Consider the following 55,131-nt stretch of genomic DNA (forward strand, 5'->3'; position numbering starts at 1 on the left):
CCACGCCAAGAACAAGGGCGTCAACGAGATCAACATCATCAACAACGAGGGGGAGATCATCAACTCCTCCGACCCGGCGCAGGTCGGCAAGAAGCGCGAGATCAAGAAGCTGGAGAAGGGGCTCAAGCGCCGCGGCAGCGGCGGGGTGAACTCGCTCAAGCCCTACGACCTGGTGGTCCCGGTCATCGTAGGCGACGAGCAGCTGGGTTACGTGCAGATCAACCTCCTTTTGGACAACATCCGCGACATCCAGCACGCCAACTTCGTGCGGCGCCTCTCCGCCACGGTGCTCGTGTTCATGGGGGGGATGATACTGATCATCTTCCTGGCGCGCCGTTACACCAGCCCGATCCACCGCCTGGCCACCGGGGTCAACAACGTCTCCGCCGGCGACCTGAGCGTCACCTTCGAGGCGGAAAGCGGCGACGAGATCGGCGAACTGGCCGAGAACCTGAACGAGATGGTGAAAAAGCTCAAGGAAAAGGAGCAGCTGGAGAAACGTCTCTACGAGGCGGAACACCTCTCCAAGGTGGGACAGCTGGCCGCCGGCATCGCGCACGAGATCCGGAACCCGCTAAACTACATAAGCCTCGCCATCGACCACCTCAAGAGCGAACTGCTCCCCTCCTGCCCGGAAAAGGGAGGCGAGCTCGAGTCCATCGCGGACAACATCAAGGAAGAGGTGCGCAAGGCCAACTACATGGTGCTCAACTTCATGAACTACGGCCGGCCACTCAAGCTGAAACTGCAGCGGGTGTACTACGCCGATCTGGTGGACAAGGCGATCCATATCATGCAGGACCGGCTCACCGAGAGGAACATGCAGGTGGTGCGCGAGATCCCGGCCGACCTGCCGGCGATGTACATCGACCCGGAACTGATGCGCAACTGCCTGTGCAACTTCATCGGCAACAGCATGCAGGCCATGACCGACGGCGGCGTCATCACGCTGGGCGCCCAGGTGGACCCGGCAACCGGCGAATGCGGGCTGAGCTTCGGCGACAACGGCGTGGGCATCGACGAGCAGGACCTGGAGAAGGTGTTCCAGCCCTACTTCACCACCCGCGAGGCGGGGATCGGGCTGGGGCTGGCCATCACCGAGCGCATCGTCAAGGAGCACGGCGGTCGCATCAGCGTGGCGAGCCGCAAGGGGGAAGGGACCACCTTCACGGTCATCCTCCCCGCGTCGGCGCTGGCCCGCAGCGAGGAGCAGGCACGGCAGGCGACCCTGATCGCGGCCGGCCCGAACGAAGCATCTGGAAATTAAGAGAACTGGAGTGGCGATGAGCGGCAGCATCCTGATAGTAGACGACGAGAAAGGGCAGCGCGACATCCTGAGCGCCATCCTGTCCAAGAAGGGGTACCGGATCACCTCCGTCCCCAGCGGTGAAGAGGCGTTGCAGGAGCTGGAACAGGCGGAGTACGACCTCATGCTCACCGACCTGAAGATGCAGGGTATCTCCGGGATGGAGCTGATGGAGCGGGTGCTCTCCGACAACCCCACCCAGTGCGTGGTCATGATGACCGCCCACGGCACCATCGATTCCGCGGTCGAGGCCATGAAGAAAGGGGCCTTCGACTACCTGGAGAAGCCGCTGGAGCGGGAGGACCTGATCCTCACCGTGCAGCGCGCCTTCGAGCGCATCATGCTGTTGAAGGAAAACCGGGTCCTGCACAAGAAGCTGGCGGAGACGAGGACGCTCCCCAACATGATCGGGGAACACCCGAAAATGATGGAGGTGGCGCGCATCATCCACAAGATCGCCCCCACCTCCACCACGGTGCTCATCTACGGGGAATCGGGAACCGGCAAGGAGCTGGTGGCCCGCGCCATCCACGACGGCAGCCCGCGCAAGGACAAGGCATTCTTCGCCATCAACTGCGCCGCCATCCCGGACGCACTGATCGAGAGCGAGCTCTTCGGCCACGAGAAGGGTTCCTTCACCGGCGCGGGGAGCCGTGAGATCGGCATCTTCGAGGCGGCCGAGGGGGGGACGGTCTTCCTGGACGAGATCGGCGAGATGAACGTCGCCATGCAGGCGAAGCTGTTGCGTGCCATCCAGGAGAAGGAGATCCGCCGGGTGGGGGGGAAGGTGAACCTCCCCGTCGACGTGAGGATCATCTCGGCCACCAACAAGGACCTGGAGCAGGAGACCAAGCGCGGCCACTTCCGCGAGGACCTCTTCTACCGCTTGAACGTGATCCGCATCACCCTGCCCCCCTTGCGCGAGCGGGGCAACGACATCGTCACCCTGGCCGACTTCTTCCTGAAGAAGTACAGCCAGGCATCCGGCATCTCGGTGAAGGGAATCGGCAAGCCGGCGCTCAAGATCCTGCTAGACTACAACTGGCCCGGCAACGTGCGCCAGCTGGAAAGCGTGATCGAGCGCGGCGTGCTCATGGCCGAGAGCGACTATATTCAACCCGAGGACCTGCCCGCCGAGGTGCATCACGACGCCTCCCTGGCCGGGTCCCTCCCCTTCGACTTCCCGGCCGAAGGGATTTCCATCGACAACCTGGAACGCGACCTGATCATGAAGGCCATGCAACGGGCCGATTGGGTCATCGCCAAAGCGGCACCACTTCTCGGTATGAGTTACAAAACGCTACAATACCGGCTGGAGAAGTTCGGTATAGGGAGGCCGGAGTAAGTAGCGAGGAGGCGGTATGAACCTCTTCTCGACGCTGCACCGCTTCACCGTTGTCCCCTCGCTCCCCAGGGAGCTCTCCGGGCTGCAACGGATCGCATACAACCTCTGGTGGACGTGGGAACCGGAGGCCATCGGACTTTTCAAGCGCCTCGACCCGGAACTTTGGCGGGCGACGCGCCACAACCCCCTGGAGATGCTTGGGTGCCTGCAGCAGGCCACCTACGACAGCCTGATGCTGGACGAGGGGTTCATGTCGCACCTGGCCCAGGTGGAGGAGAGGCTCGACGAGTACCTCGCCTCGCGCACCTGGTACGAGCGGCACGGCAATCCCCGCGCGCGCATCGCCTACTTCTCGATGGAGTTCGGCCTGCACGAGTCGCTCCCCATCTACTCCGGGGGCCTCGGCATCCTGGCCGGTGACCATCTGAAGTCGGCCAGCGACCTCGGGCTGCCGCTGGTCGGGGTGGGACTCTTGTACCGCCAGGGGTACTTCCGGCAGCACCTGAACTTCGAGGGGTGGCAGCAGGAGATCTACCCCGAGAACGACTTCTACAACCTCCCCCTGCACCTGGAGCGGGACGCGGCGGGAATGCCGCTCACCCTGGAGCTGGAATACCCGGGCCGCAACGTGCGGGTGCAGATCTGGCGGGTCCAGGTGGGGCGGGTGCGGCTCTACCTTCTGGACAGCAACCTGGAGGAGAACACCCCGGCCGACCGTGAGATCACCACGAGGCTCTACGGCGGCGACCAGGAGATGCGCATCCGGCAGGAGATCCTGCTCGGTATCGGCGGCATCCGCGCCCTGCGCCTGTTGGGGATCGAGCCCAACGTCTGCCACATGAACGAGGGGCATGCCGCTTTCCTCGCCCTGGAGCGGATCCGCATCCTCATGGAGGAGCGCTCGCTCAGCTTCGGCGAGGCCATGGAGGCGGTCCGCGGCGGCAACGTCTTCACCACCCACACCCCGGTCGAGGCGGGCATCGACCACTTCCCCCCCGAGCTCATCGAACGCTACCTGGGCCACTACTACCGCCACCTGGGGCTCACCCGCGAACAGTTCCTCGCCCTGGGAATGCAGAACCACGGCCGCAGCAACGAGAACTTCTGCATGGCGGTCCTGGCCATGAAGCTCTCGCTGCACTCCAACGGGGTCAGCGAACTGCACGGCATGGTGTCGCGCCGCATGTGGGCCGACGTCTGGCCCGACCTCCCCGAAGAACAACTTCCCCTCACCTACGTCACCAACGGCGTGCACCAGAAGAGCTGGCTCTCCGAGGAGATGAGCGGCCTCCTGATCCGCTACCTGGGGACGCGCTGGCTGGAGCAGAGCGACGACGCGCTCTGGCGCAAGGTGTCCCGCATCCCCGACGCGGAGCTGTGGCGCACGCACCGCCGCGGCACCGAGCGCCTGGTGGACTACGCCCGCTTCAGCCTCCGGGCGCAGCTGCAGAAACTGGACGCCGGGACCAAGGAGATCGACCGCGCCGGCGACGTGCTCGACCCGGAGATCCTCACCATCGGCTTCGCGCGCCGCTTCGCCACCTACAAGCGCGGCACGCTGCTGTTGCAGGACAAGGAACGGCTGGAGCGGATCCTGAACCACCCGGAGCGGCCGGTACAGATCGTCTTCGCCGGCAAGGCCCACCCCGCCGACCACCAGGGCAAGGAGCTGATCCGGCAGATCGTGCAGCTCGCCCAGCAGGAGAAGTTCCGGCGCCGCATCATCTTCCTGGAGGACTACGACATCTCGGTGGCCCGCCGCCTGGTACAGGGGGTCGACATCTGGCTCAACACGCCGCTGAGACCCCAGGAAGCCAGCGGCACCAGCGGCATGAAGGTCGCCTTCAACGGCGGGCTGAACATGAGCATCCTGGACGGCTGGTGGTGCGAGGGTTACCGCGGCAACAACGGCTGGGCCATCGGCAGGGGCGAGGTGTACGACGACCTCGCCTACCAGAACGAGGTGGAGAGCAGGGCCATCTACGACCTCTTGGAGAAGGAGATCGTGCCTTTGTTCTACAACCGCGGCAGCGACGGCGTGCCGCGCGGCTGGACCGCCTTCATGAAAGCGTCGATGCAGACCCTCTGCCCGGTCTTCTCCACCGACCGCATGGTGCAGGAGTACGCCCGGCGCTGCTACCTCCCCGCCTTCGAAAACTGGGAGCGGCTGAACCGGGACGACCTGAGGCTCGCCGTGGAACTGGCGCGCTGGAAGGAGCGGCTGCACGGCGTGTGGGGCGGGCTTGCCATCGTCGCGGTCCAGGCCCAGTGCGAGCGGGAGGTGACCGTGGGGCAGAAGGTCCCCATCTCGGTGCAGATCACGCCGGGCGAGGTGCCGCTCTCCGAAATCGCGGTCGAGGTCTACTTCGGGGTGCTCGATTCGCGCGGTGCCATCGTGGGGGGAGAGGTGGTGCCGCTCGACCCCGCCCCGGACCCGGACAAGGTCGGGCACTTCGGCGGCGAGTTGGAGTGCCGCTTCTGCGGCCGGCACGGCTTTCTGTTGCGGGTCATGCCGCGGCACCCGGAGCTGGGCACCGTGTACGACCCCGGTCTCATCCTGTGGGGGTGACGTGGGACTGGCTCCGCCAAGGAGGGGACTGGCTCCGCCAGGTGCCTGTCCCCTTAGTCGGTCAGGTGCAGTCCCCTTAGTCGGCTGAGGTAGGTCCGCTAGGGAAGAATTCGGCAGGTTGAATCAAGGGAGGTGAGGCGGATGCCTCACCTCTTTTTCAGGCTGTACACGTAGGCGAGGATCTCGGCGACGGCCGCAAACAGCCCTTCCGGGATCTCGTACCCCTCCTCCACCTGGGCGTAGAGCTCGCGGGCCAGGAAGCGGTTCTCCACCAGGGTCACGTTGTTTTCCCGAGCCACGATCTTCATCTGCAGCGCCATCTGGTCGATCCCCTTGAAGAGCACCACCGGGGCCGACATCTTGAAGCGGTCGTACTTGAGCGCCACGGCGTAGTGGGTCGGGTTGGTCACCACCACGTCCGCGGTCGGAATGATCTGCCGCATGCGCCGGCGCGCCATCTGGAACGCCTTCTGGCGCTGCTTACCCTTGATGGCCGGGTCGCCCTCGCTGTTCTTGTGTTCGTCCTTCACCTCCTGCTTGGTCATCTTCAGGTTGTCCAGGAAGCGCCACTTGACGAAGGCGAGATCGAGCACCGCCAGGATGATCAGCACGCCGCAGGTGTGCAGCACGATCTTGAAGGCGATGTGGCCGATGAACTGCAGGATCCCCTGCAGGTCCTGGTCCACCAGGAAGATGATCCCTTCCATCTCCTCGGCCAGAATCTTGTAGGCCGTGTACCCCACGATCCCCATCTTCAGGAAGGACTTGGCCACCTCGAACAGCGAGTCCTTGTTGAAGAGCCTCCCCACCCCCTGCACCGGGTTCAGGCGCCCCAGGTCGAACTTGAGCTTTTCCGAGCTGAGGTTGATCCCCCCCTGGCTGATCTCCACACCGAGCCCCGCTATCAGGCAGACCAGCATGAACGGCGTCAGCATGATGCCCAGGTTGGCGAACTCCTTGATCATCAGGTGGTGCACGCCGGCCGGGGTGATCTCGATGGTGGCCAGCCCGCCGAAGATCTCCCTCATGGTCCCCTGCATTGTCTTCAGCATCACGCTGGAGCTGGCGTAGAGCGCCACCATGGCCGCGATCAGGGTTACCGCCGAGGTCATCTCGCGGCTGCGCGCTACGTTCCCCTTGCTCTTGGCATCGGAGATCTTCTTACTGGTAGGTTTCTCTGTTTTGGAGTGTTTATCGTCGTCGGACATGGCGAAGTCCTAGGCCAGCAGCTTGAACAGGGTGTGCATCTGCTGTACGAAAGCGCCGAAGCTGCCGTTCAGAACGCGCAGGAACACCGGCAGCGTGATGCCGAGGATGAGGAAGCCGATGCCGATGTTGAGCGGCATGCTGACCATGAAGACGTTCATGGCGGGGAAGCTGCGCGCGACGATCCCCAGCGCCACCGTGGTGGCCAAAAGCGCCACCGAGACCGGCGCAGCCAGCTTGATCGCGATGACGAAGATGCCGGTGCTGGTCTGGACCAGGAACTTCAGCAGGCCGCCGCTCACGTGCCAGGCCCCTAAGGGAATGAGCTGGTAGCTCTCCACAATCCCCTTGATGAAGAAGTGGTGCACGTCGAGCGCGAGGAAGATCAGGGTGGCCAGCACCCCCTCGAAGATGGCCATGGTGGGGACGTTGTTCTGGGTGGTCGGGTCGAACTGGGCGGCGATGGAGATCCCCATCTGGGTCCCCACCAGCTGACCGCCGAACTCGACCGCGGCGAAGACGAACTGCGAGATCGCCCCCAGCGTCAGGCCTACCATCGTTTCGCGCATCACCAGGATCATCAGGGACAAGGAGTCGGTGTCGACCGGGACGGCCTTCAGCCGGATGATGGGGAAGATGACCAGCGCCATGGCGAAGATGAGCGCCACCTTGATGCGGTTGGGGACCAGCCGGGCCCCGAACATGGGGATGGCCATAAACAGTGCCGCGACCCGGGCCAGGACCAGGGCGAAGGGTATCAGGTCGGCCAGGGCCTTGAGCGGGAGGGCGTCGAACACCTAATGCCTCATGTTGGCGATCATGCCGTAGATCTCGTGGGTGAAGTCGCTCATGTACATCATCATCCAGGGGAAGAAGATGACCATGGCCACCATGACCGCGATGATCTTGGGAGCGAAGGCGAGTGTCGCCTCGTTGATCGAGGTCACCGCCTGGAAGATGCTGATGAGAAGGCCCACTACCAGGGCGGTGATGAGCAATGGCGCCGAAAGTAGGATCACCGCCTCGAAGCTTCTCCGGCCCAGTTGAACTACCATTTCCGGGGTCATATCTTAATACTCCTGTCTATCCGAAGCTCTTCACCAGCGACCCGATGACCAGCCCCCAGCCGTCCACCAGCACGAACAAGAGGATCTTGAAGGGGAGCGAGATCATCACCGGCGGCAGCATCATCATACCCATGGACATGAGCACCGAGGCGACCACCATGTCCAGCACCAGGAACGGGATGAAGATCAAAAAGCCGATCTGGAACGCGGTCTTCAGCTCGCTCACCATGTAGGCCGGGATCAGCGTCATGGTCGGGATGTCGTCGGCGTTGCGCGGCCTGGGAAGCTTGGAGAGGCTGATGAACAGCGCCAGGTCCTTCTCGCGCACCTGCGAGAGCATGAACTTTCTCAAGGGCGCCACGCCGCGCTTGAGCGCCTCTTCCTGGGTGATGGTCTGCGCCTTGTACGGCTGCAGCGCCTGGGTGTTCACCTGCTGCCAGACCGGGGCCATGATGAAGAAGGTGAGAAACAGCGACAGCCCGACCACGATCTGGTTCGAGGGGGCCTGCTGGGTTCCCAGCGCCGACCGGAGAAAGGAGAGCACCACGACGATGCGGGTGAAGGAGGTGGTCATCATCAGCAGGCTCGGCGCCAGCGAGATGATGGTCATCACGAAGAAGATCTGCAGCACCACGGAGACGTCGGCCGGCTTGCTGACCTTGCCGACCCCGACGCTCACCGTGGGAAGGGAAAGCGGTTCCGCGCCCGCGGTCGCCGCCAGTATCAGGGAGAGAGCCACCAGGAGCAGCGCCCCCAGTATCTTTTTATGTTTCACGCAAACCCACCGCTTTTGCCGAGTTGCCCGAGCGGCGCCTCCTTACGGGGAAGCCCGCCGGCCAGGGTCTCCAGCTTCTTCCTGAGCTGGCCCGGGATCAACGCCGCGGCGCTTTTCTCCTCGACCACCTCGATCTCTTCCAGCATCTCCACCTGCTTGATCAGGCTCACCCCCTCGCCGCTGTTGGACAGAAGCAGGTACTCGCCACCCACCTCGACCAGCATCAGCGATTTCTTGGGGGCCAGGTGCCTGGTCTCCACCACGCGGATGTATCCCGCCGACTTCCCCTGCGGTATCTTCATCAGCTTGCCGGCCAGGTAGTACAGGATCAGGATGATGCCGATCACCAGGATCAGCGATCCCACCATCTGCGCCAGGCTCCCCAACAGGTCGGGGCCGCCGCTGTCGGCATGCGCCGCCGCCGGGAGGAGCAACGTCGCCGTTGTCACCGCCGCGAGCTTTCTCATAGTACCTTGTCCACCCTCTCGTTCGGGCTCACGATATCCAAGAGCCGGATGCCGAACTTGTCGTTCACCACCACCGCCTCCCCGCGCGCCACCAGCTTGGAGTTCACGAAGACGTCCAGCGGCTCGCCCGCGAGCTTGGTCAACTCCACCACCGAGCCCTGGTTCAGTTGCAGCACGTCCCGCACCAGGAGCTTGGTCCGCCCCAGCTCTACCGTGAGCTGCAGCGGGATGTCCATGATGAAGTCCAGGTTCTTCGGCTGCGGAACTTCCTTCTGTTCGTCTAAAGCGAGTTTTTCGCTCAATCTTCACCTCCTGTCAGGGTGCGGGTGATCTGTACTGCCTTGTTGCCGCCGCTTACCCCGGCAATTCCCATAAACTTCTTAGTGCCCCCCACCTTCACCACCAGTTCGTCCTTGCCGCTGGAGTCGAGCATGATCACGTCGCCGGGGGTGAGTCCCATCAGGTCCGCCAGCGATATGGTCGCGCCCCCCATCTCCACCGACATGTCCATGGGCGCACCCATCAGTTCCTCGGAGAGGCGGTAGGACCAGAGCGGGTCCACCACCATCATGTCCATCTGCACGCCGCGCTTCAGCTTGTCGCGGATCGGCTCGATGGTCAAAAACGGGATGGCGAGGATCATGCTGCCCACGGTCTCCTCGATCTGGATCTTCATGCTCATGGTGACCACCTGGTACTCCGGGGGGACGATGTTGACCAGGCGCGGGTTCATCTCCAGGCGCAGAAGGTTCATGCTGGCCGGGCAAAGCGGCGCCCAGGCGCGTTCCAGGTCGGCCAGCGCGTCCTTCACGATCTTCTCCACCAGGCGCAGTTCGATGGAGGTGAAGAGCCGGTTCATGCCCTGCCCCGACGGCACCCCCGACCCACCCAGGATGCTGTCCACGATGGTGAACACCAGGGTGCTGTCGAAGGCGATCAGCGCGGCCCCCTTCAACGGGTCCATCTTGTAGATGGCCATGCAGACCGGGGACGGGAGCACGCTCAGGAAGTCCCCGAACTTGTAGGGGACCGCCTCCTCCTTCTTGATGTCCACCATGCGCCCCAGCCGGTTCGACATGGTGACCCGGTTGTAGCGGATGAAACCGTCGTAGACGATGTCCAGGTTCGGGATGGCGCGGTGGGCCTCGATGTCGAGCAGGTCGAACTGCTGCGCCTGGGGCCCCGCCTTGGCCAGCTCGTTATCGGGGACCAGGGTCCCGTCGAAAACGGCCGCCACAAGGGCGTCGATCTCTTCCTTGGTAAGGAGCTTTTCCATCGATGGCACCTTTTATTGCACCACGAAGTCAGTGAAGTAGACCTTGGTTACCTTGCTGGGCGGGACCACCTTGGAGACAGCCGCCAGGATCTGCTCGCGCAGCTGGTTTTTCCCCTGCAGGTCCTGGATCTCCTGCATGGTCTTGGTGGTCAGAAGGATCAGGATGGCGTCACGCAGCGGGGCGAGCTTCGCGTCGAGCTCCCCCTTCGCCTGCGGGTTGGCCATCTCGAACTCGACCTTGATCTTCAGGTAGCGGAGTTCCTGGCCGTCGTAGATGTTGACGATGAACGGCTCCAGGGGATAGATGGTGCCGCTGCCGGCAGCTGCCCCCTCGCCTCCCTTGGCGGGCGCGCCGTGCTCGCCGCCCCCTCCCTCGGCCTTGGCTTCGACCTTGGCACCCTCGGGCGCCTTTTCTTTCTTGCTCCCCCCCATGAAGAAGGCTGCCGCCCCTCCGATGGCAAGGACCGCTACCACGGCGCCGATGATGATGAAGAGCTTCTTGTTGTTCTTTTCCGGGGTCTCTTGCGGCTTCGCCGGTTCGGCCATGCTGGGTTCTCCTTTTTTGAAACAGCTCAAGCTGGTGTATTCAATCTGAACACCTTGCAACCCAGATGCCAGATCGGTAGCGCCGCGCCAGATAAGCCTTGAGGAGCCGTTGCCGGGGTGCGGAAATGGTCGGGTAAATCGTTATGTTACGGAACCTTGCGCGGCAGACGAAGATATTGCCGACGGTGGGGGAAGAGGGGTAAAAACAGGGCGGGGTCAACTTTTTGACCGTCATGCGGGGACGACGGAACCCCGACAGGGAGCCCGGGCAGAGGGCGCACGGGGGCCCGGGGCGAAAAGAAGGCTCTCTACAGAATTAGGGGGACCACTGCTATTGGTCCCCCCTCCCGTCAAGGGAGGGGGTGCCCTGAGTGCCCGGTATGCGCGGATCACCGGGAAAAAACGGGTGAACCGGGCGCACCGGTGCCGTGACGCCCGGAACCGGCTGTTTTTGCCGGTGCGCGTCAGAGATCCGGCCGCGGGATGCGGTGTCAGACCTCCGACGCCGGGGGCGCCTTTGACACGGCGAGGATGAGGGGCGCGGCGTGCGCCGCGCCCCCTGCTGCCGTTAGCGGATCAGCTGCAGGACTTCCTGCGTCATCTGGTCCGTGGTGGTGATGGTCTTGGAGTTGGCGGAGTAGGCGCGCTGGGTGATGATCATCTTGACGAACTCGCTCGCCATGTCGACGTTACTCTGCTCGAGGCTGTTGGAAAGGATCTTTTCGCTGACGCCGTTGGGCTTGTTGGCTGCCAGGGAGAAGGCGGCCCCGGAAACGCCGGCGTCGGCGGTGGCCTGGTACAGCGACCCCCCCTGCTTGCTCAGTGCGGTCGGGTCGGAGGCGGTGACCACGGCCAAACGCTGCACGGTGGCCGCGTTGGCGGGGGTGGCGGCGACGCCCACCGCTCCGGAGACGTTGTAGTAGTTCTGGGTGATGCCGTCGGTGGCGAGATAGGTGATCAGGCCGGAGTTGTCGATGCTGATGATCTTGCCGAAGTCGGTGGTCGGGGCGGCGCCGGAGTTCAGGAACTTGATCGGATTGCCTTGGGTGTCGAGCACCTGGTAGCCGTCCGGGTTGACCAGGGTCAGGTTGTTGTCCACCTGGAAGGCACCGGCGCGGGAAAGGTAGGCGGAGTTCTGGGTGGCGACCGGCACGGTGGCGGTCGGCGGTGCGAGAGCGAAGAAGCTGGTCCCCTGGATGGCGAGGTCGGTCACGTTCTCCGAACTCTGGGTCGAGCCTTGGCTGAAAACGTTCTGCACCGCCTGCATCTGCACGCCCTTGCCGATCTGGGAGCCGCCGCCGATGTTCTGGGAGAGCAGGTCCGAGAAGAGGGTCCGCGCCCCCTTGAAGCCGACGGTGTTGACGTTGGAGATGTTGTTGCCGATGACGTTCATCGCTTCGCCGTTTTGAATCAGACCGGTAACGCCGGTAAACAATGCGGAAGTAACACTCATTTTTTTGCCTCCTTAGGCTTGGTTGTGGGACTCCTCAGTCGGTCGGTGTCCCGCGGGCTTTCCTTCTGGAGGGCCAGCCCGTTTCAGTTGTCGTCTGCGCTTAGAAAAATACTGCCGAATCGATGTTGGTGAAAACGTTCCCCTTCATACCCTGACGATCCATGGCGGTCACCACTGTCCGGTTTTTGACACTCACCACCAGGGCCGCGTCGCCCATGAGGATCAGCGATTCCCGGCCACCCTTTTGCGCCACGCTGTCCACCGCCCCTTCCAGCTGCTTCATGTCGGCGTCGGAGAGGGTGATGCCGCGGGACTTGAGCCGTTCCTGGGCGTGCTGGGAGAGCTTGACCGGCTGCCCCGGCAGTTTCTGGTCCAGGACCTGGGCGAACGGGGTGCTGCTCCCGGTGCTCTTGGCGGCCGGCTTGGTGCCGTTCTGGTTCGGCTTGACCGGCGCCTGGATCGGTTGGGGGAACAAGATGCTGTTGTCGATCATCTCTGGCTCCCTTAGGCTGCCTCGCTCACGGAGGTGACGTCGGTCAGGTTGATCTTCAGCCCGCCCATCGAGAGCACCGGGGTGCTGCCGGACATGTCGACACCGTTTACCTTGCCCCGCACGATACCCGTGGCGGTGACGGCGGTGCCGGAGGCGTCCTTGGCGGAGACGCTGAAGCTGTAAGTGCCGGGGGTGAGTTGCGCCCCGGAGTTGTCGGTTCCGTCCCAGGCGACCGTGTTGCTGCCCGAACCCTGGGCGCCGCCGTTGATGGTCTTAACCACCTTGCCGTTGGCATCCAGCACCGAAACGGTCACCGTCTGTGCGCTCTTGCCCAGGTTGTAGCTGATGGCGCTGCTGCTCCCGGAGCTCAGTTCCACCTGGGAACCGGTGGCTTCCACCTGCTTGCCGATCAGCGAGACCGCCGCCATGGTGCCGGCGTTGCCCCCCTGGTTCAGCAGGTTCTGCAGGTTGGTGTTGGTGTTGTAGGCCTGCTCGACCTGGGTGAGCTGGGCTAACTGCGAGATGAACTGGGTGCCGTCCTGGGGATTCAGGGGGTCCTGGTTCTGCAGCTGGGTCACGAACAGTTTCAGGAAGTCGTCCTTGTTCATGCCCGTCGCCTGCTTCATCGCGGCCGCGGCCGAGGCCGTGGTTGCTGCGGATGTTGCGTCGGTTATCATCCTTACCTCCTTGTTAGAATCGTACGTCGAGCAGGTTGTTGACCTCGGCTGTCAGATAATTGACCCGGGGTGCATCCTGTCCGTCGTAACCTGCGCCCCTGACGAACCTTTGGGGTTGTTGCTGCCGCTGGTTGCCCCGCTCCTCGTTGAGGGGGCCGTTGAACCCGCCACCGCCGGTAGAGACGTTGAACCCATCCATGGTGAGATTCTTCCCGGAGAGGGCCTCGCGCAGCGAGTCGAGGTTGCTCATCAAGAGGTCCTTGACCATGCGGTTGTCCGCCTGGACCTCCACGTTGAGCCGGTTGTTGTCCATGCGCAGCTGGATCTTCAGCTCGCCCAGTTCGCCGGGGTTGAGCCTGATGCTCATCTGGCCGTTACCCTTGCCGTCGTGGGTCACCACCCCTTCCCGTACCTGGGAAAGGATGCTTTCGTGCAGCTGCCCCTTGGCGCCGGAGAGCTTGGTTTCGCCCGGTACTGCTTCCGCCGGGGTCCCCTGCGCCGTCAAGCCCACGCCCAGCATCTGGCCGTTCTGGTTTTCCTGCCCTTTCTGGTGTGACTGTCCCTGCTCGCCCTGGGTGCCCGAGGCATCGCGCCCCGCCCCCAGCTCGGACACGGTGTTGACAGTGGCCGTCGTTGCACTCTTGGTGCCGGAAACGTCCTCACCCGAAGGTTTGGCCACGTTTACCTGCTGGGCCTGCACCGCTTCCCGTACCTGCTTGCCGGTGACGGTTTCGGCCTGGTGTGCGTCCTTACGCTGCGGTTGTGCCGCCTGCTCGGCCTGGCCGGCCTGCCCTTGGGATACCGCTGCCGTTTCTCCCTGCTGTTCCGGTTGCACCTTCACCTGGGGTGCTGCCGCCTCGGGCTTGGTCTCACGGACCGTGGCGCCTTTGCTGTCGGCGGCCATGGCGGCGGGCTCCATTACCGGAGCCTGCACCTGCGGGGTCACGTCCTGCTGCGCTGCTGCATCCTGCGCTACTGCCTGTTCCTGCTGTACCGGTGCGCTCTCCTGCGCCGGCGCTGCCACAGTTGCGCCCGAATCCGTTACCGTCGCGGGCTCGGCCTGCTTCCTGACCGGCATGGCCACGAAGCGCCCGGCGCCGGTTTCCTTGGCGGCCAGATGGGTGGCTGCCACGGTCTGATCGGGCGTTACCGCTGTTTTGGCTGCCTCCGGCAGGACCGGAGCTTGCTGCCGCTCGCCCGCTGCGGGCGCAACCTGCGCCTGGGGCGTCTCAACCTGCGCTCCTTCTGTCGCGCCCGTCGAAGGGACCACCTGGGCTTTCCCCGGTGCCGGGGAGAGCTGAGCCGCATCGACCTTCTGGCCGGGTTGGCTACCGGTGCTGCCGGTGGCGGTCTGTTGCTGCGGTTGCTGCGGTTGCTGCGTTTGCTGCGGTTGCTGCGGTTGCTGCGTTTGCGCTGCCTGCTGCGGCAGCTCCGGTTGTGCCTTGCCTGCGCCTGCCGTTACCGGCGTCGTCTCCGGTGTGGTCACCGGTACCGCGTCCGGCTGCATGCGCTGCTGCAGGGTGGCGAGCCTTTCCAGCGCGGTGGTGCCTGCTGCCGCGTTGGCATCCTCGCTCCTTGCCGCCACCTTGGGCTCGATCACGGCCATGGCCACGACCAGTCCCGGGTTCGGGTCGGGTTGCGCTTCCGGGACCGTCCCGGTTGCCGCCGTTGCTCCCTGCCCGGCAGCGGTTGTCGAGGTTGCCGGCTGTGCCGGATCCGTCCCCGCGTTTTGCGCCACGTTTCCGGTGCCCTCAGCTGCCGATGCCTGCGCCGGTTGCGCCGCGTCCTGGTCCGGATCGGCCTTGCGGGCCTGTTGCTTGGCGTCGACCGCGGCCTTGGCCGTCGTCGAAGCCTGTGCAGCAGGGGCCGCTTTCTCCCCGACCTGCGCGTGGCTTTCCTGCGCCTGTGCCGGACGGGCCTTGTCGTCGGCCTTTTGGGCATGGGCAGAGGATTTTGCCGGACGCTCAGGCGTCGGCCGTGCCGGCGTCTCGGCGGGTTTGCCCGGGGTCTGCCTCCCCTGCAGCAGTTGCTGGAACACCCCCGCACCGGGGGCTGCCGCTGCGTTTGCCATCCCGCTTTGCGCCGCTGGGGCCGGGATGGCGTCTGGAATGAATGCTGCGTTTTGAACCATCATGTACGTGTCACCTCCTTTTGCCTGAAATACGGCTGCGCCGATACGCAGCCGGTCGGAATCCGCCGCGGCAGGCGGCGGTTCACAGTGAGGTCAGCCGGTCACTTCCCGGCCAGGTTCAGCCTGGTCCACTCCAGGACCCGGGGCTGGTTGATGAAGGGGATCAGCTTGACCGCGGTCTTCTGGTCCATCTGGTTCAACATCTGGATCACCATCTTCTCGTCCAGTTTGTTGAGCAGGTTGCCCGCCTCCTCCGGTTTCAGCCCCTTGTAAATCTTGATCATCTTCTTGTAGCGGTCGTCGTCCTGCTTCTTCTTGGCGGTGAGCGACTCCTCGATACCCTTCTTGGCCGCGTTCAGCTCCGCCACCCGGGCGTCCAGCTTGGCGGAGAGCTGGTTCAGGGCGGCCTCCTTGGCGGAGAGCGCCGCCTCCTTCTGCGCCAGTTGCTGCCGCTTGGCCTCCAGGGCCGCGCTCTCGCTGGAGAGCGAGCGGGGCGGGTTCTTCACCTCTGCCGCCTGGGCGGAAAACACCTGGCGTTCGTTCCATAACAGCGGCAGGGCCGCGAGCAGCAGCACCAGCGCGCCAATCAGCTTTTTCACTTATGCCCCCTCCCCTGGACGGCTATCTCGTCCAGGAAGGCCCGTTCCCGGTTCAACTGCTCCATGCGCAGGTCGCGCATCTTCTTCTCCTTGAAGACCTCGAGCGCCTTCTTCTCCTTGGCGGCGGCCAGAAGCGCCTCGCGCTTTTCCTGGACCGCCTTCTCCAGCACCACCAGGCTCTCCCGCAACTGCTGGATCTCGTGGGCCTTCCTGCGCGAGAAGTCGCCGTAGAGCTGCAGATCCTTGGCCTCGATTCCCGTCAGCTGCCGCTGGGCGCATTCCTGCTCCAGCTGCTCCATCATGACCTTTTCGTTCTTCAGGCGCTCCCTGGCGCTCTCGTGCTGCTGCTTGGCCGCCGCGAGTTCCAGCTGGTGCATCTTCTCCACTTCTTTGCGGAACTTGAGCACCTGTTCGAGCCTGAATTCCTGTCCTGCCATGGCCTGCTCCTCCTACTGCTGCTAATCGCTCAGGCTTCCTGCTCCGAAGATGCGCGCCAGTGCCTCGATCGATTCCTCGAAGGTGACCTGGTCCGCCACGTCCTGCTTCAGGTAGGCGATCATCTGGTCCATCCGGGCTATGGCGAGATCGATCTTCGGGTTGCTCCCCGCCTTGTAGGCGCCGATGTTGATCATGTCCTCGGCCTGCCGGTAGGTGGCCAGGGTCTCCTTGAACTGCCCGGCCAGCGCCCGGTGCTCGCGGCTGGTGACGTCGCTCATGACGCGGCTCGCGCTGTTCAACAGATCGATGGGGGGGTAGATGTTCCTCGCCGCCAGCTCGCGGGTCAGGATGATGTGCCCGTCCAGGATGCTGCGCATGGCGTCGGAGATCGGCTCGTTGAAGTCGTCCCCCTCGACCAGGACCGTGTACAGTCCGGTGATGCTCCCCCCCTGGAAGTTGCCGGTCCGCTCCAGGAGTCTCGGTAGCGCGGCGAAAACGCTCGGCGTGTACCCCTTGGTGGTCGGGGGTTCGCCGATGGCCAGCCCCACCTCGCGCATCGCCATGGCGAAACGGGTGGCGGAGTCCATCATCAGCAGCACCTTCTTCCCCTGGGCCTGGAAGTACTCGGCGATGGTGGTCGCTATGTAGGCGCCGCGCATCCTGACCAGCGGGGGCTGATCCGAGGTGGCGACCACCACGACCGATTTCCTGAGACCTTCCGCCTGCAGGTCCTTCTCGATGAATTCCCTGAGCTCCCGGCCACGCTCGCCGATCAGGGCGATCACGTTGACGTCGGCCTCGGTGTAGCGGGCAATCATGCCCAGGAGGGTCGACTTGCCCACGCCGGAGCCGGCCATGATGCCGACCCTCTGCCCCTCGCCGCAGGTCAGAAGACCGTTGATGGGACGGATGCCGAGGTTCAGGGGCTTTCTTATCGGGCGCCTCTTCATCGGGTTGACCGGCAACGCGTAGATCGGGTACTCGTCCACGGTCTCGATGGGCCCCTTGTCGTCGATGGGCTCGCCCAGGCCGTCGATGACCCGCCCCAAGAGCGCCGGGCCGACCCCCAGGGCCGCCTTCTCGCGCCGGACCGAGATCACGCTCCCCAGTCCCACGCCGCGCAGCTCGCCCAGCGGCATCAGCAGGGTCTTGTTGTCGCGGAACCCGACCACCTCGGCGGGAATGGAGGGATGCCCCTCGGAGTGCACCTCGCACACGCTCCCCACAGCGGTCTCGGGGCAGTACCCCTCGATGACCAGGCCGACCACCTGGGTCACCTTGCCGTGAAAGCGTACCGGCTTGGCCGCCTCGACCACCGGCAGGTAGCGCGCCAGATCAATCCCCACTTTCTTCTTCCTCCCGCCGCGCGTTCCTCTCCTCGGAGAGCCGGCGCATGATCTCCTCGAGCTGGGCGTCCAGGCCGGCGTCGATGTTGCCCCGCACCGTCTCCACCACGCAGCTCGCCGGCCCAAGGGTCGGGTCCTCGCGCAGCGCGATCTTCTTCCTGTCCCGGGTGAGCGCCTGGAACTGCGGCGAGTAGGCAACCACCTGGTATTCCTCGGGGTTCAACCGCACCACGATCTCCCCTTCGTCCGCGGCCAGCTCCACCGCGCCGTGCACCAGCCCCGCGACCAGCCCCGGGTCCAGGGAGAGCTCGCGCATCATCACCTTGCGCGCGATCAGCACCGAGAGCTTGAGGAGATCCTCCTCCGCGTCGTGCATGAGCTGGGCGCGCAGGGCGCCGGTGGAGAGGAGCGCCTGGGCCAGCGCTTCGCTCACCTTGGCCAGGTCCTCCTCGGCCTGCTGCCTCCCCTTCTTGATCCCCTCGACATGCGCCTGCTGGATCCTTCTCAGCGCCTCGTCCTCGGCGATCACGGCGGGGGGAGGGACCTCGGTTTCCTCTTCTTCCTCGACGGGGGGGGCTTCCTCGCCGCCCAACTGGATGGGGCGGAACACCTCCTGCCCGGCCGGCGGGACCAGCACGCCCCCCAGCGGCTCCAGGGTGTAGGCCTCGGACTCGACCCCTTTCCTGATGATCTTAGACGAGGACATCTTCCGCCCCGCGTCCCGCGATGACCACCTTCCCTTCCTCCTCCATCTTGCGGACGATCTTGATGATTTCGCTCTGGGCCTTCTCCACGTCGGAGAGGCGCACCGGACCCATGACCTCCAGGTCCTCCTTGATCATCTCGGCCGCGCGGCTGGAGATGTTGCGGAAGATCTTGTCCTTGACCTCGTCCACCGAGGTCTTCATGGCCAGGGTCAGGGTGTCGTTGGAGACCTCGCGCATGATGGACTGGATGGCGCGGTCGTCCAGCTTGAAGATGTCCTCGAAGGTGAACAGGTGCTTCCTGATCACCTCGGCCAGCGGCGGGTTCATGGTGTCGAGCTTGTCCAGGATCTTCTTCTCGCGGCTTCTGTCCAGGTGCGCGAACATGTCCACCACCTTCTCCACGCCGCCGACCTTGAAGCGCTGCACGCCGCCCAGGGCGGTCAGCTCCACCCGGATCACCTCGTCGATCTCGGAGAGGATCTCCGGCGAGACCTGGTCCACCTCGGCGATCCTGATCACCACCTCGGCCTGCAGTTCCTGCGGCAAAAGTGCAATGATCTCGCTGGTCTGCTTGGGCTTGAGTTTTGCCAGCACCACGGCGATGGTCTGCGGGTGTTCCTGGGAGAAGAAGTTGGCGATGGTACGCGCGTCCATGGTGGAGAGGATGTCGGCCATGTCGCCGATGCCGGAGGTGCGGATCTCCTGCAACAGGGTCTCCGCCCGCAGCGGCCCCAGGGCCTTCTCCAGGATCTTCTTGACGAACTCCTCCCCCTGGGAGAAGAAGCCGGTCTCCGGGTTGGTGATGTCGGTGAACTCCTCCACCACCGAGGCGATCTCCTCGCGCGGTACGTGGCCGAGCTTGGACATGCTCTGGCTGATCCGCTTGATGTCGCCGTCGTCCATATGCCCGAAAACCTTGGCGGTCGCCTCGGGACCCAGGTATAAAAGGAGTACGGCGGCCTTCTCGGCTCCGGTCATGCTGCACCTCTAAAGGTCATGGTTCTCATCTACTCCTTGCGCGACAGCCAGTTCTGCAGGATCTGGGCGGCCTGGTAGGGGTCCTGCTTCACCTTCTCCACCAGCTCGATCTGGGTCACTCGCATCTTCTCCTGGGCGATCTTCTGCATCTCGAGCATGTGGGCGGTCTCGGCGTCGTCCTGCACCGGCAGGAACGTCGAGGCGGGCCTCTCGCTCTTCAGCATCTTCAACAGCGGCCGGAGCACGAAGAGGATCAGGGCCAGGAAGCCCAGGCCGATCAGGCCGTTCTTGATCAGGGTCTGCACGATGGGGGCGTCGTACCACTTGGGTGCCTCGCTGCCGCCGTCGCCGGTCTCCTGGAACGGGATGTTGGCGACGGTGACCTGGTCGCCGCGCTCGGCGTTGAAGCCGACGGCACTCTTCACCAGCGCCTCGATCTTCTGCATCTCGTCCGGGGTGCGGGGCTGGTACTTGGGCGTGGCACCCGGTTTCGCCCCCACCGGGAGGTCGTACTTGCCGTCCACCAGCACCGCCACCGACACCTTGGAGAGGGCCCCCACCGGCTCTATGATGCGCGCGGTGGAACGGCTCACCTCGTAGTTCAAGGTCTCGTCGGTCTTGGAGCCGCCGCCGCTCTGCCCGGGGGCCGCCCCGGGGGCGCGGCCGAGGTTGGTCTGCGCGCCGGGGACGCCGGAGGCGGTGGTCGTGGTACCCCCCTTCTCCTCGCTTCTCTGTTCGCTTCTGACCGCGGCGGATTCCGGGTCGTAGCGCTCCTCGTACTTCTCCACCTGCTTGAAGTCGAAGTTCGCGGTGACGCGGGCCACGCACTTGCCGGAGCCGACCACGCGGTCCAAAAGCGACTGCAGCTTGTCCTCCTGGGTCTTCTCGAAGTTGCGCTGGGTCTCCTGGCGCGAGCCCGTCAGCTTGCTGGCCGGGTCGGAGGGGGTGTTGCCGGAGAGCATCTTGCCCCGGCTGTCGAGAACGGTGATCTGCTCCGGGTCCATCCCCTCTATGGACGAGGCGACCAGGTGCACAATCCCCTGCACCTCGCCCTCCCTCAGCATCCGGTTCGACTTCATCTTCAGTACGACCGAGGCCGTCGCCGGCTTCTCGGACTCCTTGAACAGGGTCTTCTCGGGAATGGCCAGGTGCACCCGGGCCGACTCGACCCCGGCGATCTGGGAGATGGTGCGGGACAACTCGCCCTGCAGGGCGCGCTGGTAGTTCAGCTTCTGCACGAACTCCGTCATGCCGAAGTTCTTGCGGTCGAAGATCTCGTAGCCGATGCCGCCCCCCTGGGGGAGCCCGTCACTGGCCATGGAAAGTCTCAGGTCGTACACCTTGTCCGAGGGGACCAGGATCGCCTTGCCGTCGTTGGCGATCTGGTAGGGGACCTTCTGCTCTTTCAATTTTTTGACAATCTCGCCGGCGTCGTCGCTGTTCAGGTTGGCGAACAGCGGACGGTAGTCGGTCTTGTTCGCCACGGTGATCAGTGCGGCGAAGGCGAGCAGCGACGCGAGCGCGACCCCCGCGACGACCATCCGCTTCCCGGTCGACATGGCGAGAAAAGGTTCCAGCAGTTTTTTAAGCCCTTCCGGCATGGTGTCTCCAAAACAAAGATTAAGACTAAGATTGAGACTGAGAAAAACCTTGGCCGGCCTTTAGCCGCCCGGCGCTGATGTTGAGGCCTCTTCTCAATCTTTACTTTAATCTCAGTCTGACTTTTAAACCGGCATCCTCATGATCTCCTGGTACGCCTCGACCGCCTTGTTGCGCACCTGGGTCAGCATCTGGAAGGAAATACTCGCCTTTTCCACCGCGAGCATCACCTCGTGCAGCCCCTTGCTCTCGCCGGTGGCGAGCCCCTGGATGGAGCGGTCCGCGGCGCCCTGCTGCTCGTTCACCTTGGAGACCATGTCCTCCAGGAACTTCCCGAAGCCGACGGTGGGGTTGCCCTGCGTCCCCTGGACACCCTGCGTCTCTTGGGCGGGAAAAGCCTGGGAGAGTCCGCCTACCTTGGTAAGTGCCGATATTTCCATGTATAACCTCCGTTACCTAGCGCAGCAGGTCGAGCGTCTTCAAAGCCATGCTCTTGGCTGCATTGGTTGCCGTTATGTTCGCTTCGTAGCTGCGGCTGGCCGTTATCATGTCGGCCATCTCCTCGACCACGCTGACGTTGGGATAGGCCACGTAGCCGTTGGCATCCGCATCCGGGTGCCCCGGCTCGTACTGCAGCCGCGGGGGACGCTGGTCCTCGTTGATCCGGGTCACCTGGACGCTCCTGGCCTCGTTGGCGCGGGAGAGCGCGGCGCCGAAGGAGTTCCCCTCCTTGACCGGAGTGGCGGTGAACACCGCGTCCTTGCGCCGGTACGGTCCCCCCTCCGCGGTCCTGGTGGAGTTGACGTTGGCCAGGTTGGAGGAGATCAGGTTCATCCTGGTGCGCTCGGCGCTGAGGGCCGAGGCGCTGATATCCATGGAAGTGAAAAAGTCCATTATAAGGTACCCCTTATGGCCTGCTTCAGTTCCTCGAACTTCTTGGTGAGGATCTGCACGCTGGCGTTGTACATGATCTGGTTCTCGGCCAGACGCCCCATCTCGGTCTCCACCTCGACGCCGTTGCCGTCGGGGGCCATGTTACGGGAGCTCACCTCGACCACGTCACCCTGCACCTTCTCCAGGGAGCCTGCCGAGGCCCCCTTGAGCGGGATGTGACGCGGATGGGTCACCGAACCGGCGCTCGGGCCCTGCTTCAGGGCGCTCTTCAACTGCCCCTCGAAGGAGAGGTCGGTGCTGGTATAGCCCGGCGTCTCCACGTTGGCGAGGTTGGCCGAGATCATGGTCTGGCGCTTCACCCTCAGGTCCAGGGTCTTGCCCAGAAGTTCAACGGTGGTCCCGAATAATCCTTGTACTGGCATCTCTTCCTCCTTGGTCGCCAAGCTGCAACAGCAAAAGGCGTACCACCCACGGCTGGCCCGTGTTATCGGCAGGTTACGCCGACGGGCGACGGCCGGGTCATCTTTTTGACAGTGTCAGGGGAGCTGACCGGCGATCTTCATGCGCCAGTTGAGGTCGTTGAGCGCCTCGGAGGCAAGCCGGCCCCAGGCCCCCCCGAGCCCGGCCGCCTTGTCCCAGCTCGCCCGGGCCTGGCGCACCTCGCCCAGTTGCAGCTGCAGCTCACCGGTCTTGTAGAGGAACTGGCCGCTCACCTCGCCGGAGGCGATGCTCCCCCCCACTTGGCAGGCCGCCAGGGCCCGCTGGTAATCCTTGCCGGCGGCAAGCGCCGTGGCCAGGGTGAAGTAGCCGTCCGGGAGGAACGGGTCGTCCCGTTTCGCTGCCGTCGTGAAGCGGGACAGGCTGCGCACCGCGCCGCCGTGGTCCTTGGCCGCCGCGAGTGCCTTGCCCAGGTAGTATTCGCTCTCCGGCAGCTGCGCCTTGGCACCCTTGCCCCCCAGGAAGGCAAGCTGCGCCGCCGCACCGGGAAGGTCGCCCCGCTCGAAGGCAAGGCGCCCCAACTGCTCGCGCACCCGCCCCAGGTGCGGGTCGCGGGGGAAGCGGGACAGGAAGTCGCGGGCGGTCGCCTCGGCCAGCGGCACGTTGCCCAGGGCGACGGCGTCGTCCACCATGCGCGCCACCAGGAAGGGTGCGCTGCCGCCGGCCCAGTTCTTCTGCTGCAGGTAGCCGAACAGCTCCAATTCTTTTGCGGTGGCGCCGCTCTTCTCAAAGGCCTGCGACACCCTCTCGGCGAAACCCGGGTCACCGAAGCAGCGGGCCAGATATTCCCGGTTGTCCAGGGCGAGCTGGACCAGCCCCTGGTCATTGCCTGCGGCGGCGGTCTCCTGGTACACGGGGAAGAGGATCTCCTCGCGCATCTTCTTGATGATGGTGCTGAAGATGCCGCGCGGGTAGCGCCGGTCGTAGGTAACCACGGTCTCCAGCGCCTCCTTGGGGGAGGCGTACAGGGAGAGGAGCAGCGTCATCTTGAACAGGGCCTCGTCGCGCGAGGCCGGGTCGCCCGGTTCCTGGTAGACCGCCTGGTACTTGGCCAAGAGTTCCCGGTAACGGTCGCGGGAGAGGGTGAACAGCTCGCGGTCGGCGAGCTTCAGGCGCGCCCTCCCCGCCGCGGGACTCCCGGCCGAGTAGACCACCACGCTGCGGTACATGGCCAGGGCCGCCTCTTTGTGACCGTTACGTTCGATGAGGTCCGCCAGGCGGTTCAAAAGCTCGGCCTGGTACGGGGTTCCCACGTACCGGTTCATGAGGCGCAGCAGCATGGCGCGGGCGGCGGGGAAGTTGCCGGTGCGGGCCAGCGCGTCGGAGTAGGGCTGCAAAAGCTCCGGGGCCTGCTCCAGGTACTGGGGCCAGAGGCCCTCCCCCTGCCGGAAATAGGAAAGGGCATCCTGGTGCCGCCCCAGCCGTTCCAGCGCCTCCCCGAGCCGGTAGCAGGCCAGCGCCTTGGGGGCGGTGGCCTTGTTGGTGAACATGGAGAAGACGTTGATGGCCTCCTCGGCCCGGTCGCGGTACAGGAGGCTTTCCCCCTGCTGGAACAGGAGCGCTTCCCCCTCGGGGAGGAGCCCCTTGAGCACCTTGCCGTCGGTGGGGGCAAAGGGGACCCCGCCGGGATCGGCATCGAAGTCGCGCACGAAGCGCTCGGTGCCGGAAAGGATCGGCGCGCGTCCCGGCGCGATGTCCACGCGCGCCGCCCGCTTCACCCCCGGCCCTATGTCCAGGGACAACACGCTCGGGTTGGCGCAGTCGACCACCTGGACCCCGGCGTCCGCCACGCGCAGCGGGATGGAGACGCTGAGCACGCCGCGCAGTTCCGACGTGGTGACGCCGGCCAGCTGCTTGTCGTTCAGGGAGCGCAGTTTCTTAAAGCTGGGGGAATCCGCGCCGCGCACCTCGAGCCTGACCCGCCCGGGGAGGGCCCGGAGCGTGTAGTCGGGGGGGGACTGGAAAGAGAGGTTGACCCTGGTGAAGCCTTGGTGGGGATACACCGCGATGCGCAACAGCCGGTTGTCCTGCTGCGCCAGGGCGCTGTGCGGCAGGGCGCAGGCGAGCAGTATGGTGACGAGCCCCAGGAAAAACCCCGGGCCGGGTATGCGCAGCGTAAAGGTCATGGGGGAGTACAAGGCAAAAGGCATGCCGTAGGGGCACGCACGAAGGCAGGCGCGCTAACCTATCGGGAGTACGGCATTTTATCTAGAGGGGAATTTTACGGGGCGCCGCTTGCGCGCCGGAGGGGGCCGGCCAGTCAAAAAAACGGAGCCCGGGGATGTTTTTTTGACTCGCCTGTCAGTGGTGCAGGATCTTCTCCAGCTTGTCGGCGAGTTCGTGCGGGGCGTAGGGGGGCATGATCACGCCCTTCACCCCCGCCTTGAGTGCTTTGAGCACCGCGGTGCGGGTCCACTCGGGGGCGGAGAGGAGCACGGCGCCGCCGCTTTTGTCCACCATGGGCACCACGCGCTTGCAGATGGCCAGGTCGCGGTCCGAGGTCTGCTTGAGGTAAATGAAGGCGGCGCGCACGTCGCCCTGGGCGAAGAGCCCGGGGAGGTCGGCCCCGAGCGGCGCGTCGATCAGGTTCAGGCCGCTGTCGGCGAGCCCCTGCACCAGTTCTTCGCGCCCCTGGTCGTCCCCCAGCACCAGGATCGACGGGAGCGGAGCGCTCTCCTCGGCCACCGCCTCGACCTCGGCGACTGCCTCGACCGCAGCCTCCTCGGGCTGCGGGTCGAAGAGGTTGGCCAGCGGGTGGGGGATCAGGATGTCCACCATGTTCATCTCGTGCCCCTCGATCTGCAGGGGGGCACGGTACATCAGGTACTCGCCGTCCGGGAAGGGGACCTCGTCGCTGAGCGGATCGGTGCCGGGAACGTACTTCTGCGGCGGGAGGAGCTTCAGATGCACCTTGTCCGGCAGGTTGGGCTGGAACACCGAGTTGAAGGAGCCGATGATCTGGTTGGCGATCTCGCCGAAGGCGTCCACGTCGTCCGGCTCCTGGATGGAAAGCCGGCGCTTCTCCTGGATCCTCGGCCCCGGGATGCCGAGCAGGATCGAACTCATGACGATGGTGTCGCCTAGCGAGAAGAGGAGGTAGAAGAAGCCGGGATACGCCTCGCGCGACTCCACCCCCACCACATAGATGGGATTGTCCTCGTCCCCAAGGTAGCTCTTGCGGTTCGTCTTGAGGACGTCGGAGGCGGCCACGGACATGGCCTGGCCCAGGAGCATGCTGCTCTCCTCCCCGGCCTGCTTCATGGCGGCGTCCAACATGGATTGTAGTTTTTCGAATGCAGCCATTACCGTACCGCCTAGACTTCCTTCCTGAGTTTCAAGCCGACCAGGAAGCGGTCACCCTCGTTGGTGAAGGGGATGATGACGCAGTCGCTGTCGGCCATGGAGTTGACCGTGTAGTCCTCGCCGGAGATGACGGTCGGGATGGAGAGGTTGATGTCCAGCCCCCCCTTGGAGAGGATCTGCTTCACGTAGCCACCGAGCATGTTGGCGATCTCGCCCAGGGCGTCGTTGACGTCCTCCCCTACCTCTTCCACGTCCATCCCCAGCATGTTGGAGGTGATCCGCAAGGCCAGGTGCTGCGGGCAGTGGATAGAGAGGATGCCGGTGTAAGTCCCCGCCAGGCCGACCATGCCGGTGACCGAGCAGTGGAACGAGGTGACCGGCTCCTTGAGGGGATAGCTGTCCTCCAGGGCCATCATCACCATGGTTTCGAACACCTCCTTGGTGGCGTTGATGACATAGGATGCCAGGTCCGCCTCCTCAAGGTGTGTCGCGGCTGCGATATCCTGGTTCAGGGACATCATAAAAGTCCTCCGAGCTTCTCGTTCAACTGGTCAGGCGTGAACGGCTTCTTGATGCTGTCACTGGCGCCGTTGCTGATCGCCTCTTTGAGTATGTCCTCGCCCCCCTCGGTAGTGATCATGACGATCGGGGTGTTGACCCCCTTGCCGCGGACGCACTTGATGAACTCCAGGCCGTCCATGTTGGGCATGTTGATGTCCGACAGGATCAGGTCGATGGTTTTCCCCTCCATGGTGGAGAGTGCCTCGATGCCGTCGCCGGCCTCGTAAATGTCGTCGATGGCGAGCCCCGCCTGGCGCAGGCTGCGGGAAATGATCTTTCTCATGGTCGAGGAATCGTCCACTATCAATACGTTGCCCATGCTGTTATCCTCCTTGGCTGTTAACTGTGCGCGCACAGGGCGGCTTATTTTTTTCTGCGGGCTTCAGCCCGTGACTGCCTAATCGGCGCTTAAGCGCGGGAACTTTAACTTAATCAGGACTTGAAGCTGCACCGGTCCTCGTGCAGCGGCAGGAGGACCGAGAAGCAGCTCCCCTTGCCGGCGCTGCTCTCGACGCGGATACTGCCGCCGTGCGCCTCCACGATCGCCTTGCTGATGGTGAGGCCGAGCCCGGTTCCCTTGAAGCCCTGGGCGCCCGAAGCGCGGAAGTACTTATTGAAGATGCGCGGCAGCTCGGTTTCCGGGATGCCGATGCCGGTATCGCTGACCCGGACCAGGAGGCAGCTGTCCTCGATGCTGCTGGTAACGCTGATGGTGCCGCGCCTGGGGGTAAATTTCACCGCGTTGCCGATGAGGTTGGCGAAGACCCGGGTGATCTGCTTGGCGTCCAGCTCCAGTGGCGGAAGGCCGTCGCAGAGTTCGCTCAGGAAGTAGGAGCCGTGCACCGCGGCCTCCTGTTCGCCGTCGCGGCAGCACCCCTCCAGGAGGGCACGGGCGTCGCAGGGCTGGCGGTCGATCTGCAACAGCCCCGCCTCCAGCCGGTAGGCGTCCAGCACGTCGTCGATCATGGAGAGCATCTTGACCGCGCTCTTGTCCATCTCCTTCACGAACAGGTGCAGCGAGGGGTCCATCTTCGATGGCATCTCACCCATGAGCGCCTGCATGTACCCCATGATGACGGTGAGCGGCGACTTGAGGTCGTGGGTCATCATGGCGACGAATTCTTCCCGCTGGCGTTTTTCACGCTTGTCGTTCGTGATGTCGCGCAGTTGGTACAGTTCCCCTTCCGGTGCGGCCCCGCCCAGGGGGGTGGAGCGGACCTGGATCACGGCGCCGTCGATGCTGACTTCAACCGGCTCGTCCCGGGGGTTCTCGCTGAGCACCCGGTAGATCGGGGTCCTGAGCGGGAGCATGTCCACCCGCTTGCCCAGCACCTTGGCACGCTCGACGTGCAGGATATCCTCGGCCCTGCGGTTGACGAAGAGCACCGTACCGCCGGCGTCGAGATAGACCGCTCCGCAGTCGACCTCCTCCAGCAGGCGCGCCGCCAGATTTTCGCGTTCCTCCTGCATGCCACCTCCAGCTTCAAAGCCCTGTTTTTGCTTATCGGAAACTGTCTGCATAGCTTGAGCCAAAAGAACTGCAAAAGTTTACCAAAGAGAGGCGGAATGGGAATTATGGGAGGGATGGGAATTTTTGGGAGTAATGGGAAAACGGGAGATTTCCCAGGGGGTGCTTGGCGCGAGGGAGCTCTGCGGGGGGTATGCCCCCTCCCCCGGAGGGGGAGGGTTGGGGAGGGGGAAGGGCGACTAGCGACCACCCAACTGCAGCGGCAGGTGGTTGTTGTACCAGCCGACGATGCCGTCGGTCATGTTGTACACCTGCCGATACCCTTTCGAGGCCAGGAAGCTGGCCGCGGTGGTGGAACGGGCGCCTACCGCGCAGTACACCAGCACGGGGCGGTCACGGGGGACTTCCTGCACCCGCCGGTTCAACTCCCCCAGCGGGATCAGCTGCGCCCCCTTCAGGTGCGCCTGGCGATACTCGTCCGGGGTGCGCACGTCGAGCAGCACCATCTTGGGGGTCTTGGCCAGCAACGCCTGGGCCTGCTTGGAGGTGACGTTGGCGGGCTCGACGGCCAGGGAAAGGGAAGCGGTCAACAGCAAAACAGAAAACAGCATGGCGATAATTCTCATGTCTTAAACTCTCCTTGCGAAGTAACTAATCGACTTCGAGTACATACCCCACCTGCATGGCCTTGAACCCGCCCGGAAAGGCGGTGGCAAGCCGCGCGGCGGCATGGAACCCGGTGCAGTGCCCGGGACAGATCTTCTTCAGCCCGTAGCGCTTCAGGGCCTTGATGGTCGCGTCAATCTGGGTCTGCGGCGAGAAGGCGAGATGGCATCCCCCCACCACACCGTACACCTGCTCCACCCCGGTCTGCTGCCGCGCGAACTCCAGGGTGTTGACCACGCCGGCATGGCAGCAGCCCAGCAGCAGCAACAGTCCCTTCTCGGTCACGATGACCAGGGACTGGTCATCGGTCACTCGGTCCCGTTGGCAGCCCTCTTCGTCGCAGAAAAGGCCCGCGTCCCCCTCCTCGAAGCCGGTGCTGCGCGGCACCTCGCCGGTCAGGAAGACGCCGGGGAGCACCTCGCGAAAGGCGTCGCTGTAGGAAAAGCTCGCCCCGAGCCCGGTGAGGAACTCCTCGGAGTACGGAACGCCGACCGAGCGCGTGCTCCCCTCGCGCAGCACGTAGCGCCGCGTGAAAATGTCGGGGTGCGCCAGTATCTTCTTCGGACCTGCCGCCTGCAATAGCGGCCACAGCCCCCCGGCATGGTCGTAGTGCCCGTGGGAGAGCACCACCTGGTCCACGCTCTTCAGGTCCACGTTCATGCGCTGGGCGTTGTGCAACAGGGTGTGCCCCCCGCCGGTGTCGAACAAAAGCGACTGGTTGCCCGCCTGCACCAGTGCGGCAAAGCCGTGCTCCCCCAGGGTGCCGGAGATGGCCCCGGCAGTGTTGTCGCAGAGGACCTTGATGCGGCAGATCATTTGCGGCACTCTGCCGGCGGCAGCTTGGGCACGCCCAGCTTGTCCAGGATGGTCATCATCGGGCACCAGTTGGTGAATCCGGACTGAAGCAGGTTGAGGCCGATGAAGGCGGTGAACCAGAGCCAGCGCGGGTCGTGGTAGTGGGCCAGCGCCAGGGAAATAAGAGTGAAGGTGCCGGCAATCAGTCTCAACAGTCTGTCGATGTACATAGGAACCTCCGTTTGCTAAAGCGGATTAGTGACCATCTTCCGCCGGTAAAAGTCCCCCTTGTCAAAGGGGGATTTAGGGGGATTTGATCTCGTTCCCAAGGTCCGCCTTGGGAACGCAAAGCCTCTCCGAAGTTCCAACTTCCCTCGGATGCAAAGCTGGAGCTTTGCGCCATATGGGGTTCCCAAGCTGGAGCTTGGGAACCAGGAAAAATTACCCGCCCTTGGGGCGGCAGCTAGCGGGCAGATAAACGCTAGTCGCTTTTCTGCATCACCCTTTCTGCTGCAGCAGTTCGGCCACCTTGCCCGCCGTGTTGGCGGTGAATTCGACGCAACGCTTCTTGCCGTCGGCGGTGAGGGCCTTGCAGCAGGTGACGCGGTACTGATCCTTGAACCAGTGGTGCAGTTCCTTGGTGAGCGCTGCGGCCGCCTTGCGGTCCTTGACCACCAGGCCGATGGCCATGGTGCCGCCGGCAACCGCGCCGCAGATGCAGCCGGCGCCGGAACCGCCGCCGAAACCGGAAGCCAAGTGCACCAGCTCGTCGCCGGCCTCGGGCAGGAACTCGTTCTTCACCGCGGCCAGCACCGCCTCGGCGCAGTGCATCTTGCCGGAGCGGTAGAACCCTTCCGCCTCGTTGGCCACCTTCTCGGCCACCGACTCGCCGTTCACTTTTTCAGCAACATTCTTTCGCAACCAGAACACTAAAACCTCCTAGAGACAGATTAAGACTGAGGTTGAGGTTAAGAAAACCTCCACCGGCCTTAACCGTCGCATGCATGCTAGCTTTTTTTCAACCTAAACCTGGAGCTCAACCTGTTTTTTGTGCTTCTCCTTCCAGGACTGCACCATGAAATACAGGATCGGAATGGTGATCCTGGAAAGCGTGGTGGAGGCGATCTCGCCGCACATCATGGCCAGCGCGAGCCCCTGGAAGATCGGGTCGAACAGGATCACGAAACTCCCCACCACGACCGCCGCCGCGGTGAGCAGCATGGGACGGAAACGGACCGCACCGGCGTCGATGATCGCCTCGTCCAGCGCCATCCCCTCGCGGCGCCGCAGCTCGGCGAAGTCGATCAGGATGATGGAGTTCCGGACGATGATGCCCGCCAGGGCGATGAAGCCTATCATACTGGTGGCCGTGAAGAAAGCCCCCATGATGGCGTGCCCGGGCAGGATGCCGATCAGGGTGAGCGGGATGGGCGCCATGATCACCAGCGGCGTGGTGAAGTCCCGGAACCAGGCCACCACCAGCACATAAATGAGCACCATGACGGCGGCGAAGGCGGCGCCCAGGTCGCGGAAGACCTCGTAGGTGATGTGCCATTCGCCGTCCCACTTGATGCCGGGACGCTCCTCGCTCCAGGGCTGGGTCGCCGCGCGCTGCTCGATGCGGTAACCGCCCGGTAGCGGGATGTTGTCGATATCCTTGTGCATCTTGAGGATGGCGTAGACCGGCGCCTCGATTTTACCCGCGACGTCGCCGATGACGTAGACCACGCTCTTCATGTTCTTGCGGTACAGCGACTTCTCCTCCACGCCGCGCACCACGCGCACCAGTTCGGAGAGCGGCACGTTCCCCTTGCTGCCGGCCACGTAGATCGAAGAGAGCGAGGAGACGTCGCTGCGGGAGCCGACCGGCAGGCGCAGGTTGATCCGGATCGGTTCCTTCTCCTGCGGTACGTGCAGCAGCCCGACGTCCGTCCCCCCCACCGCCAGCTTCAGGGTCTGCACCACCTGGGCGGCGTCCACGCCGGAAAGGGCCGCCTTCTCCCGGTCCACCTGGAAGCGCAGCGTGGGCTGATCGTCCTCCTGGTACCAGTCGACGTCGACCACGCCCTGCGTATTCCGGAAGATGTCCCGGATCTTGCGGGCGATGTCCACGCGGCTTTGCTGGTCCGGGCCGTAGACTTCCGCGACCAGGGTGGAGAGGACCGGCGGTCCCGGCGGAATCTCGGCTACCTTGAGCCGGGCGCCGTAACGGTCGGTGATCCCCTTCAAGGTCGGCCGGATCCTTTTGGCTATGTCGTGCGACTGGCTGCTGCGCTCGTCCTTGCTCTCCAGGTTGACCTGGACCTCGGCCACGCTCGGCCCCTGGCGCAGGTAGTAGTGGCGCACCAGCCCGTTGAAGTTGAAGGGAGAACTGGTGCCGACGTAGCTCTGAAAGTCTGTCACCTCGGGCACCTTCCGGAGCGCGTCACCGAGTTCGGCCACCATGCGCGCGTTCTCCTCGAGCGTCGTCCCTTCCGGCGCATCCACGATCAGCTGCAGCTCGCTCTTGTTGTCGAACGGGAGCATCTTGACCGTCACGGCTTTGAAGTAGATCAGCGAACAGGAGAGGAGCAGGAGCACCACCACCATGGCGAGGAAGCCGTGGCGCACCTTGGTATCGTGCAGCAGCCGCCCCATCATGCGCCGGTAGAAGCGGGTCATCCAGGTCTCTTCCGGGGCCGCCTCGGTGCCGTAGTGCGACTCCCCCTTCATGAAGCGGTAGGCGAAGTAGGGGGTGACGATGAGCGCGATCAGGAGCGAGAAGACCATTGCCATCGAGGCGCCGACCGGGATTGGGCGCATGTAGGGGCCCATGAGCCCCCCCACGAAGCCCATCGGAAGGATGGAGGCGATTACCGCGAGGGTGGCCAGCATGGTCGGGTTGCCGATCTCGTCCACCGCCCGGACCGCCGCCTCCAGCGGCTTGAAGGTGGTCGTCGTGAAGTAGCGGTGGATGTTCTCCACCACCACGATGGCGTCGTCCACCAGGATGCCGATGGAGAAGATGAGCGCGAACAGCGTGATCCTGTTCAGCGTGTAGCCGATCCGGTTGAAGATGAACATGGTGAGCGCAAGCGTCACGGGGATCGCGATCGCTGCCACCGCGCCCGCGCGCCACCCCATGAAGACGGCGATCAGGATGGTGACCGAGATGGCCGCCAGGAACATGTGGAACAAGAGCTCGTTGTTCTTATCCTTGGCGGTCTCGCCGTAGTTCCTGGTGACCGTGACCTGCATCTCCGAGGGAATCAGCTTCCCCTTCTGGAACTCGACCCGCTTCAGGAGGTCCTCGGCCACCCAGGTGGCGTTGGCCCCCTTCCGCTTGGCGATGGCGATGGTGACCGCCGGGTAGTCCGCGGCGCCACCCTTCAAATCTTTGTGTGCTGCGGCCGGCCCGAGGCCGAAGAAAACGAAATCCTTCGGCTCCTGCACCCCGTCCGTCACCGTGGCGACGTCGGAGAGGTAGACCGGACGGCCGTCCTTGACGCTCACCACCAGGCGGCTGGCATCGGCCGGGTCGGAGATGAAGCCGCCGGCTTCCAGGCTGTACTCGCGGTTGCCCAAGGCGAAGGTGCCGGCCCGCTGCGACACGTTCCCCTTCTCCAGCGCCCCCATCACCGCCAGCGGCGTGAGCCCGTAGGAGGCGAGCCGGGCCGGGTCGAGCTGCACCTTCAGTTCGCGCGACAGCCCCCCTTTGATCTCCGAGTGGGCCACGTTGTCCACCTTCTGCAGGTCGTCGCACAGCTCACGTGCCACGCGGCGCAGGGCGTTGTGGTCGTAGCGGTCCGACCAGAGGGTGAGCGAGAGGATCGGGACGTCGTCGATCGATTTCGACACCACCAGCGGCTCCCCGGCGCCCGGCGGGAGGAGGTTGCGGTTGCTCATCACCTTGTTGTAGAGCTTGACCAGGGAGTCTTCCATGCTCTCGCCCACCAGGAAGCGGACCGTGATGATGCCCATCCCCTGACGGCTGGCGGAGTAGATGTACTCGACGCCGTTGATCTCCCAGATCTTCTTCTCGAAGGTGGTCACCACCCGCTCCTCGACCTCCTTCGGGGAGGAGCCGGGCATGGGGAGGTAGATGTCCACCATGGGGACCACGATCTGCGGCTCCTCCTCGCGCGGCGTCGCGATGACCGAGTAGAGCCCGATCAGGAGCGAAGCCGCCACGATGAGCGGCGTCAGCTTGGAATCTATGAAAGCGCGGGCAATCCTCCCCGCGAAGCCGAGGTTGTTCATGAAGTTCTCCGCCTACTGCACCTTGGCGCCGTCTACCATCTTGTCGATACCTGCCGTGACCACCTTTTCGCCGGGGGCGAGGCCGGAGAGGATCTCCACGCGTCCGTCCTGGGCGCGCCCCGGTTTCACCAGGCGCAGGCGGGCGAGCCCCTCGGGGGACACCACCCACACCGAGGTGAGCGAGGAACGCTGCACCACCGCATTCGCCGGAACCGATACCCCCTTGCGAGAACCGGTCTTGAAAAAGGCCTTGCCGTAGCTGCCGGAACGAAGCCCCTTGGAGGGGAGATCGACCTTTACGGTGAAGGTGCGGGTGGCGGGATCCACCACCGGGACCACCTCGGAGACGCGGCCGGTCGCCGGCGCCCCCTCGACCGCGATGCTGATCTGGTCGCCTGCCTTCACCTTGCCCAGGAGCGTCTCCGGAGCCGCCACTTCCAGCCGGAACCCTTGGTCACCTTCGACGGTCATGAGCGGCGTACCGGGGAAAACGGTCTGCCCCGCCTCGACCTGCTTGGCCACCACCACACCCGAGAGGGGGGATACCACCCTGCCGTAGCCGGCGACGGCACCGGCGGCCTGCGCGCCATGCCGCGCCTGGGCCAGGCGCGCCTGCGCCCGAGCCACACCCTCAGCCGCCACTTCCTGCTCGGTCTTCCTGGTGTCGTATTCCTGGCGGGTCACCGCCTGCTCGGCGAAGAGTCGGGAATAACGGTCGAATGTGACGTCCGCGAGCTTCTTCTGCGCCTGCGCCTCGGAAAGGGCGCGCGCCGCCTCCTCGACACCGGACGCCGCGCCGGCCGCTGCGGCACCGCTTTCCACCGCCTCGATGGAAACCAGCACTTTCCCCTGCCCGACCCGGTCACCTTCGCGGACAAAGACCCGGCTCACGCTGCCGGGAATGCGGGCCGCGATCTGGGCGCTGTTGCGCGCCCGCACCGTGCCGACCGCCTCCTGGAGGTCAGGGAGATCCTCTGCCGCGAGGGTCTGCACGGTGACGCCGGTCACCACCGGCGGCGGGGCCGGGGCCGCGCTGTGCCCTTCCTTCTTACCGCACCCGAAGCCGCTTGCTATGACGAGGGCAACCAAAGCCGCCCGGTAGGTTCTCATTGCAGTACCTCCTTCACAAATACGCCGGTGCGGAAATAGATCTCTCCCGTCGCGGCATGGAAGCCGTTCTCGACCTCCACCAGGTTGGCGCGGGCCTGGGTGAGTGCGCTTTCCGCGTCCATCACCTCCACCAGGGAGGAGAGGCCGTTGCCGAAACGCAGTGTCACCAGGCGCCGGCTCTCCTCGGCATCCCGCACCGCGGACTGCGCGCTCTCCAGTCTCAGGCGCGCCTCCTGGCGGTGCAGCACGCTCTCGGTCACCTGCAGCGCCACTTCCCTGCGCTCGTTTTCCAGCAGTTCCGCCGCGCCCTGGCGCGCGAGTTCCGCCTTCTTCTTGTCGTGAGAGCGCTTACCGCCATCGAAGAGGTCCCAGCGCAGGTTGACGCCGACGGTCCAGGAATCCTTGTCAGTCCCGAGCGGCAGGTCGCGGTCATTGATCTGGTAGCTCCCCCGCGCGTACAGGGTGGGGAGATAGGCATTTCTGGCCTGCCTGACCGCCAGCTCACCGCGCTGCTCAGAATTCTCGGCCAGCTTCAGGTCGGCACGGTTCTGACGCGCCAGGGCGATCAGTTGCTCCAGCTCCTGCACGGGCTCCGCGAGTTTCGGGGGTTCCGCCACGTCCAGCGGCTCTCCCTGGGCGCCCCCCACTACGAGGTTCAGCCTTAGGCGTGCAAGCAGCAGGTCGTTTTTGGCCGAGATCACGCGCTGCTCCGCCTGGGCCACCGAGGTCGCCGTGCGCAGCCGGTCCGATTTCAGGCCGATGCCGTCCTTCTCGCGCACCGCCGCCAACCGGTCGTGCTCCCGCGCGTTCAGAAGCGCCTGGTCGGCCACGTCACGGTAGGCCAGCGCCTTGCGCACCCCCAGGTAGGCCAGGTAGACGCGGAAGGCGATCTCCTCACGCTTCGCCTCTTCGACCAGGGTTGCCGCCTCGGATCCCTTGCCGGCCAAAGCCACACCGGTGGCGATGCCGAAATCGAGCAGCGGCTGCTCCAGCGTTACGGCGCTCTTGAAGTCGCCGCGCGGGGAAGGATTGTTCAGCGTGTCGGCAGCGAAGTCCTTGCCGGGGTTGATGCGCCCCTCGTCCAGCTTCATCATGAAGACCGTGCTCGGGGTATTGGAGAGGACCGCACCGCTTTCCAGCGCCACGCGGGGGAGGTAACGGCTCCGGCTGGCGGCCACGTCCTGCTCCGCCGCGCCGCGCTCCAGTGCGGCGGCCTTGAGCAGGTGGTTGCTCTGCAGGGCGCGCTGGACCGCCTCCGGCAGCGTGACCACCTCGCCAAAGGCGGGGGCCGCATACGATGCGGCCAGCAGAGCTATGAGCGGTAGCAACCTGTGATTCACCCGGAAACCTCCTTGCCGGTACAGTCAGAATATCGAATCGAGATATATTCGGATTCTTATATATATTCAGACGTCGCAATTGTCAAGGTAATAACGGTATAAGCACCACTTCAAAACCTTTTCCGAGACAGGAATTTTAACACTTAGAGACGACACGCGCCGTCTCACATGAAAAAAAAGGCGCGCCCCTTTTCAGGAGCGCGCCGTGAGTTGCATCGGAACCGCCGTGAGACCGGTCGTCACGCGGAGGCCTGGTTGAGCAGGTAGCGCCCCACCCAGTGCTTGGAGAACTGCATCGCGGTACGGCCGCAGCGCTTGGTCTTGTCGTGCGACCACTGGATCGCGTCCAGCTCCAGTTCTTTGCTCCAGGGGATGCTCACCTTGCGGGCCTTCGCCTCGCGCTCGACGCACTGGCGCACCGCGTCGAGGTAGCGGTCCTGGGTGAAGACGTGGAAGGCTACCCAGAGGCCGAAACGGTCGGAGAGGGAGACCTTCTCCTCCATCGCCTCGCTCTCCTGCAGTTCGCCGTTCACGTACTTGCCGCCCAGGAGGTCGGTGTTGTACTGCGGCAGCAGGTGGCGCCGGTTGGAGGTGACATAGATCAGCACGTTCTCCGGGGCCGAGTACACCGACCCGTCCAGGGCGCTTTTCAGCATCTTGTAGGAGAGTTCGCCGATCTCGAAGGTGAGGTCGTCGCACAAAAGGATGAAGCGGTAGGGCTGGTCTTCGACCGCGCTGAAGATCTCGGAAAGGTAGATCAGGTCTTCCTTCTCCACCTGGATCACGCGCAGTCCCTCGGCGGCGTATTCGTTCAAGAGCGCCTTCACCATGGAGGACTTGCCGGTGCCGCGCGAGCCCCACAGCAGCGCGTTGTTGGCCGGGAGCCCCTTCAGGAACTGGCGCGTGTTGTACACCATGATCTCTTTCTGCTTCTCGCAGCCCAACAGGTCGTCGAGCCTGGTCTGGTCGGTGACCTTGACCGCCTCCAGGTATCCAGAGAAGGAATGACGGCGCCAGTTGGCGGCGGGGCAGGTGGCCCAGTTGACGGCCTTGACCGCCTTGGGGAGCAACATTTCGACAGAGCTCAGCACGCGCTCGAGCTGGGCTACGACCTCCGGTTTCAGATTCAGCATGTACTTTTCCGTCCTCTGTGTGGTGGGCTCCGAACCGGCAGTTTGTTCTGATGAAACACCCATGCCTAAGTAACCCCTGGTAATTTTGTTAAATCTGTATACGTTATCGGAGAGCCTGCTGTCAAATTAAAACAATGTGTCAATTGCAGTTGCGCCGGTTCTCGCACAGCGCCCATGCGGTCGCTCCGGGGAGCAGGATTCCGGCCCGCGCCAGGGCGATCATCAGGGCATTGTCCCAGGTCAGGAGCTTGGCGACCAGTGCGCCCAGCAGGCGGCCGCCACGCCAGCGCCCCCGGTCCCGCACCCTGCCCCAGTGGTAGAGCCGGGAGGACAGGAACCTCGGAATGAGCAGCGAGCCGAACAGGTACCCGGAACTGACCACGACCAGCCCGGCGCTCCAGGCCAACTGCTCCACCTGCCGCAGCCGATAGCGCCGATAGTGGCCGCGGAACCAGTCATGACCGCTGTAGAGCGCGTCGAAGGCGGGGACGGTGACCAGGACGCGCCCCTTGGCGGCAACGTGCTGCCGCACCACCCGCTTCAGATAGCCCCGGTCGTCCTTGACCCGTTCCAGTACGTCCACGATGAGGGTCAGGTCGTAGCTGTTTCTTGCCGGCGGAAGGTCTCGCCCGTAGCTGATCCCGGGTTCCGCCTCCAGTTCGTTCAGGCGCGCCTCGGGAAGGTCCGGATCGACCGCCGCCACCTCCTTGCGCGAGAGCCGGCCGAAAACGGTGCGGCACAGGTAGCCGTCGCCGCAGCCGACGCCGAGCACCTTTACCCCTTCGTGGAGCGTGTTGGCCAACAGCTGGGCCAGCGCCCCGGCCCGCGCCATCTCCCAAGGATGCCTGGAGGAGGCCTCGTCCCTTTCACCAGCGCCCATGACTAGTACCTCATCTCGCACGCGATACCTGCGCCCCCCGCGATAATAAGCGGGCGGAACGAAAGTCCCTTGATGACGGAGTTACTGCCTGATTTTTCTGGTTTCGGCTTCTCAAGGTCGTTGTAGTGCAGCAGGCGGGGGAGCAGGTATCCGGAAAAGAGGCCGATGGCGGCCCCTGCCATCACGTCGGTGGCGTAGTGGTGGTCGGCCATGATGCGGGCGATACCGTCGGCAGCCGCGAGTCCCATGCCGGTCCAGCAGGCGGTCCGGTCGGCATCGGGATCGTGGTAGAGCTCTTGGTACTGGTGATGGTTGCAGACCAGCCCGGCTCCGGTAAAGGCGAAGGCGACGTGGCCGCTGGGCATGCTCCGGTTGGGAGCATCCCCTTCACAGGCGCCGTTTCTGCAGTTGCGCACGAAGGGTTTTTCCCGCGCCACCAGGTTCTGCAGCAGGGAGGAAACGAATGAGGTGAAGGCGAAGGATTCGAGGTTGACCACCTCGGTCTGCCACAGGGTATCCCAGGCGCCGTCACGAAGGCCCAGGGTGGCAAAGGAGTCGAGCACCGGCGCTGCTATCATGCCGTACATCAGTGCGTCACCGACATCGTGCGCCACCTCGCGGGCGCCCCTCGAGTGCAGGCGCAGGGCGTCGCGCACGGCTTCGTCAAAACCGTTGGTCCCCTTCCACTTCGGCTCCGGATCGCCATGCGCGCTTTCCACGTAGATGGCCCCTGCCCCCAGGACGGCGACGCCAACGTATTCCGGGATGCCGGCCCGGTGCCAGCGCCAGGTGGGCGGCGGATCTTGCGCGCTGATGCGCGGGTCGCCGGTGGCGGCCGGGCCACCGGCGCTCGAACCGGCAGCGCCGTCGGGGCGGATCAGGAAGTCGTCGTCCTCTACGGAGGTGGACTCAGCGGCGGCAAGCTCAGTTGGCGATGGCAGCTTTCCCCACCCCCCAGCCCCCTCCCGCAAGGGGAGGGGGGGAAGGGTAGATTCAGCCAGGGCATGTTCGGAAGGGGTATAACTCGCGGATTCGAAGTCGGGGGACCACGGCAACGACGGCTCATGCCCTGCCAAAGCTGAGGCGGGAACAAAATCCTGGCAATGCCGGAATGCGGGTGCGGTGGAGTAGTCGGCAGCGGCTGCCGCGGATGCGGGGCTGCCTAGAAAAAGCAGGAGGGCGATCGCGCTATAGGTCACGGTGTAATGAGCCATAGGCGAAATTAAAGATCATTAACCACACGTTGTCAAACGGTGCTGCTACTGCGGAGCGGGCTCCAATTCGCCGGTGTGGCTAAGCCAGGCAAAAGAGAGGGCCAAGAGGTCGGCCACGCCTCCCATGGTGAGGTTGCGGCTTACGTAGTGCTCGTTGCGCTGGGACAGAAATCTCATGAAGTCGTCGCGCTGCTCGACCAAAAGCTCCAGCGCCCGGCCGTCCTCGTTGACCGTGGCCAGCCCTTCCCTGCCACAGCGATGCAGCGCGGTGGTGTCCTCCACCGTGGCCATCAGGCGTCCCAGCATGGCGTACACCGCGCTTCCCCTGTTGCCCGCGGCGAGCTCGCGGCGAAACGCGGGGAGCGCCTCCCGAAACAGCGCCGGGAGCCCGTCCATGGCCTCGCCCCTGATGCCGCGGGCGCCGTAGCTGTCGCAGGCGCGGCTGCCGTTACTTTTCTCCTGCTGTTCCCGGTCGAACAGTCGGGCGGCGATGTCGGCGACCGCTGCGCTCAATGCCGCCTCCCCTCCCCCTCCGGACCGGGCGGCCGCGGTCAGCAAAAGGCCGCTCAGGAAGATGTACCCCTTGTGGCAGTTGGTGCCGGCGTGCTCCAGCATGGCCGCTTCGGCCTCGATTCCCAGCCGCACCTGCGCCGCAAGTTCCTCGCCCTGCGCCAGCGAGTCGGCCAGCCGGCCAAGATAGTCGGAGACCACTGCGAGGGAAGCTTCCATGCGGTTGATGGAGAGGTCGTGATGGGAGCCGGGATCGTTCAGGTCGACAAGCCCCGGCTTGGGGGTCAGGTAGAGTTCGAGGAAGGCGCCGCGCACCAGGTTGTCGGCCAGCCGCCTCAATTCAGATGGCATCGATCACCGCCCGTGCCTTCAGCACCAGTTCCTCGGTGCAGTGCCGCTTGGCATGAATGCAGGCGAGGGCAGGCTCGCGGCAGATCAGGCAACTGCGGGGGGCGATGTCCAGCTCGGCGCGACCGACCTGGCGGCCGGCATGGTCGTAGACGTCGAGGTCCAGAAGCCGCCCGGCCGGATGCATGGCCTCCAGCGCCATACCCAGCCGCTTCACCTGCGTCGCCTGGAGTCGGGTGCGGTACAGGGCGAAGGGCCCCAGGGCATCGGCACCGGAGAAGGCCGGGGTCACCTTGAGGGCGGAGAGGAGTTCCTTTTCGCCCCAGGCAAAAAGCCGGTCCGCGTGCGGCCCGGTCTTCTCCGCCCCTGGCAGGTTCAGCGACAGCATCACCGTGGCCGGGAACGGGGTCGGGAACAGCCCGTCCAGAAGCTCCTGGCGCCGGTCCCGGGCGGCCAGGAGGCTATTCCTTAACGCGTCTGACGACATCGATGATGCTCCCGTCCCGATACTCGATCACCGCCACAACCTCGTCTTCGAACTCCAGGGGACGCGGCGTGCCGGTCACCCGGCAGATTTCCCGCTGCAGCTCGGAGATATCCTTCACCGGGAGCTTCCTCCGGATCAGCTCCTCCTTCAGCTCGGCGTGCTTCTCGTTCACGGCGATGCCGCGCTCGGTGACCACCACCCCGATGGTCTCGCCCGGCGTGGTGATGGTGGTGACCCGGTCCCTGACGATGGGGAGCCGCCCGCGGATGGAGGGGGCGACGATGATGGAGAGCTTGGCGCCGGCCGCGGTGTCGGAGTGCCCGCCGGTGTTGTGCAGCAGGTAGCCGTTGGACTCGGTGTTCACGTTGACGTTGAAGGAGGTGTCCACCTCGGTGGCGCCGAGGATGACGCAGTCGAGCCGGTTCACCACCGCCCCGGCGTTGAAGGGGTTGGCGTACATGTCGGCGCTGATCTCCTGGTGGGCGCGGTTCCTGCCGATGGACTGCACCGCCTCCTGGTCGAAGCACTGCACGTCCATGAGGGCCGAGAAGAGCCCCTCTTCCAGCATGTCCACGAAGTAGCCGGTGATGCCGCCGCAGCCGAAGCTCCCCTTGATGGAGCCCTTGCGCATGGCGTTACGCACCTTTTCGGCCACGGCCAGCGAGATGCCGCCCGAGCCGGTCTGGAAGGAGAAGCCGTCCTGCAAAAGGCCCGAAGCCTCGATCACCTGCGAGGCATAGCTTGCGATCTGCAGGCCGACCGGGTCGGTGGTGACGCGGGTGGTGGTGGAGACGATCTTGGCCGGGTCGCCGAGCCGGTCCACGACCACCACGTAGTCCACCAGGGTCTGCGGGATGCTGATCGGGACTACCGGGAAGGGGACCAGGTTGTCGGTGACCGCGACGACGCAGGAGGCATAGGTGGCGTCGATCTGGGCGTACCCCAGGCTGCCGCAGGCCGAGGGGCCATAGTAGCCGTTCATGTTGCCGAACTCGTCGCAGCACGGCGCCGCGATGAAGGCGACGTCGATGTGCACGCTCCCCTCGATGACCGAGCGGGCGCGCCCGCCGTGAGTGCGGACCACGATGGGGCAGGCGATCTCCCCCTTGGTGGCCATTTCGCCGATCAGGCCGTTGACGCCGCACTGGAAGCCGGCGATGACGCCACTCTTGATGTGCGGGATGATCTCGGCATGTACCGGATGTACCGAGGAGGAGGCGATCCAGATCCCCTTGAGCCCCATCTCCGCGATCTCGGCCACGATGCGGTTCAAAAGGAAATCGCCGTTTCGGAGGCTGTGGTGGGTGGCGATGGTCATGCCGTCCTTCAGCCCGCTCGCCTCGATCGCCTCCCGCAGCGAGGAGAGGCGCTTGTTGTGCCCCGGGTTGACCCGCTTCATGGGGCGGGCCGCCACCAGTCCCTGCGGCCGGATGGCGTAGGGGTCGCCGTACGGGATGAGCGGTTGCCCCGCGTAGCTTTCCGGGATCTCCCGTCCCAGGCTATTGAGCGCCATGTATCGCCTCCTCGTCGATCAGGGTGTCCACCATGCCGTGGGCGTAGGCGGTGCGCAGCACGCGGGCGGCGCGCTTCACCACCGGGGCGTCCACCATCTTGCCCCCCAGGGCGATGACGCCGGTGCCCAGCTGGCGCGCCCTCTGGATCGCCTCGATGACCTGCAGGGCGTACTCCACCTCGTGCTGCTTGGGGGCGAAGACGTCGTGCACCACCTCGATCTGGCGCGGGTTGACCAGGCACTTGCCGGTGTAGCCGAGCCTCTTGGCCAGCTCGGTCTCGGCCCGGAGCCCCTCCATGTCGGAGACGTCGGCGAAGATGGTGTCCACCGCCTGGATCCCCTTGGCCTTGGCGGCCCAGAGTACCCGGGTGCGAGCGTTGAAGAGTTCCTCGCCGCCGCGGCTTCTCTCGATCTCCATGCTGGCGGTGTAATCCTCGGCGCCGAAGGCAAGGGCGAAGATGCGCTCGGAGCTGTTGGCGATGCCGACGGCGTTGATGACGCCCAGCGCGCTCTCCAGCGACGGGAGGATGCCGAAGCGGCCGATCTCCACCTCCAGTTCCTCCTCGAACTCGGTCAAAAGCGTATCCAGCCGCTCCACGATCTCCGGGGTGTCCGCCTTGGGGAGCCGGATGCCGTCGGGCATGGCGGGGAGCACCACCTTCAGGTCCTCATAGCCCCACTTGGTGTCCAGCGGGTTGATGCGCACCAGCAGTTCCTTGTTGCGGTCGGTGTAGTTCATGAGGAAGCGCTTGACCAGGTGGCGTGCCGCGTCCTTTTCGGAGAGGGGCACCGCGTCCTCGAGGTCGATGATGACGCTGTCGCAGTTGAAGATGGGGATGTTCTGGAGCATGGAGGGCATGTTGCCCGGGACGTAAAGCAGGGAGCGTCGCAGCTTGAAGCCGGCCATCAGGGCGCCTCCTCGTCGATGTAGATGGTGGGGATCCCCCCGACCTTGGAAACGTGGCGCTCGACGCCGGAGACGTCCAGCTCGGTGAGCACGATCTCGCAGGTGGCAAAGACCTCGGCGTCGTAGAGATGCCCTCCGACGACCTCGCCCGAAGATTTGGACATGATGATGTGGAAGTGGCAGTCGAGGAGGTCATCCTCGCCGGGGACGATGTTCCCCTGCAGCCCCAAAAGCTCGCAGGGCCCCTCGATGTCGTGGATGGTGACCCGCGGCGTGGTGATGGGAAGCTTGGCGCCGGTCTTGATCCCGCGCAGGCGCACGTTCTTGACGCTGCCCAGCGCGGAGACGATCATGGCGTAGCGCACGTCAGTCAGGTGGGCGAACTGCAACAACCGGGTGGTGAGGCTTTCCCCCGGCGTGATCTTGATGATGAAGCGCCTGCCGTTACTGCACTCCTTGTACCAGAGACCTTCCATTTACCCCTCCGTTGCCCGCATGATCGCCGTCTCCAGGCGCGCCTCGATGGCGTAGTCCAGCGCTCCGCGGTCGGTGATGCGCACCTCTCCCGCCTCGACGCCGTGCTTTGCCAGCACCTCGTCGACCTTGGCCCGGATCAGCGCCCCGAACTGCTTCAGGACCGTCGACTCTATGGTCACGTTCAGCGTCTCGGCCGGCTCCAGGAACACCATCAGGTCGCTGGACTGCATGGTCCCGGCCTGCGCCTTCTTCACGATCTTCATCTAGCTCCTCCCTTGTCCCAGATCTTGATCCCCTCGCTGGAAAGGAGGAAGTCCAGGGTGCTGACCGGCACCAGTTCCGCGATCCCCTCCAGTTCGCCGCGCAGCAGCATATCGCGCACGCGGGAAGCGGAGATCGGGTGCTGGTCCGCGTTCTTTCTCTCTATCTCGCGCACCTCGATCCCCAGGGGGGGAAGAATGCGGTGCATGGCCTCGTTGTAGGCGGCGGTGGTGCCGCACAACGGCTCGCTCCCGACGAACCGGGTCTTCACCTGGAAATGCGGCGCGATCCGCTGCGCGAAGAGCGTGAGGTCGAGTTCCATCTGGATGGCCCCGCCGGGGTCCCCGTCTTTGAGGAAATAGGTCGGGAAGGTGATGCTGGAGATGGCGTACCACGAGGTATCGACCACGGTGACGTTGGCGAGATCGGCGGTGCCGTCCTGCACCATGCGCATGCGGGCGCCGAAGGGAAACAGGGAGCGTTCCTCGCGCACCACGAAGAGGAAGAGCTGGTCCACGGCGGCCGCGGCCTGCTCCACCAGGTAGCGATGTCCCAGCGTGAATGGGTTGCAGTTGGCGACGATGGCGCCATTGTTGCCGGGATGGACCAGGCGGGTGAAACGGGCAAGGTAGCGTTTGAGGCCGTCGCCGTACTCGAGGAGCGCGGTCTTGCCGGAGGCCGCCAGCAGGTGGAAATTGAGCGTCTCGAAGTTGGGTGCCAGGGCGGGCGAGGTGAAGACGAAAAAGGAGTCCACCCCCTCCTGGTAGCCGCGTCCGACCAGTTCGGTGACCACCTCGTCCAGGAGGGTCCCCCCCTGGTGCGACGGCGCTACCGCCAGCATCTTCAGGGTGCGCCCCTGCCTCGCGCCGACCGCGACCAGGCGCCCGGCTTCGAAGATGCCGACCATGTCGTCATAGGGAGTCTCGAACTGCAGGCCGGTTGCTTCCAGAAGGGCACGGGCCTGGGTGAGATCATCGCTGGAAAGAAGAGAAGTAACCATCCGCAAAGACTAGCACTAAACAGTTGTAAACGTAACCGCGTATACCAAATTTTCCTTGCTCTCTTCCTCCCCGTCGCTGACTGCAGGACAGTTCCCTGATCAGCCTTGATAGCAGCGGAAGATCACGGTTTACCATATAGAAAAAGCTATGATTTGCGTATGGGCTTGTGCTATGTTGTTGAATTGTCCACTGGGACACATTATTGCAGCATCCATTTGAAAAGACAGAGAATTTATGACCACTATCTCAATCGTGATACCTGCCCACAATGAGGCGGACAATATCGGCAACCTGGTACAGGAAATCGTGGCCACCGGGCTTGAGTGTGAAATCGTCGTCGTGGACGACGGCAGCACCGACGACACCCATAAGCGTCTGCTCGCCCTGAAGAACACGGTCCCCTCCCTCAAGGTCGTCCAGCACGACCGCGCCTACGGGCAGAGTGCCGCCGTCGCCACCGGCATCAGGCAGGCCAGCGGCGCCATCATCGCCACCATGGACGGCGACGGCCAGAACAACCCCGCCGATGTCCCCAAGATGATCGAGGCGATCCTGAAAAGCGACAACCCCAACCTGAAGATGGTGGCAGGGTACCGCAAGAAGAGGGACGATCCGCCCTGGCGCATCATCTCTTCCAAGCTCGCCAACGCATACCGCCGCTCGTTCCTGCGCGACGAGACCCCCGACACCGGGTGCGGCCTCAAGGTCTTCTACCGCTCCGCCTTCCTGGAGCTCCCCTTCTTCGACCACATGCACCGCTTCCTCCCCGCACTGATCAAGATGAAGGGTGGCGACGTCATTTCCGTCGAGGTGCACCACCGCCCGCGCACCGCCGGGATTTCCAAGTACGGCACCCTGAACCGTCTCTGGGTCGGCATCGTCGACATCTTCGGGGTGTGCTGGCTGCGCATGCGCGCAAAGAACGTAAAGATCACGAGGTGCGACTAGATGGTTTTAACGGAAAAGGCCTGGGTGGCCATCGGCCTGGCCGGGCAGTTCTTCTTCACCATGCGCTTCGTGGTGCAGTGGATCGCCACCGAGAGAAAGAGAAAGAGCGTCATCCCGGAATCATTCTGGTACTTCAGCATCTTCGGATCGCTGATCCTGCTGGTCTACTCCCTGTACCGCAAGGACCCGGTCTTCATCCTGGGACAGGCCTTCGGCACCACCGTCTACCTCAGGAACCTCTTCTTCATCCACAAGGAAAAGAAAGATGCCGCAAACGATCCGGCCGCTGATTAGGGAGCTGGGACTCCCCTTCGCGATCCTGATGATCCCCGGGGTCGTCATGTCCCTGCTGCTCCCCTACTTCCCGGTGGACGAGACCCGCTACCTCGGCGTGGCATGGGAGATGTGGAACAATAACTCCTTCATCGTGCCGCTGCAAAACGGGCTCCCCTACTCGCACAAGCCGCCGCTGCTCTTTTGGCTGGTGAACCTGGACTGGCTCATGTTCGGGGTCAACGAGGGGACGCTGCGCTTCATCCCGCTCATCTTCAGCCTGGTGAACCTCACCCTGGTGTACCGCATCGCGCTCAAACTGTGGGACGACCGGCAGGTGGCGCGCTACGCGGCGGTCATCCTCGCCTCGATGCTCTCCTACCTGCTCTGGTCCTCGGTGATCATGTTCGACGTGATCCTGGCCTTCTGGGTGCTCCTCGCCGTGCTGGCGGTGGTCTCCGCGGCCCGGGAACACCGCCTCGCCTGGTACCTGCAGTTGGGCGTCGCCATCGGCGGCGGCATCCTCACCAAGGGGCCGGTGGTGCTGGTGTACGTCCTCCCGGTGGCCCTGCTCGGCTTTCTCTGGGTTCCCAAGGAGCGCTTTTCCGGCAAGTGGTTCGCCTGGCTCGGGCTCTCGCTGCTGATCGGCATCGGGGTGGTGCTCTTCTGGCTGGTCCCCGCCGCGCTCACCGGGGGCGAAACCTACCGGCGTGCCATCCTGTGGGGGCAAACGGTGCACCGCATGGCCAAGTCCTTCGCGCACAGGCGCCCCATCTGGTGGTATCTCCCCTGGATCCCGACCCTTTTGATGCCCTGGACCCTGTTCCCTCCCGCCTGGCGGGCCTGGAAGCGCCTCTCCGGCGACCCGGGCTTCAAGATGGCGCTGGTCTGGGGCGGAGGAAGCCTCGTCATCTTCTCTTTGTTGAGCGGGAAGCAGGTGCACTACCTGATCCCGGTGCTGCCGACCTTCAGCCTGCTCATGGCCAGGAGCATCGCCGAAGAGCAGGGGGAAGCCGCACGCTTCCGGCTTCCCATCGCCGGCCTGTACCTCTTCCTCGGCGCCGGCCTGATCACCGCGTCCCTCATCAAGCACGGCAGGCTTTTGAAGCACTTCGACCTCATGGAGATCCGGATCGCGGCAGCCGGGCTGATCGTGCTGGGCATAGTGCTCTTCATGCTGCGCCCGCGCACCATGCCGGCCCTGGTCAACCAGGTCGCGGGGGCCTCCCTGACCTGCTGCGTGCTGGTCCTGGTCGGCGGCAACTCCATGTTCCAGCGCTACGACCTGCACCCGATCGCGGCGGCGGTGCTCCAGAAACAGGCCGAGGGATACCAGGTGCTGCATGCCGGCAAGTATCACGGCCAGTTCCATTTCATGGGACGGCTGAGCCAGCCCCTGGTCGAGCTCCCCAGCCGCGACCAGATCCGTGCCTACGCGGCGAGCCACGATAAGATCGCGCTGATCACCTACGAGAAGGACACCGTAGCGATAAACCCCAAGGACTACTACTTCCTGCAGCCCTTCCGGAGCAAGCAGGCGGTGATGTGGACCCGGGACGGCATCGCCACCTTCCTGGGCGAGGCGCCGGACAAGAAGGAGTCGCCCGACGCGACCGACGCCGAATAACAAAAAGGGCCCTCCGGCAACTGCCGGAGGGCCCTTTTCACTGCTTGCATCTTCCTTTACTTGTACCCCGCCTCTTTCCAGGCGTTCACGCCACCCTGCAGCGCCCAGACCTTGGTGTATCCCTTCTCTGCAAATTCAGCTGCCCGACCGGCAGACGTGTGCTCCTGCGGTCAGTTGCAGTAGAAGATGATCTCCTGGTCCTTCTTCAGCTCGGGCAGCCTGGCGTTGAACTCGCCCAGCGTCCAGGCCTTCTCCAGGCGGATGCCGCCGCACATCTCCTCGCTGTCGTATGCGCAGACGAAGAGCGCCTCACCTGCCTGCACTTTTCTGCGCGCCTCCTGAATCTGGATCCTTCTTGCCTCGGCCATGTTTTCCTCCTTTCATCCCGGTGTGGGATGATCCCGAACCGCTGTTGCTCGCCGGATCGTTAGTGAATACCAATCCGACGTTGAAAAGGGTAGCAGAGAACCCCTCAAAACCAACCGTCGCTATCCCAGGTGGCGGTAACAGAAATTCCCCAGGTAGCTGAGCGCCGTGTCGGGCGCCTTGTTGCAGACGAACTGCAGCAACTTCTTGGCCATGGACTCCTCCGTCGCTGCGCAGGAGCGGGGAGGTATGTTGGGGTAGAGGAAATGGGGGAGGTCGCTGACCTGCGCCCCCCAGTGGGATTTGAACTCCATCAGGCTCTTGTTGTGCACCGAGGTCTGCCCGAAGTCTAGTACGCCGTATCCCTCCAGGCAGGCCTCACGGATCGCGTTCCAGAACAGGAAATGCACCGGGCTCGAGTCGTTGTGCAGGGCGTTGACCGCGGAGTACTCGATGGAAACCCGGCTTTTGTACTTGAAGAGGAGCACCCCCCCGATGGTCTCCTTTCCCCTGCGGCACAGCAGCAACTCCACCAGCCCCTGCGGTCCGAAGTTCTGCCAGAGCGCCTTCACCAGCTGGTAAGGGTGCGGCGGCAGCCCTTTCCTTTTCCTGGTGATCCGGTGCAGCAGGTAAAACTCCCTGAGATCCGACTCGCGCTTGCCCCGAATCAGACGGAGGTCGCTCTTTTCGGCGCGGGCTATGCGCTGGCGCACACAGGTGCGGTGGAAGCGCTGTTTGACCAGCTCCGGATCCTCGCAAAGCGGCAGGAAGTGGTGCTTGTGCAGGCAGTCGACATGGAACCGGTCCCGGTCCAACAAATGGGCGGCCGCCGCGGTCCTGATCTCCACCCGGGAGATGCCCAGCCGCTCCGCCAGGCGCAGCACCGCCTCGCTCAGCAGCTCCACGTCGGCAGCCTCGGTCGCCAGCGGGTCACACAGGGTGGCAAAGGGGATACTCACCAGCCGCCGTCCCATGAGCCAGCTCTCCACGGCATACACAGGCAGCGCGGCCCGGATCTCCCCCAAGGGGTCGTTGAGGACCAGGTAATATCCGGTCATGTGAGGAAAGTTCTGGTCCAGTACCCGCTTCCATCCCGACAGGTGCGTGATCCAGCCGTAGGGATGCTGCTCCACAAAACGATCCCAGCGGTGGTTACGCAGCGGGTCGATGATGCTGACACTGTTGCCGAGGGTCCCCTCGGCCAGCTCCCTGCGCACGTTGGCAGCCATGACGATTCCCCCACACCACTCTCCAAAAATTAACAAAACCCCACTTTATCCGTGATGGTGGCTAAGTCAAGCGCCGGCAGACCTCCCACCGGCGCCGGCGAAAAAAACATGGCGGTTATTGAGTAACCGTGTCGCGCTGTTAAGATAACCTTCGTCGTCATCCCCGGCAAAAGGAGCTAACGCATGAACAGCGACAATCTGGCACAGCTGGCGGACCTCCCCCTCAACTACCGGGAGAACCAGCGGGGCAACCTGGACCCGCAAGTCAGGCAGTTGAACCTGAAGCTCGGGCTGCAGTCGGCCCTGGAGCTGTTGCGCGACCCCCGGGCAGCGCTGCTGGTGGGAGGCGCGCTCGGCCTGATCTACAAACGCAGGTACGCCCTGGCCTCGCTGCTGGTGGGCGGGCTGGTGCTGCAGCGGGCGCTGGCGAACGCCGCCGGCCGCGAACCGGCAGAGGTCGCGCGACAAAGAAGGGAGAGAGAGTTCGAGCGGCGTGCCCTCAAGGCACAGCGCGGGGACTACGGCCACCTGGAAGTGATCGCATTCAAGTAGCCGCAAAAAAGGTTGCAGTTCTCCCCGGCTCTTGCCGAAGAATATGACGAGCGGTTTATTTTTGACAGTTGCAGGTGGAGTAACCAATGACACTGGTAGAGTGGGACGATACACTGATCCTCGGCATGCCTCAGATGGATGCAGACCACCACAAGCTGGTCGACATCCTGAACCGGTGCTACCGTGCGCTCATGCTGCACGACCACAGCCACGAACTTCAGGAAGTGGTTGCTGAGCTGCTCGATTACTCCCAGTACCATTTCGGTACCGAGGAGCGGCTGATGGCGGAACTTGAGTATGCCGCGGCAGCGTCGCACGCCGCCGCCCACCGCAAGTTCATCAACTCCATCCACAACTTCAAGGACCGCTCCGATGCCGGCGAGTCCTTCGTGGCCATCGACGTACTGGTCTTTCTCAAGGATTGGCTGGTGGGGCACATCCAGAACACCGACCGCGCCTTCACCAACTTCATCAACGAGCGCAGCGAATCCTGAACGAAAAAGGCACCGGGCCGTATGACCCGGTGCCTTCTACCCTTCTCTTTACTGCCACTGCCTTTTATTCCGCGCTGTAAATCCCGGTGAGGGAGGCCTCCGCCAGGATGTGGTCCTGCATGACCACGTCCAGCTGCCCCTTGCTCGCCGTCCCCGCCAGGTCCAGCGTGGTGTCCAGCGCATAGAGCCGGAAGATGTAGCGGTGGCTCCCCGAGGGTGGGCAGGGCCCGCCGTACTGGTTATGCCCCCAACTGTTCTTCCCGATCACCACCTCGCGCGGCTCGGCCTGCTCCACCAGCGTCGTCACCCTGGGGCCGATATTCCAGAGTATCCAGTGCACCCACAACCCGTTCGGGGCGTCCGGGTCCTCCATGACCAGCGCCAGCGATTTGGTGCCGGCCGGGACGTTCTCGAACCTCAGTTCGGGGTTCATGTTGTCCCCGTCGCAGGTATACCGCGCGGGAATGCGCCCGTTGTCCTGGAAGGCCGGGCTGGTCACACGCATCTTTTCCATGAGTCACCCCCTTGTCCTGTACCGGCGCCGGATGCGCCGGCATCCCTCAACGTTCCGTCCTCTGTGCCACCGCAGAAACCTTCACCTCGATCACCAGGTCCTCCACCTGGGCGAACTGCTCCGAAGCCGCACCCACCGGCCGAAGCAGTTCCACGTACCATTGTCCTTCGTTCGCCTGCCGTCCCACCGGGCTCGCGTTGAGGTGGGTGGCCATGCCGCAGAACTCGGAGCGGCGCACGGAGCGCCGGTTCTCCACCCGCCCCAGGATGATCTGGGGCAGTTCACGCTGGTCCACCTCCACCCGCTGGCCGGACCTCTGGTAATAGGCCGCCTCCGGGAGCCGCAGCAGCGCCGACCATGGCACCCCACCCGCCTCGCCGAGCAGCGACGCGCTCACGCCGCGGAAGCGGCAGTTCTCGAAGCCCTGGAACAGCTCAGCCGGGATCTGGAGCCGCACCGAGAAGCTGTCCCGGGCATGGCGCAGTTGCCCCCACGCGTTGCGGTTCATCAGGGCGCGGACCGAAAAGGCGCGGGTGAAGGCCTGCTCTCCCTGCTGGTAGAGGGTGAGCCACTCCAGCGCATTCCTGGTCCAGATGATGTTGCTGGCGAGGGATGCCCCCAGGGTCTCCGACCAGGAACTGAGCGGCGAGGCGACCTCGTAGCCGAAGATGCGCCGCAACCCTTCCTCCGCCACCGCCACCCGGTTCAGCCCCTCTTCGTAGTCGCGGCACAGGCGCCTGAGCACCAGGTCGCGCTGCTCGTCGAGCGCCAGCGGTCCTCCCGCGCCCGCGAGCTCCTTCCTGCGCCGGATCGACTCGCCGCGCAGTTCCAGCATGCTGGTAACGGTAATCGGCTCCTCGACCATGGGGGCCTCAGAGGCCCCCTCTTCCTCGGCTGCCCCCTCTACTGCGGCCTCGCCCTCCCCCTCTGCGTGCGGCGGTTCTTCCTGTTCCTTTTCCTGCCCCTCGACCGCCACCGGTTCCGGAGCAGGTTCCTCCTCCGGCGCCGGTTCCTCCCCTTCGACGCTCCGCCGGTCCAGTTCCAGTTCCTGCTCCAGGATCTCCAGGTCGTGGCTCATTTCCTGCCAGCCCCGGTCCAGAGCCGCATATTCACGGAATTCCGTCACGGCGCGTGCCAGAAGCCCCTCCGCCTGCTCCAGCAGCGCCTCCACCTGGCGCGACTGGAAACGTGCGGCCAGCATTTCCGGATCGGGTCGATAGGCAACGACGTTACAGGCCAGCTTGCTCATGGGCAGCCTCCCGGTCTTTGTCCCGGTTCAGGATGGGGGCGGCCGCAGCCGCCCCGGTGCTGTTAGAGGAAGGTGGTCCTGGTCCCCTCTGACAGGCGCGAGATCAGGTCCTGGCAGATCTTTTCGCAATTCTGGCAGCTGGCCCGGCAGATGCGGCAGTGCTGGTGCATCTCGGAATGGACCTCGCACTCCTGCATGCACAGGCGGCAGGCGACGGCGCAGCTCTCGAGCTGGGTCCTGAGCAGCTGGGGGACGGGATCGGTCTGGCGGGCAAGAATACGGGCGGTGGTCTGGCAGATGTCGGCGCAGTCCAGGTTGAGCCCGATGCACTTGGTGAGGTTCTGCACCATCTGCTCGCCGAGGCAGGCGTCGGCGCAGCTGGTGCAGACGTCGGCGCACTCGACCAGCGATTTGATGCACTCGGTAATGGCGGTGACGTCCATGGTGAGTTTTCTGGGGTGGGCAGCGAACATCTCTGTTGTTTTCATGCAGTTCTCCTTGGTCAGGTTGGAATGGCTGCGAACAATTAGCACATTCTAACCACATGCCTGGAGAATTCAACGCGAGGAGGGAAGTTCTAGCGCTGCGGGGAAACCCCGTCCGCCGCGGCCGCGGACCACTCCCTGATCACCTGCGTCTCCTGCTCGGAGATGCCGAGGCTGAGCAGAAAGGCCTGATGCGCCTGGGGCGCGCGCCGTTCGAATTCTGCATGCCAGGTTGCCATGGCCTGGTCGTCCATCCCCGCGGCGCGCAGCATGGCCACCCAGGTCTCCTTGTCGACGCTCTCGGGGAGCCCACCTTCCGACTGCACCCGGAGCATCCGGGCCAGGAGGTGCTGCTGGGCCTGCAGGGCGCGGATCTCCGCGCCGATAGCCGCCAGGCGCTTCCTGAGCACCGATGCCTCCCCCTCTTCCGACTCCAAAACGGCGCGGGTTTCCTCCACCGAAAGGCCGGCCTTGCGGAATGAGACGATGGCCGCCAGGCGCTCCAGGTCCGCCTCGGAGTAGAGGCGGTAGCCGGCGTCGCTGCGCCCGGAAGGCGAGAGGAGCCCTTCCTGGTCGTAGTAGAGCAGCGTGCTGCGGCACAGCCCGAACTTGCGGGCCAACTGGCTGATACGGTACATGATGCCTCCTGCGAAGGAAACGGCCCCGGGCGACCCCGGGGCCGCTGTGTCAGGCGTGATGCTTGCAGATGGCTGCGATGCGCTCGGGGGGAAGCCCCAGGAACTCCAGGAACTCCTGGTGCCCTTCCGGGTTCTCCCGCTCGAACAGGCGGTGCCACTGTTCCATGGCCGCGTCGTCCAGCCCGATGGCCCGGAACCGGGCCGTCCACTCCTCTACCGTTACCTTGCTCATAGTGTCGCTCCTTTTGCTGTTAGTGGCGTCATGGCCATGACAGCAGGAATACTAAACCGTGAAGCTGTAGACGGGTCAATAGAAAAAACCAAAGACGTTCAACGTTCAACGTTCAACGTTCAACGTTCAACGTTCTACGTTCTACGTTCTACGTTTGCCTTCTGCGTTCTGCGTTCTCGGTTCTGCGTTGTGCGTTGTGCGTTCGAGGGCGAGAGATGTGAGGCGATGCTCGGGCCCTGCCCGTTTTTCGTCAGCACGCGTTGAATTCACGACGCTCCCCCATATAATGAGAGCTGGCGTCACGCCGCTCACATCTTTGCCGGGAGGTTTCCATGGAAAGACGGCAGTTCATCAAGATACTGGGCATGTCATCTCTTTTCCTGCATGGCTGGCTGCGCAACCTGTTCGCGGCACAAGGACCGGTGGTGGCGGTGGCGCAAGGGACCGACCACGCCGGCATCACCCGCAAGGCGCTCTCGGCACTGGGCGGGATGCAACACTTCGTGAAGCCGGGACAGACCGTGGTGGTGAAACCGAACATCGGCTGGGACCGCACACCCGAGTACGCCGCCACCACCAATCCGGTGGTGGTGAAAACGGTGGTGGAGGAATGCCTGAAGGCGGGCGCGAAAAGGGTGAAGGTCTTCGACCGGACCTGCAATGATCCGCGACGCTGCTACGCCTCCAGCGGTATTGAGTCGGCACTGAAGGGGATGAAAAACGTGGAGGTGAAGCACCTCGAGGAGGAGCGCTTCAAGAAGGTGGCCCTGAACGGCAAGGTTCTCAAGGAGTGGGAGCTCTACGGCGAGGCGCTCTCCGCCGACGTCTACATCAATCTCCCGGTGGCCAAGCACCACGGCCTGAGCCGCCTCACCCTGGGCATGAAGAACGTGATGGGCATCATGGGGGGCAACCGCGGCTCCATCCACAAGAACATCGACCAGGCGCTCGCCGACGTGAACGCCTCCTTCCGTCCCCACCTCACCCTGATCGACGCCACCAGGATCCTCACCGCCCATGGACCGCAGGGCGGCAACCTCGCCGACGTCAAGATCCTGAACCAGGTGATCGCCTGCACCGACATCGTCGCCGCCGACGCCTACGCCACCACCCTGTTCGGGCTGAAGCCCGCCGACATCGCCGTGACCCGTGCCGCGTACCAGCGCGGACTGGGCGAGATGGACCTCGACAAAATGAGGATCGTCCGGGTGTGAAAAAGGTCACCACCGCCCGCATCTCCCAGCTTTTGTTCCTCGCCCTGTTCCTGGTCCTGTTCCTGATGACCGAGTACCGGGGGAGCGACCGCATCGTGGCCGCGGTGAACGGCTTCTTCCGCGCCAACCCGCTCACCGCCGCCAGCACCATGCTGGCTGCGAAGGCCTATCTGCCGCTGCTCCTCCCCGGCCTGGTCGTACTTGTTGCCGCCCTGTTCCTCGGTAGATTCTTCTGCGGCTGGATCTGCCCGCTGGGGACCATCCTCGACCTCGTCACCGGCAGAATCCGCAAGGTCGGCGCCGTGCGCGCCCTTACCGGCCGCGCCAAGTACTGGCTGCTGCTGCCGCTATTGACCGCCTCCCTGCTCGGGGTGAACCTCGCCGGCCTGCTCGACCCGATCGCGCTGCTGCTACGCGCGCTCACCTTCTTCTTTCATCCCCTCTTCGGGGACACGGTGCGCGGCGGCTGGCGCTCCCTCTACACCGTCATGGGGGAGCGGCGCGACGTTCTCGACCCCGGCTACCGCCTGCTGCGCGACTACCTGCTCCCCTTCCGGGAAACGCTGTACCCGCTCGCCTTTCTCTCTGCGCTATTGTTCGTGCTGATCCTGTTCCTGGAGCGCTACGAAAGGCGGGCCTGGTGCCGCCGCCTCTGCCCGCTGGGGACGCTGCTCGGGCTGGTTTCCCGCCTGGGGCCCCTGCGCCGCACCCCCGCGAAGCTCTGCGC

At 64.4% G+C, this 55,131-nt stretch carries 60 protein-coding genes (2 of these 60 running past the window's edge); 10 read left to right on the forward strand and 50 right to left on the reverse strand.

The window, feature by feature from the left end:
- The 3 genes in view from JFN91_RS16220 to glgP are tightly spaced (at most 16 nt apart) and all read left to right on the forward strand, a layout consistent with a single transcriptional unit that may run on beyond the window.
- Positions 1-1,267: the 3' portion of a sensor histidine kinase gene (locus tag JFN91_RS16220; RefSeq protein ID WP_236015221.1), read on the forward strand. Its footprint begins 206 nt before the window's first position; the window shows 1,267 of its 1,473 coding nt (coding positions 207-1,473); the start codon falls outside the window, past its left edge; it ends in the stop codon at positions 1,265-1,267.
- Between the two features lie 16 nt (positions 1,268-1,283).
- Positions 1,284-2,651, forward strand: a complete 1,368-nt coding sequence (locus JFN91_RS16225; RefSeq protein WP_199390236.1) for a sigma-54-dependent transcriptional regulator — start codon at positions 1,284-1,286, stop codon at positions 2,649-2,651.
- A 16-nt stretch (positions 2,652-2,667) separates the two neighbouring features.
- On the forward strand, positions 2,668-5,220 hold the full coding sequence (gene glgP, locus JFN91_RS16230; protein ID WP_199390237.1) for an alpha-glucan family phosphorylase: 2,553 nt from the start codon (positions 2,668-2,670) through the stop codon (positions 5,218-5,220).
- Positions 5,221-5,366: 146 nt separating this feature from the next.
- On the opposite strand, the gene flhB is transcribed toward glgP, so the two are convergent.
- From flhB to citC, 43 genes are all read right to left on the reverse strand, one after another.
- Complete coding sequence (flhB, locus tag JFN91_RS16235; protein ID WP_199390238.1) at positions 5,367-6,428, reverse strand: flagellar biosynthesis protein FlhB; 1,062 nt, start codon at positions 6,426-6,428, stop codon at positions 5,367-5,369.
- A 9-nt stretch (positions 6,429-6,437) separates the two neighbouring features.
- The gene (gene fliR, locus JFN91_RS16240; RefSeq protein ID WP_199390239.1) at positions 6,438-7,223 is read right to left on the reverse strand and encodes a flagellar biosynthetic protein FliR; all 786 of its coding nucleotides are present in this window, start codon (positions 7,221-7,223) and stop codon (positions 6,438-6,440) included.
- Positions 7,224-7,493, reverse strand: coding sequence for a flagellar biosynthesis protein FliQ (fliQ, locus tag JFN91_RS16245; RefSeq protein ID WP_199390240.1), 270 nt, complete (start codon positions 7,491-7,493; stop codon positions 7,224-7,226).
- Between the two features lie 16 nt (positions 7,494-7,509).
- Positions 7,510-8,268 carry a flagellar type III secretion system pore protein FliP gene (gene fliP, locus JFN91_RS16250; protein ID WP_248646857.1) on the reverse strand — a complete coding sequence of 253 codons (759 nt, stop codon included), beginning with the start codon at positions 8,266-8,268 and terminating at the stop codon, positions 7,510-7,512.
- Complete coding sequence (gene fliO, locus JFN91_RS16255) at positions 8,265-8,735, reverse strand: flagellar biosynthetic protein FliO (RefSeq protein ID WP_199390241.1); 471 nt, start codon at positions 8,733-8,735, stop codon at positions 8,265-8,267. Before fliO ends, fliP begins: the two co-directional genes overlap by 4 nt.
- Positions 8,732-9,037 carry a flagellar motor switch protein FliN gene (gene fliN, locus JFN91_RS16260; protein ID WP_183350141.1) on the reverse strand — a complete coding sequence of 102 codons (306 nt, stop codon included), beginning with the start codon at positions 9,035-9,037 and terminating at the stop codon, positions 8,732-8,734. Before fliN ends, fliO begins: the two co-directional genes overlap by 4 nt.
- Positions 9,034-10,011: a flagellar motor switch protein FliM gene (gene fliM, locus JFN91_RS16265; protein WP_199390242.1), complete on the reverse strand. Its 978-nt coding sequence runs from the start codon at positions 10,009-10,011 to the stop codon at positions 9,034-9,036. The genes fliN and fliM overlap by 4 nt, the downstream gene beginning before the upstream one ends.
- A gap of 12 nt (positions 10,012-10,023) precedes the next feature.
- Positions 10,024-10,557 (reverse strand): flagellar basal body-associated FliL family protein, encoded by a 534-nt coding sequence (locus tag JFN91_RS16270; protein ID WP_199390243.1) that lies wholly within the window; start codon positions 10,555-10,557, stop codon positions 10,024-10,026.
- 568 nt (positions 10,558-11,125) lie between these two features.
- Positions 11,126-12,010, reverse strand: a complete 885-nt coding sequence (locus JFN91_RS16275) for a flagellar hook-basal body protein (RefSeq protein WP_199390244.1) — start codon at positions 12,008-12,010, stop codon at positions 11,126-11,128.
- A gap of 100 nt (positions 12,011-12,110) precedes the next feature.
- A complete protein-coding gene (locus JFN91_RS16280) occupies positions 12,111-12,503 on the reverse strand; it encodes a TIGR02530 family flagellar biosynthesis protein (protein ID WP_199390245.1) in 393 nt (130 codons plus the stop codon).
- Positions 12,504-12,514: 11 nt separating this feature from the next.
- Positions 12,515-13,180, reverse strand: a complete 666-nt coding sequence (locus tag JFN91_RS16285; RefSeq protein ID WP_199390246.1) for a flagellar hook assembly protein FlgD — start codon at positions 13,178-13,180, stop codon at positions 12,515-12,517.
- Positions 13,181-13,193: 13 nt separating this feature from the next.
- Positions 13,194-15,314, reverse strand: a complete 2,121-nt coding sequence (locus tag JFN91_RS16290) for a flagellar hook-length control protein FliK (RefSeq protein ID WP_199390247.1) — start codon at positions 15,312-15,314, stop codon at positions 13,194-13,196.
- 98 nt (positions 15,315-15,412) lie between these two features.
- The gene (locus JFN91_RS16295) at positions 15,413-15,910 is read right to left on the reverse strand and encodes a MotE family protein (RefSeq protein ID WP_199390248.1); all 498 of its coding nucleotides are present in this window, start codon (positions 15,908-15,910) and stop codon (positions 15,413-15,415) included.
- Complete coding sequence (fliJ, locus tag JFN91_RS16300; RefSeq protein ID WP_199390249.1) at positions 15,907-16,347, reverse strand: flagellar export protein FliJ; 441 nt, start codon at positions 16,345-16,347, stop codon at positions 15,907-15,909. The genes JFN91_RS16295 and fliJ overlap by 4 nt, the downstream gene beginning before the upstream one ends.
- Positions 16,348-16,368: 21 nt before the next feature.
- Positions 16,369-17,694: a flagellar protein export ATPase FliI gene (gene fliI / locus JFN91_RS16305; protein ID WP_199390250.1), complete on the reverse strand. Its 1,326-nt coding sequence runs from the start codon at positions 17,692-17,694 to the stop codon at positions 16,369-16,371.
- Entirely contained in the window at positions 17,684-18,400 is a 717-nt protein-coding gene (locus JFN91_RS16310) for a FliH/SctL family protein (protein WP_199390251.1), read from the reverse strand. The genes fliI and JFN91_RS16310 overlap by 11 nt, the downstream gene beginning before the upstream one ends.
- On the reverse strand, positions 18,387-19,379 hold the full coding sequence (fliG, locus tag JFN91_RS16315; RefSeq protein ID WP_183350163.1) for a flagellar motor switch protein FliG: 993 nt from the start codon (positions 19,377-19,379) through the stop codon (positions 18,387-18,389). The genes JFN91_RS16310 and fliG overlap by 14 nt, the downstream gene beginning before the upstream one ends.
- Before the next feature lie 29 nt (positions 19,380-19,408).
- Complete coding sequence (gene fliF / locus JFN91_RS16320; protein WP_199390252.1) at positions 19,409-20,980, reverse strand: flagellar basal-body MS-ring/collar protein FliF; 1,572 nt, start codon at positions 20,978-20,980, stop codon at positions 19,409-19,411.
- Positions 20,981-21,103: 123 nt separating this feature from the next.
- Positions 21,104-21,418 (reverse strand): flagellar hook-basal body complex protein FliE, encoded by a 315-nt coding sequence (gene fliE / locus JFN91_RS16325; RefSeq protein WP_199390253.1) that lies wholly within the window; start codon positions 21,416-21,418, stop codon positions 21,104-21,106.
- A gap of 16 nt (positions 21,419-21,434) precedes the next feature.
- A complete protein-coding gene (gene flgC, locus JFN91_RS16330) occupies positions 21,435-21,872 on the reverse strand; it encodes a flagellar basal body rod protein FlgC (RefSeq protein WP_199390254.1) in 438 nt (145 codons plus the stop codon).
- Positions 21,872-22,294, reverse strand: a complete 423-nt coding sequence (gene flgB, locus JFN91_RS16335) for a flagellar basal body rod protein FlgB (RefSeq protein WP_199390255.1) — start codon at positions 22,292-22,294, stop codon at positions 21,872-21,874. The genes flgC and flgB overlap by 1 nt, the downstream gene beginning before the upstream one ends.
- Before the next feature lie 114 nt (positions 22,295-22,408).
- A complete protein-coding gene (locus JFN91_RS16340) occupies positions 22,409-24,520 on the reverse strand; it encodes a tetratricopeptide repeat protein (RefSeq protein ID WP_236015222.1) in 2,112 nt (703 codons plus the stop codon).
- A gap of 151 nt (positions 24,521-24,671) precedes the next feature.
- Entirely contained in the window at positions 24,672-25,673 is a 1,002-nt protein-coding gene (locus JFN91_RS16345; RefSeq protein ID WP_199390256.1) for a response regulator, read from the reverse strand.
- Between the two features lie 11 nt (positions 25,674-25,684).
- Entirely contained in the window at positions 25,685-26,194 is a 510-nt protein-coding gene (locus tag JFN91_RS16350) for a chemotaxis protein CheX (protein WP_371877586.1), read from the reverse strand.
- The gene (locus JFN91_RS16355) at positions 26,191-26,553 is read right to left on the reverse strand and encodes a response regulator (protein WP_183350178.1); all 363 of its coding nucleotides are present in this window, start codon (positions 26,551-26,553) and stop codon (positions 26,191-26,193) included. Before JFN91_RS16355 ends, JFN91_RS16350 begins: the two co-directional genes overlap by 4 nt.
- A gap of 113 nt (positions 26,554-26,666) precedes the next feature.
- Positions 26,667-27,704, reverse strand: coding sequence for a sensor histidine kinase (locus JFN91_RS16360; RefSeq protein WP_199390257.1), 1,038 nt, complete (start codon positions 27,702-27,704; stop codon positions 26,667-26,669).
- Between the two features lie 237 nt (positions 27,705-27,941).
- A complete protein-coding gene (locus tag JFN91_RS16365) occupies positions 27,942-28,328 on the reverse strand; it encodes a rhodanese-like domain-containing protein (protein WP_199390258.1) in 387 nt (128 codons plus the stop codon).
- Positions 28,329-28,353: 25 nt separating this feature from the next.
- Complete coding sequence (locus JFN91_RS16370; protein WP_199390259.1) at positions 28,354-29,184, reverse strand: MBL fold metallo-hydrolase; 831 nt, start codon at positions 29,182-29,184, stop codon at positions 28,354-28,356.
- Positions 29,181-29,393 carry a YgaP family membrane protein gene (locus JFN91_RS16375; protein ID WP_199390260.1) on the reverse strand — a complete coding sequence of 71 codons (213 nt, stop codon included), beginning with the start codon at positions 29,391-29,393 and terminating at the stop codon, positions 29,181-29,183. The genes JFN91_RS16370 and JFN91_RS16375 overlap by 4 nt, the downstream gene beginning before the upstream one ends.
- A gap of 268 nt (positions 29,394-29,661) precedes the next feature.
- On the reverse strand, positions 29,662-30,093 hold the full coding sequence (locus JFN91_RS16380) for a C-GCAxxG-C-C family protein (protein ID WP_199390261.1): 432 nt from the start codon (positions 30,091-30,093) through the stop codon (positions 29,662-29,664).
- Positions 30,094-30,186: 93 nt separating this feature from the next.
- Entirely contained in the window at positions 30,187-33,402 is a 3,216-nt protein-coding gene (locus JFN91_RS16385) for an efflux RND transporter permease subunit (RefSeq protein ID WP_199390262.1), read from the reverse strand.
- 12 nt (positions 33,403-33,414) lie between these two features.
- Positions 33,415-34,512: an efflux RND transporter periplasmic adaptor subunit gene (locus JFN91_RS16390; RefSeq protein WP_199390263.1), complete on the reverse strand. Its 1,098-nt coding sequence runs from the start codon at positions 34,510-34,512 to the stop codon at positions 33,415-33,417.
- Entirely contained in the window at positions 34,509-35,852 is a 1,344-nt protein-coding gene (locus JFN91_RS16395; protein WP_199390264.1) for a TolC family protein, read from the reverse strand. The genes JFN91_RS16390 and JFN91_RS16395 overlap by 4 nt, the downstream gene beginning before the upstream one ends.
- Positions 35,853-36,091: 239 nt before the next feature.
- Entirely contained in the window at positions 36,092-36,985 is an 894-nt protein-coding gene (locus JFN91_RS16400) for an ATP-binding protein (RefSeq protein WP_199390265.1), read from the reverse strand.
- A 139-nt stretch (positions 36,986-37,124) separates the two neighbouring features.
- Positions 37,125-37,865 carry a class I SAM-dependent methyltransferase gene (locus tag JFN91_RS16405; RefSeq protein WP_199390266.1) on the reverse strand — a complete coding sequence of 247 codons (741 nt, stop codon included), beginning with the start codon at positions 37,863-37,865 and terminating at the stop codon, positions 37,125-37,127.
- Positions 37,866-37,867: 2 nt separating this feature from the next.
- Complete coding sequence (locus JFN91_RS16410) at positions 37,868-38,920, reverse strand: phosphatase PAP2 family protein (RefSeq protein WP_199390267.1); 1,053 nt, start codon at positions 38,918-38,920, stop codon at positions 37,868-37,870.
- Between the two features lie 204 nt (positions 38,921-39,124).
- Positions 39,125-39,940, reverse strand: a complete 816-nt coding sequence (locus tag JFN91_RS16415; RefSeq protein WP_199390268.1) for a triphosphoribosyl-dephospho-CoA synthase — start codon at positions 39,938-39,940, stop codon at positions 39,125-39,127.
- A complete protein-coding gene (locus JFN91_RS16420) occupies positions 39,930-40,424 on the reverse strand; it encodes a citrate lyase holo-[acyl-carrier protein] synthase (protein ID WP_199390269.1) in 495 nt (164 codons plus the stop codon). The genes JFN91_RS16415 and JFN91_RS16420 overlap by 11 nt, the downstream gene beginning before the upstream one ends.
- Positions 40,399-41,937, reverse strand: coding sequence for a citrate lyase subunit alpha (gene citF / locus JFN91_RS16425; RefSeq protein WP_199390270.1), 1,539 nt, complete (start codon positions 41,935-41,937; stop codon positions 40,399-40,401). Before citF ends, JFN91_RS16420 begins: the two co-directional genes overlap by 26 nt.
- The gene (locus JFN91_RS16430) at positions 41,924-42,844 is read right to left on the reverse strand and encodes an HpcH/HpaI aldolase/citrate lyase family protein (RefSeq protein WP_199390271.1); all 921 of its coding nucleotides are present in this window, start codon (positions 42,842-42,844) and stop codon (positions 41,924-41,926) included. The genes citF and JFN91_RS16430 overlap by 14 nt, the downstream gene beginning before the upstream one ends.
- Entirely contained in the window at positions 42,844-43,320 is a 477-nt protein-coding gene (locus tag JFN91_RS16435) for a PPC domain-containing DNA-binding protein (protein WP_183350207.1), read from the reverse strand. Before JFN91_RS16435 ends, JFN91_RS16430 begins: the two co-directional genes overlap by 1 nt.
- Positions 43,321-43,584 carry a citrate lyase acyl carrier protein gene (gene citD / locus JFN91_RS16440; protein WP_199390272.1) on the reverse strand — a complete coding sequence of 88 codons (264 nt, stop codon included), beginning with the start codon at positions 43,582-43,584 and terminating at the stop codon, positions 43,321-43,323.
- A complete protein-coding gene (gene citC / locus JFN91_RS16445) occupies positions 43,581-44,582 on the reverse strand; it encodes a [citrate (pro-3S)-lyase] ligase (protein ID WP_199390273.1) in 1,002 nt (333 codons plus the stop codon). Before citC ends, citD begins: the two co-directional genes overlap by 4 nt.
- A 235-nt stretch (positions 44,583-44,817) precedes the next feature.
- On the opposite strand from citC, the gene JFN91_RS16450 reads away from it, so the two are divergent.
- The 3 genes from JFN91_RS16450 to JFN91_RS16460 are packed head-to-tail and all read left to right on the forward strand — an operon-like array spanning position 44,818 to position 47,431.
- Complete coding sequence (locus JFN91_RS16450; RefSeq protein WP_199390274.1) at positions 44,818-45,531, forward strand: glycosyltransferase family 2 protein; 714 nt, start codon at positions 44,818-44,820, stop codon at positions 45,529-45,531.
- A complete protein-coding gene (locus tag JFN91_RS16455) occupies positions 45,532-45,825 on the forward strand; it encodes a lipid-A-disaccharide synthase N-terminal domain-containing protein (RefSeq protein WP_199390275.1) in 294 nt (97 codons plus the stop codon). It abuts the gene before it with no gap.
- Positions 45,797-47,431, forward strand: a complete 1,635-nt coding sequence (locus JFN91_RS16460; RefSeq protein WP_199390276.1) for an ArnT family glycosyltransferase — start codon at positions 45,797-45,799, stop codon at positions 47,429-47,431. Before JFN91_RS16455 ends, JFN91_RS16460 begins: the two co-directional genes overlap by 29 nt.
- A gap of 170 nt (positions 47,432-47,601) precedes the next feature.
- On the opposite strand, the gene JFN91_RS16465 is transcribed toward JFN91_RS16460, so the two are convergent.
- Entirely contained in the window at positions 47,602-47,799 is a 198-nt protein-coding gene (locus tag JFN91_RS16465) for an ArsR family transcriptional regulator (RefSeq protein WP_199390277.1), read from the reverse strand.
- A gap of 120 nt (positions 47,800-47,919) precedes the next feature.
- A complete protein-coding gene (locus tag JFN91_RS16470; protein WP_199390278.1) occupies positions 47,920-49,026 on the reverse strand; it encodes a lipid II:glycine glycyltransferase FemX in 1,107 nt (368 codons plus the stop codon).
- A gap of 183 nt (positions 49,027-49,209) precedes the next feature.
- On the opposite strand from JFN91_RS16470, the gene JFN91_RS16475 reads away from it, so the two are divergent.
- Positions 49,210-49,578 carry a hypothetical protein gene (locus JFN91_RS16475; RefSeq protein WP_199390279.1) on the forward strand — a complete coding sequence of 123 codons (369 nt, stop codon included), beginning with the start codon at positions 49,210-49,212 and terminating at the stop codon, positions 49,576-49,578.
- 86 nt (positions 49,579-49,664) lie between these two features.
- Entirely contained in the window at positions 49,665-50,072 is a 408-nt protein-coding gene (locus JFN91_RS16480) for a bacteriohemerythrin (protein ID WP_199390280.1), read from the forward strand.
- 64 nt (positions 50,073-50,136) lie between these two features.
- On the opposite strand, the gene JFN91_RS16485 is transcribed toward JFN91_RS16480, so the two are convergent.
- From JFN91_RS16485 to JFN91_RS16505, 5 genes are all read right to left on the reverse strand, one after another.
- Positions 50,137-50,586, reverse strand: coding sequence for a YbhB/YbcL family Raf kinase inhibitor-like protein (locus JFN91_RS16485; RefSeq protein ID WP_199390281.1), 450 nt, complete (start codon positions 50,584-50,586; stop codon positions 50,137-50,139).
- Between the two features lie 46 nt (positions 50,587-50,632).
- Positions 50,633-51,835, reverse strand: a complete 1,203-nt coding sequence (locus tag JFN91_RS16490) for a hypothetical protein (RefSeq protein WP_199390282.1) — start codon at positions 51,833-51,835, stop codon at positions 50,633-50,635.
- Between the two features lie 62 nt (positions 51,836-51,897).
- Positions 51,898-52,323: a four-helix bundle copper-binding protein gene (locus JFN91_RS16495; RefSeq protein ID WP_199390283.1), complete on the reverse strand. Its 426-nt coding sequence runs from the start codon at positions 52,321-52,323 to the stop codon at positions 51,898-51,900.
- Between the two features lie 89 nt (positions 52,324-52,412).
- Positions 52,413-52,958 carry a MerR family transcriptional regulator gene (locus JFN91_RS16500; RefSeq protein ID WP_199390284.1) on the reverse strand — a complete coding sequence of 182 codons (546 nt, stop codon included), beginning with the start codon at positions 52,956-52,958 and terminating at the stop codon, positions 52,413-52,415.
- A gap of 49 nt (positions 52,959-53,007) precedes the next feature.
- A complete protein-coding gene (locus JFN91_RS16505; RefSeq protein WP_199390285.1) occupies positions 53,008-53,190 on the reverse strand; it encodes a MerR family transcriptional regulator in 183 nt (60 codons plus the stop codon).
- 332 nt (positions 53,191-53,522) lie between these two features.
- On the opposite strand from JFN91_RS16505, the gene JFN91_RS16510 reads away from it, so the two are divergent.
- Both JFN91_RS16510 and JFN91_RS16515 read left to right on the forward strand, forming a co-directional pair.
- Positions 53,523-54,404 (forward strand): DUF362 domain-containing protein, encoded by an 882-nt coding sequence (locus JFN91_RS16510; RefSeq protein WP_199390286.1) that lies wholly within the window; start codon positions 53,523-53,525, stop codon positions 54,402-54,404.
- Positions 54,401-55,131, forward strand: partial view of a 4Fe-4S binding protein gene (locus tag JFN91_RS16515; RefSeq protein ID WP_199390287.1) — the beginning only. The gene runs 841 nt beyond the window's last position; only the first 731 of its 1,572 coding nucleotides appear in the window; it begins with the start codon at positions 54,401-54,403; its stop codon lies beyond the right edge, outside the window. The genes JFN91_RS16510 and JFN91_RS16515 overlap by 4 nt, the downstream gene beginning before the upstream one ends.

The organism is Geomonas anaerohicana (genome assembly GCF_016458305.1).
Taxonomy (GTDB): Bacteria; Desulfobacterota; Desulfuromonadia; order Geobacterales; family Geobacteraceae; genus Geomonas; species Geomonas anaerohicana.

Coding starts and splice junctions, on each gene's coding strand:
- JFN91_RS16225 (WP_199390236.1), top strand. CDS start 1,284: ATGAGCGGCAGCATCCTGATAGTAGACGACGAGAAAGGGCAGCGCGAC.
- glgP (WP_199390237.1), top strand. CDS start 2,668: ATGAACCTCTTCTCGACGCTGCACCGCTTCACCGTTGTCCCCTCGCTC.
- flhB (WP_199390238.1), bottom strand. CDS start 6,428: ATGTCCGACGACGATAAACACTCCAAAACAGAGAAACCTACCAGTAAG.
- fliQ (WP_199390240.1), bottom strand. CDS start 7,493: ATGACCCCGGAAATGGTAGTTCAACTGGGCCGGAGAAGCTTCGAGGCG.
- fliO (WP_199390241.1), bottom strand. CDS start 8,735: ATGAGAAAGCTCGCGGCGGTGACAACGGCGACGTTGCTCCTCCCGGCG.
- fliM (WP_199390242.1), bottom strand. CDS start 10,011: ATGGAAAAGCTCCTTACCAAGGAAGAGATCGACGCCCTTGTGGCGGCC.
- JFN91_RS16270 (WP_199390243.1), bottom strand. CDS start 10,557: ATGGCCGAACCGGCGAAGCCGCAAGAGACCCCGGAAAAGAACAACAAG.
- JFN91_RS16275 (WP_199390244.1), bottom strand. CDS start 12,010: ATGAGTGTTACTTCCGCATTGTTTACCGGCGTTACCGGTCTGATTCAA.
- JFN91_RS16280 (WP_199390245.1), bottom strand. CDS start 12,503: ATGATCGACAACAGCATCTTGTTCCCCCAACCGATCCAGGCGCCGGTC.
- JFN91_RS16285 (WP_199390246.1), bottom strand. CDS start 13,180: ATGATAACCGACGCAACATCCGCAGCAACCACGGCCTCGGCCGCGGCC.
- JFN91_RS16290 (WP_199390247.1), bottom strand. CDS start 15,314: ATGATGGTTCAAAACGCAGCATTCATTCCAGACGCCATCCCGGCCCCA.
- fliJ (WP_199390249.1), bottom strand. CDS start 16,347: ATGGCAGGACAGGAATTCAGGCTCGAACAGGTGCTCAAGTTCCGCAAA.
- JFN91_RS16310 (WP_199390251.1), bottom strand. CDS start 18,400: ATGTCCTCGTCTAAGATCATCAGGAAAGGGGTCGAGTCCGAGGCCTAC.
- fliG (WP_183350163.1), bottom strand. CDS start 19,379: ATGACCGGAGCCGAGAAGGCCGCCGTACTCCTTTTATACCTGGGTCCC.
- fliF (WP_199390252.1), bottom strand. CDS start 20,980: ATGCCGGAAGGGCTTAAAAAACTGCTGGAACCTTTTCTCGCCATGTCG.
- fliE (WP_199390253.1), bottom strand. CDS start 21,418: ATGGAAATATCGGCACTTACCAAGGTAGGCGGACTCTCCCAGGCTTTT.
- flgC (WP_199390254.1), bottom strand. CDS start 21,872: ATGGACTTTTTCACTTCCATGGATATCAGCGCCTCGGCCCTCAGCGCC.
- flgB (WP_199390255.1), bottom strand. CDS start 22,294: ATGCCAGTACAAGGATTATTCGGGACCACCGTTGAACTTCTGGGCAAG.
- JFN91_RS16340 (WP_236015222.1), bottom strand. CDS start 24,520: ATGCCTTTTGCCTTGTACTCCCCCATGACCTTTACGCTGCGCATACCC.
- JFN91_RS16345 (WP_199390256.1), bottom strand. CDS start 25,673: ATGGCTGCATTCGAAAAACTACAATCCATGTTGGACGCCGCCATGAAG.
- JFN91_RS16350 (WP_371877586.1), bottom strand. CDS start 26,194: ATGATGTCCCTGAACCAGGATATCGCAGCCGCGACACACCTTGAGGAG.
- JFN91_RS16355 (WP_183350178.1), bottom strand. CDS start 26,553: ATGGGCAACGTATTGATAGTGGACGATTCCTCGACCATGAGAAAGATC.
- JFN91_RS16360 (WP_199390257.1), bottom strand. CDS start 27,704: ATGCAGGAGGAACGCGAAAATCTGGCGGCGCGCCTGCTGGAGGAGGTC.
- JFN91_RS16365 (WP_199390258.1), bottom strand. CDS start 28,328: ATGAGAATTATCGCCATGCTGTTTTCTGTTTTGCTGTTGACCGCTTCC.
- JFN91_RS16370 (WP_199390259.1), bottom strand. CDS start 29,184: ATGATCTGCCGCATCAAGGTCCTCTGCGACAACACTGCCGGGGCCATC.
- JFN91_RS16375 (WP_199390260.1), bottom strand. CDS start 29,393: ATGTACATCGACAGACTGTTGAGACTGATTGCCGGCACCTTCACTCTT.
- JFN91_RS16385 (WP_199390262.1), bottom strand. CDS start 33,402: ATGAACAACCTCGGCTTCGCGGGGAGGATTGCCCGCGCTTTCATAGAT.
- JFN91_RS16390 (WP_199390263.1), bottom strand. CDS start 34,512: ATGAGAACCTACCGGGCGGCTTTGGTTGCCCTCGTCATAGCAAGCGGC.
- JFN91_RS16400 (WP_199390265.1), bottom strand. CDS start 36,985: ATGCTGAATCTGAAACCGGAGGTCGTAGCCCAGCTCGAGCGCGTGCTG.
- JFN91_RS16405 (WP_199390266.1), bottom strand. CDS start 37,865: ATGGGCGCTGGTGAAAGGGACGAGGCCTCCTCCAGGCATCCTTGGGAG.
- JFN91_RS16415 (WP_199390268.1), bottom strand. CDS start 39,940: ATGCCATCTGAATTGAGGCGGCTGGCCGACAACCTGGTGCGCGGCGCC.
- JFN91_RS16420 (WP_199390269.1), bottom strand. CDS start 40,424: ATGTCGTCAGACGCGTTAAGGAATAGCCTCCTGGCCGCCCGGGACCGG.
- citF (WP_199390270.1), bottom strand. CDS start 41,937: ATGGCGCTCAATAGCCTGGGACGGGAGATCCCGGAAAGCTACGCGGGG.
- JFN91_RS16430 (WP_199390271.1), bottom strand. CDS start 42,844: ATGGCCGGCTTCAAGCTGCGACGCTCCCTGCTTTACGTCCCGGGCAAC.
- JFN91_RS16435 (WP_183350207.1), bottom strand. CDS start 43,320: ATGGAAGGTCTCTGGTACAAGGAGTGCAGTAACGGCAGGCGCTTCATC.
- citD (WP_199390272.1), bottom strand. CDS start 43,584: ATGAAGATCGTGAAGAAGGCGCAGGCCGGGACCATGCAGTCCAGCGAC.
- citC (WP_199390273.1), bottom strand. CDS start 44,582: ATGGTTACTTCTCTTCTTTCCAGCGATGATCTCACCCAGGCCCGTGCC.
- JFN91_RS16450 (WP_199390274.1), top strand. CDS start 44,818: ATGACCACTATCTCAATCGTGATACCTGCCCACAATGAGGCGGACAAT.
- JFN91_RS16455 (WP_199390275.1), top strand. CDS start 45,532: ATGGTTTTAACGGAAAAGGCCTGGGTGGCCATCGGCCTGGCCGGGCAG.
- JFN91_RS16460 (WP_199390276.1), top strand. CDS start 45,797: ATGCCGCAAACGATCCGGCCGCTGATTAGGGAGCTGGGACTCCCCTTC.
- JFN91_RS16465 (WP_199390277.1), bottom strand. CDS start 47,799: ATGGCCGAGGCAAGAAGGATCCAGATTCAGGAGGCGCGCAGAAAAGTG.
- JFN91_RS16470 (WP_199390278.1), bottom strand. CDS start 49,026: ATGGCTGCCAACGTGCGCAGGGAGCTGGCCGAGGGGACCCTCGGCAAC.
- JFN91_RS16475 (WP_199390279.1), top strand. CDS start 49,210: ATGAACAGCGACAATCTGGCACAGCTGGCGGACCTCCCCCTCAACTAC.
- JFN91_RS16480 (WP_199390280.1), top strand. CDS start 49,665: ATGACACTGGTAGAGTGGGACGATACACTGATCCTCGGCATGCCTCAG.
- JFN91_RS16485 (WP_199390281.1), bottom strand. CDS start 50,586: ATGGAAAAGATGCGTGTGACCAGCCCGGCCTTCCAGGACAACGGGCGC.
- JFN91_RS16490 (WP_199390282.1), bottom strand. CDS start 51,835: ATGAGCAAGCTGGCCTGTAACGTCGTTGCCTATCGACCCGATCCGGAA.
- JFN91_RS16495 (WP_199390283.1), bottom strand. CDS start 52,323: ATGAAAACAACAGAGATGTTCGCTGCCCACCCCAGAAAACTCACCATG.
- JFN91_RS16500 (WP_199390284.1), bottom strand. CDS start 52,958: ATGTACCGTATCAGCCAGTTGGCCCGCAAGTTCGGGCTGTGCCGCAGC.
- JFN91_RS16505 (WP_199390285.1), bottom strand. CDS start 53,190: ATGAGCAAGGTAACGGTAGAGGAGTGGACGGCCCGGTTCCGGGCCATC.
- JFN91_RS16510 (WP_199390286.1), top strand. CDS start 53,523: ATGGAAAGACGGCAGTTCATCAAGATACTGGGCATGTCATCTCTTTTC.